38 protein-coding genes and 1 tRNA gene (2 of these 39 cut by a window edge) are annotated in these 57,671 nt (G+C 54.7%); 23 read left to right on the top strand and 16 right to left on the bottom strand.

Annotated features, from left to right (window positions below; genetic code table 11):
- On the top strand, positions 1-640 hold the 3' portion of the coding sequence (locus tag QPK32_RS04275) for a penicillin acylase family protein (protein WP_290411531.1). It extends 1,766 nt beyond the left edge of the window; the window shows 640 of its 2,406 coding nt (coding positions 1,767-2,406); the start codon falls outside the window, past its left edge; the stop codon is at positions 638-640.
- A 115-nt stretch (positions 641-755) separates the two neighbouring features.
- On the opposite strand, the gene QPK32_RS04270 is transcribed toward QPK32_RS04275, so the two are convergent.
- The 4 genes from QPK32_RS04270 to QPK32_RS04255 all read right to left on the bottom strand — a co-directional run bounded on the left by QPK32_RS04270 (position 756) and on the right by QPK32_RS04255 (position 8,368).
- Positions 756-2,936 (bottom strand): bifunctional diguanylate cyclase/phosphodiesterase, encoded by a 2,181-nt coding sequence (locus QPK32_RS04270; protein WP_290411530.1) that lies wholly within the window; start codon positions 2,934-2,936, stop codon positions 756-758.
- A 1-nt stretch (position 2,937) separates the two neighbouring features.
- Positions 2,938-5,748 carry a response regulator gene (locus QPK32_RS04265; RefSeq protein WP_308632438.1) on the bottom strand — a complete coding sequence of 937 codons (2,811 nt, stop codon included), beginning with the start codon at positions 5,746-5,748 and terminating at the stop codon, positions 2,938-2,940.
- Between the two features lie 329 nt (positions 5,749-6,077).
- Positions 6,078-6,296 carry a YbdD/YjiX family protein gene (locus QPK32_RS04260; protein ID WP_290411528.1) on the bottom strand — a complete coding sequence of 73 codons (219 nt, stop codon included), beginning with the start codon at positions 6,294-6,296 and terminating at the stop codon, positions 6,078-6,080.
- Positions 6,296-8,368 carry a carbon starvation CstA family protein gene (locus QPK32_RS04255; RefSeq protein WP_290411527.1) on the bottom strand — a complete coding sequence of 691 codons (2,073 nt, stop codon included), beginning with the start codon at positions 8,366-8,368 and terminating at the stop codon, positions 6,296-6,298. The genes QPK32_RS04260 and QPK32_RS04255 overlap by 1 nt, the downstream gene beginning before the upstream one ends.
- 217 nt (positions 8,369-8,585) lie before the next feature.
- Here QPK32_RS04255 and QPK32_RS04250 point away from each other — a divergent pair, with 217 nt between their 5' ends.
- The 7 genes from QPK32_RS04250 (at position 8,586) to QPK32_RS04220 (ending at position 18,678) form a co-directional block, all read left to right on the top strand.
- Positions 8,586-9,944, top strand: coding sequence for a cache domain-containing protein (locus tag QPK32_RS04250; protein ID WP_290411526.1), 1,359 nt, complete (start codon positions 8,586-8,588; stop codon positions 9,942-9,944).
- A gap of 9 nt (positions 9,945-9,953) precedes the next feature.
- Positions 9,954-10,607 (top strand): response regulator transcription factor, encoded by a 654-nt coding sequence (locus QPK32_RS04245; protein WP_290411525.1) that lies wholly within the window; start codon positions 9,954-9,956, stop codon positions 10,605-10,607.
- 131 nt (positions 10,608-10,738) lie between these two features.
- On the top strand, positions 10,739-11,866 hold the full coding sequence (locus QPK32_RS04240; RefSeq protein WP_308632437.1) for an HDOD domain-containing protein: 1,128 nt from the start codon (positions 10,739-10,741) through the stop codon (positions 11,864-11,866).
- The gene (locus tag QPK32_RS04235) at positions 11,859-13,904 is read left to right on the top strand and encodes a bifunctional diguanylate cyclase/phosphodiesterase (RefSeq protein WP_290411523.1); all 2,046 of its coding nucleotides are present in this window, start codon (positions 11,859-11,861) and stop codon (positions 13,902-13,904) included. The genes QPK32_RS04240 and QPK32_RS04235 overlap by 8 nt, the downstream gene beginning before the upstream one ends.
- A 589-nt stretch (positions 13,905-14,493) precedes the next feature.
- Positions 14,494-14,581 (top strand) — tRNA-Ser (locus QPK32_RS04230).
- Positions 14,582-14,854: 273 nt separating this feature from the next.
- Positions 14,855-16,597, top strand: coding sequence for a reverse transcriptase domain-containing protein (locus QPK32_RS04225; RefSeq protein ID WP_290411522.1), 1,743 nt, complete (start codon positions 14,855-14,857; stop codon positions 16,595-16,597).
- 224 nt (positions 16,598-16,821) lie between these two features.
- Complete coding sequence (locus tag QPK32_RS04220; RefSeq protein ID WP_290411521.1) at positions 16,822-18,678, top strand: hypothetical protein; 1,857 nt, start codon at positions 16,822-16,824, stop codon at positions 18,676-18,678.
- Between the two features lie 300 nt (positions 18,679-18,978).
- Here the strand turns inward: QPK32_RS04220 and QPK32_RS04215 are convergent, their stop codons facing one another.
- Positions 18,979-19,362 (bottom strand): hypothetical protein, encoded by a 384-nt coding sequence (locus tag QPK32_RS04215; RefSeq protein ID WP_290411520.1) that lies wholly within the window; start codon positions 19,360-19,362, stop codon positions 18,979-18,981.
- Positions 19,363-20,301: 939 nt separating this feature from the next.
- Here QPK32_RS04215 and QPK32_RS04210 point away from each other — a divergent pair.
- The 8 genes from QPK32_RS04210 to QPK32_RS04175 all read left to right on the top strand — a co-directional run bounded on the left by QPK32_RS04210 (position 20,302) and on the right by QPK32_RS04175 (position 37,676).
- A complete protein-coding gene (locus QPK32_RS04210; RefSeq protein ID WP_290411519.1) occupies positions 20,302-23,790 on the top strand; it encodes an AAA domain-containing protein in 3,489 nt (1,162 codons plus the stop codon).
- A complete protein-coding gene (locus QPK32_RS04205; protein WP_290411518.1) occupies positions 23,787-25,298 on the top strand; it encodes a phospholipase D-like domain-containing protein in 1,512 nt (503 codons plus the stop codon). The genes QPK32_RS04210 and QPK32_RS04205 overlap by 4 nt, the downstream gene beginning before the upstream one ends.
- 358 nt (positions 25,299-25,656) lie before the next feature.
- Entirely contained in the window at positions 25,657-28,863 is a 3,207-nt protein-coding gene (locus QPK32_RS04200; RefSeq protein WP_290411517.1) for a helicase-related protein, read from the top strand.
- Entirely contained in the window at positions 28,860-29,642 is a 783-nt protein-coding gene (locus tag QPK32_RS04195) for a DUF4391 domain-containing protein (RefSeq protein WP_290411516.1), read from the top strand. Before QPK32_RS04200 ends, QPK32_RS04195 begins: the two co-directional genes overlap by 4 nt.
- Positions 29,643-29,668: 26 nt before the next feature.
- The gene (locus tag QPK32_RS04190) at positions 29,669-31,564 is read left to right on the top strand and encodes a site-specific DNA-methyltransferase (RefSeq protein WP_290411515.1); all 1,896 of its coding nucleotides are present in this window, start codon (positions 29,669-29,671) and stop codon (positions 31,562-31,564) included.
- 7 nt (positions 31,565-31,571) lie between these two features.
- The gene (locus tag QPK32_RS04185) at positions 31,572-34,589 is read left to right on the top strand and encodes a type III restriction-modification system endonuclease (protein WP_290411514.1); all 3,018 of its coding nucleotides are present in this window, start codon (positions 31,572-31,574) and stop codon (positions 34,587-34,589) included.
- Positions 34,590-34,986: 397 nt separating this feature from the next.
- Complete coding sequence (locus QPK32_RS04180) at positions 34,987-36,054, top strand: hypothetical protein (RefSeq protein ID WP_290411513.1); 1,068 nt, start codon at positions 34,987-34,989, stop codon at positions 36,052-36,054.
- A gap of 194 nt (positions 36,055-36,248) precedes the next feature.
- A complete protein-coding gene (locus QPK32_RS04175; RefSeq protein WP_290411512.1) occupies positions 36,249-37,676 on the top strand; it encodes a hypothetical protein in 1,428 nt (475 codons plus the stop codon).
- 788 nt (positions 37,677-38,464) lie between these two features.
- On the opposite strand, the gene QPK32_RS04170 is transcribed toward QPK32_RS04175, so the two are convergent.
- On the bottom strand, positions 38,465-38,989 hold the full coding sequence (locus tag QPK32_RS04170; protein ID WP_290411511.1) for an HAD domain-containing protein: 525 nt from the start codon (positions 38,987-38,989) through the stop codon (positions 38,465-38,467).
- A 436-nt stretch (positions 38,990-39,425) separates the two neighbouring features.
- Here QPK32_RS04170 and QPK32_RS04165 point away from each other — a divergent pair, with 436 nt between their 5' ends.
- The 3 genes from QPK32_RS04165 to QPK32_RS04155 are packed head-to-tail and all read left to right on the top strand — an operon-like array spanning position 39,426 to position 40,948.
- On the top strand, positions 39,426-39,917 hold the full coding sequence (locus QPK32_RS04165) for a hypothetical protein (RefSeq protein ID WP_290411510.1): 492 nt from the start codon (positions 39,426-39,428) through the stop codon (positions 39,915-39,917).
- A gap of 15 nt (positions 39,918-39,932) precedes the next feature.
- Complete coding sequence (locus QPK32_RS04160) at positions 39,933-40,574, top strand: DUF6088 family protein (RefSeq protein ID WP_290411509.1); 642 nt, start codon at positions 39,933-39,935, stop codon at positions 40,572-40,574.
- Positions 40,574-40,948, top strand: coding sequence for a helix-turn-helix transcriptional regulator (locus tag QPK32_RS04155; RefSeq protein WP_290411508.1), 375 nt, complete (start codon positions 40,574-40,576; stop codon positions 40,946-40,948). Before QPK32_RS04160 ends, QPK32_RS04155 begins: the two co-directional genes overlap by 1 nt.
- Before the next feature lie 22 nt (positions 40,949-40,970).
- Here QPK32_RS04155 and QPK32_RS04150 read toward each other — a convergent pair whose 3' ends face one another.
- The 5 genes from QPK32_RS04150 to QPK32_RS04130 all read right to left on the bottom strand — a co-directional run bounded on the left by QPK32_RS04150 (position 40,971) and on the right by QPK32_RS04130 (position 45,592).
- Positions 40,971-41,273 carry a hypothetical protein gene (locus QPK32_RS04150; RefSeq protein ID WP_290411507.1) on the bottom strand — a complete coding sequence of 101 codons (303 nt, stop codon included), beginning with the start codon at positions 41,271-41,273 and terminating at the stop codon, positions 40,971-40,973.
- 69 nt (positions 41,274-41,342) lie between these two features.
- The gene (locus QPK32_RS04145; RefSeq protein WP_290411506.1) at positions 41,343-42,278 is read right to left on the bottom strand and encodes a hypothetical protein; all 936 of its coding nucleotides are present in this window, start codon (positions 42,276-42,278) and stop codon (positions 41,343-41,345) included.
- Positions 42,279-42,798: 520 nt separating this feature from the next.
- Positions 42,799-43,083 (bottom strand): hypothetical protein, encoded by a 285-nt coding sequence (locus QPK32_RS04140; RefSeq protein WP_290411505.1) that lies wholly within the window; start codon positions 43,081-43,083, stop codon positions 42,799-42,801.
- A 929-nt stretch (positions 43,084-44,012) separates the two neighbouring features.
- Entirely contained in the window at positions 44,013-44,348 is a 336-nt protein-coding gene (locus QPK32_RS04135) for a single-strand-binding protein/primosomal replication protein n (RefSeq protein WP_290411504.1), read from the bottom strand.
- 212 nt (positions 44,349-44,560) lie between these two features.
- Entirely contained in the window at positions 44,561-45,592 is a 1,032-nt protein-coding gene (locus QPK32_RS04130) for a replication-relaxation family protein (RefSeq protein WP_290411503.1), read from the bottom strand.
- 920 nt (positions 45,593-46,512) lie between these two features.
- Here QPK32_RS04130 and QPK32_RS04125 point away from each other — a divergent pair.
- Entirely contained in the window at positions 46,513-47,163 is a 651-nt protein-coding gene (locus QPK32_RS04125; RefSeq protein WP_290411502.1) for a hypothetical protein, read from the top strand.
- 1,307 nt (positions 47,164-48,470) lie between these two features.
- Here the strand turns inward: QPK32_RS04125 and QPK32_RS04120 are convergent.
- Positions 48,471-49,172: a hypothetical protein gene (locus tag QPK32_RS04120; RefSeq protein ID WP_290411501.1), complete on the bottom strand. Its 702-nt coding sequence runs from the start codon at positions 49,170-49,172 to the stop codon at positions 48,471-48,473.
- A gap of 2,230 nt (positions 49,173-51,402) precedes the next feature.
- Here QPK32_RS04120 and QPK32_RS04115 point away from each other — a divergent pair.
- Entirely contained in the window at positions 51,403-52,374 is a 972-nt protein-coding gene (locus QPK32_RS04115) for a hypothetical protein (protein WP_290411500.1), read from the top strand.
- Between the two features lie 128 nt (positions 52,375-52,502).
- Here the strand turns inward: QPK32_RS04115 and QPK32_RS04110 are convergent, their stop codons facing one another.
- Genes QPK32_RS04110 through QPK32_RS04100 form a run of 3 tightly spaced genes read right to left on the bottom strand, consistent with a single transcriptional unit; the run spans position 52,503 to position 54,759 of the window.
- The gene (locus tag QPK32_RS04110) at positions 52,503-53,246 is read right to left on the bottom strand and encodes a hypothetical protein (RefSeq protein WP_290411499.1); all 744 of its coding nucleotides are present in this window, start codon (positions 53,244-53,246) and stop codon (positions 52,503-52,505) included.
- Positions 53,243-53,626: a hypothetical protein gene (locus QPK32_RS04105; RefSeq protein ID WP_290411498.1), complete on the bottom strand. Its 384-nt coding sequence runs from the start codon at positions 53,624-53,626 to the stop codon at positions 53,243-53,245. Before QPK32_RS04105 ends, QPK32_RS04110 begins: the two co-directional genes overlap by 4 nt.
- Before the next feature lie 8 nt (positions 53,627-53,634).
- Positions 53,635-54,759, bottom strand: a complete 1,125-nt coding sequence (locus QPK32_RS04100) for a hypothetical protein (RefSeq protein ID WP_290411497.1) — start codon at positions 54,757-54,759, stop codon at positions 53,635-53,637.
- 168 nt (positions 54,760-54,927) lie between these two features.
- On the opposite strand from QPK32_RS04100, the gene QPK32_RS04095 reads away from it, so the two are divergent.
- Positions 54,928-55,578, top strand: coding sequence for a zinc ribbon domain-containing protein (locus QPK32_RS04095; protein ID WP_290411496.1), 651 nt, complete (start codon positions 54,928-54,930; stop codon positions 55,576-55,578).
- A 78-nt stretch (positions 55,579-55,656) separates the two neighbouring features.
- Here QPK32_RS04095 and QPK32_RS04090 read toward each other — a convergent pair whose 3' ends face one another.
- The gene (locus QPK32_RS04090; RefSeq protein ID WP_290411495.1) at positions 55,657-57,162 is read right to left on the bottom strand and encodes an amidase; all 1,506 of its coding nucleotides are present in this window, start codon (positions 57,160-57,162) and stop codon (positions 55,657-55,659) included.
- A 119-nt stretch (positions 57,163-57,281) separates the two neighbouring features.
- Here QPK32_RS04090 and QPK32_RS04085 point away from each other — a divergent pair, with 119 nt between their 5' ends.
- Positions 57,282-57,671: the 5' portion of a transcriptional regulator gene (locus QPK32_RS04085; protein WP_290411494.1), read on the top strand. 342 nt of this gene lie beyond the right edge of the window; only the first 390 of its 732 coding nucleotides appear in the window; its start codon is at positions 57,282-57,284; its stop codon lies beyond the right edge, outside the window.

Below are 57,671 nucleotides of genomic sequence, written 5' to 3'. Positions count from 1 at the left end.
CAGGCAGCTGCTGCGGCAAAGCTGGGATGGCCATGCGAGCGTGGGCTCGGTCGGCTACCGCCTGGCGCAGCAATACCGCTGGTCGCTGCACGACCTGCTGTTCGCCGGCGCCAACGTGCAGCTGCGCACGCTCGACCCGAAGGCGACCGTGCAGGCGGCGACGACGCGCTGGCCTGACGCCGTCGCGCGCCTGCTGGACGAGCAGCCGGCCGCCTGGCTGCCGTCCGGCTATGCCAGCTGGCAGGACCTGCAACTGGCCGCCGTCGACCGCACCATCGACGAGGTCACCCGCGACGGCACGCCGCTGGCCGAGGCCACCTGGGGCCGGCGCAACACGGCGGCGATCACGCACCCGATCGCGATGGCGCTGCCTGCGCTGAAGCGCTGGCTCGGCGCGCCGCCGGACCAGTTGCCGGGCGACGGGAACATGCCGCGCGTGGCGGGGCCGAAATTCGGACAGTCCGAACGCATGGTGGTGTCGCCGGGGCGCGAGGAAGAAGGGCTGTTCGACATGCCGGGCGGGCAGAGCGGACATCCGCTGTCGCCGTTCTTCCTGCGCGGGCACGAGGCGTGGGTGAGAGGGGAGCCGAAGGCCTTGTTGCCGGGGGCGGCGAAGTACACGTTGACGTTCACGCGGTAGGGTGGACGGCTCGCCGTCCACGCGTCCAACCAGCGCGTGCGCGTCAAGTCGTTCATACGAAGCCTGAACGCGTGGACGGCGGAGCCGTCCACCCTACCGGGGATGACGGGCTTGTTTATTTCGCCCCCACCGGCACCCACAGCTTCTGCAGCATCCCCGTCACCGTATCCGCCGTGGCCGGCCGGCTCAGGTAGAAGCCCTGCACCATGTCGCAGCCGTATTCTTCCAGCAGCACCAGCTGCTCGCCCGTCTCGACGCCTTCCGCCACCACCATCATCTTGAGGCCGTGCGCCATTGCGATGATGGCGCGCGTGATGGCGGCGTTCTCGGAATCCTGGGGCAGGCCGCTGATGAAGCTGCGGTCGATCTTCAGCGCGCGCACGTCGAAGCGCTTCAGGTAGTTCATCGACGAATAGCCGGTGCCGAAGTCGTCGATCGACAGGTACACGCCGATGCCGCGCAGCTGTTCCAGCGTCAGCAGGGTCGCCCTGGCGTCGTCCATCAGCGTGCTCTCGGTCAGCTCCAGTTCCAGCAGGCGCGGATCGAGCCCCGTGTCGTTCAGCGCCGACAGCACCATCTGGCTCAGGCTCTCGTCCTTGAACTGCTTGGCCGACAAATTCACCGCCATGCGCACGGGACGGCGCGCCAGGCGCTGCCAGTGGCGCGCCTGGTTGCAGGCGGTGCGCAGCACCCATTCGCCGATGGGGACGATCAGGCCCGTCTCCTCGGCCAGCGGGATGAATTCGGTCGGCGGGATCACGCCCCGTTCCGCGTGGCGCCAGCGCACCAGTGCCTCGACGCCGACGATCTCCGACGAGCGCACGTCGAGCTGCGGCTGGTACAGCAAGTACAGTTCGTCGTTCTGCAGCGCCTTGCGCAAGCCGACTTCGAGCTTCACGTGGCTCATGATCTGCATCGTCAGCGAGGACGAGTACAATTTGGCGTTGTTCTTGCCGCAGTTCTTTGCGTGGTACATCGCCGTGTCCGCGAACTTCAAGAGCGACGTGCAATCGTCGCCGTCCTCGGGGAACAGCGAGATGCCGATGCTGGCCGTGACGAAGATCTCGTTGCCCTCGATGAGGAAGGGGCGGCCCATCGCGTCCTTCACGCGGTGCGCCACGTTGAGCGCATGCTCGACGCGTTCCAGGTCCGGGATCAGGATCGTGAATTCGTCGCCGCCCAGGCGCGCCAGGTTCGTTCCCTGCTGCGTCTCGAGGTCGGACGGAGAGCGCGAGATCAGGTCGCTGGGGCGGATCGTCTCGCGCAGGCGCTCGGATACCTGCATCAGCAACTGGTCGCCGACGTCGTGGCCCAGCGTGTCGTTGATCCTTTTGAACGCATCGAGGTCCATGAACAGCACGGCGAACTTCTTGTTGCCGATCTTGGAGCGCTGCAGCTCGCGCTCCAGCATCTCCAGGAAGGCCTGGCGGTTCGGGATGCCCGTCAGGCTGTCGCAATAGGCCAGGCGCCGGATCTGCTCCTCGGCGCGCTTGCGTTCGCTGATGTCGCGCACCAGGCCCAGCACCTCGGCCGGCCCCGTGGCGACGAGGCGCGCCTCGAAGTGCTGGGCTTCGCCGAAGTGCAGCAGCTCGTATTCGACCGAGCGCACCTGGCGCATCTGCAGCGCCAGCGCCACCTGCTCCAGCAGGCGGTCGGCGATCTCGCGCGGCAGCACCTCGGTGACGTGGCGGCCGATGATCTGCCCGGCCGGCACCGCTTCGCGCAGCGCATGGCCGCGCGCGTTGCGGTTGCCGCCTTCGCGTGCCGGGCTTTCCCGCCCCGGCTCGTAGTCGAGATAGACGCCGTCGCGCGACATGCGGAAGAAGGTGTCGGGAATGGCGGCCAGCACGGCGCGGTTCTGGGCGTCGGCGATGCGCAGGCGCACGATGGCATCGCTGGCGCGCAGCACGTACAGCACGCGGTGGCCCAGGATCGGCCAGTTGATCGGCTTGGAGACGAAGTCGGTGGCGCCGGCCTCGTAGGCATTGGTGACGGCTTCGAGGTCGTCGCCGCCCGTGACCATCACGATCGGCACCATGGCGCCGCCGGCCGAGTCGCGGATCGCGCGGCAGGCGGCGAAGCCGTCCATCCTGGGCATCTCGACGTCCATCAGGATCAAGCTGGGCGAGCGGCTGGCCGCAAGCGTCACGGCTTCCTGGCCGTCGGCGGCCTCGATCGCCGCCAGGCCGACGCTTTCCAGCATCTCGACCATCAGCATGCGCATCGTCGGGTCGTCGTCCGCGACGAGGACGACGGCAGGCCCGGGGGCGCGCTGGTTGGAGTGGGGTACCGGCATGTCAGGTTTCCTTCTCGGGCTGGGCGGTGAGCGAACGGCGGACGGCCTGGAATTCCTGTTCCATGTCCACCAGGATGGCATCGGCGCCGACAGTGGTGTCGGCGCGACCCAGCTGTTCCATGGCCTTGCACATGGCGGCCAGGGCGTCGGCGCCGACGTTGGCGCTGGCCGACTTGAGCGTGTGGGCGATGCGGCGCACGCCGTCGGCATCCAGGCCGTCGATGGCGTCGCGCAGGGTGCGCAGTTGCTGCGGCACGTCGTCGACGTAGGCGGAAATCACCTTCCGCACGAGGGCGTCGCCGCGGTCGCGCGAGAGCGCACGGATCTTGTCGAGCGCGGCGTGGTTGATCACGTCGCGCCGGATCACCTCCACCGATTCCGGCGGCAGTTGCGGCGCTTCGTCGTCGTGGTGCACGGTGGCCGCCAGCGGCAGCGCCATCCACCTGCCGATCACGGCCGCCAGTTCCTGCTGCGTAAACGGTTTGGAGAGATAATCGTCCATGCCGGCGGCCAGGCAGGCTTCGCGGTCGCCCTGCAGCGCGTTGGCCGTGATGGCGATGATGGGCAGCACCCGCCCGCGTCCCGCTTTGCGCTCCTCGCGCCGGATCGCCGAGGTGGCGGCGAAGCCGTCCATTACCGGCATCTGGCAATCCATCAGCACGGCGTCGAAGGCGCCGCTGCGCACCATGGCCAGCGCCTCGGCGCCGTTGCGCGCGCAATCGACCTGCAGGTCCAGGCTTTCCAGCATGGCCTTCGCGACTTCGATGTTGACCGGATTATCTTCGGCCAGCAGCACGCGCCGCACCTTGTGCGACGCCGGGCGGCCGACGCTGGCGCGCAGCGGACGCGGAGGCACGAAGCGGGGCGCCGGCGCCACCTGGCCGCGCGGGCGCGTCGCCAGGCAGGCGAACAGATCGGCCGCGCGCGCCGGCTTGACCAGCTGGTACGCCACGCCGGCTTCGCGCCGCTGCACGGGATCGGCCGCCAGCCGGTCCGGGCTCAGCAGCACCAGGCGGGTCGCGCGCGTCGACGGATCGGCCTTGATGCCGGAGGCCAGCAGCAGGCCGCTGGTGCCCGACAATTCCATGTCGAGGATGGCGACATCGTAGGCACGCCCCTGGCGCGCCGCCTCGTGCAGCAGGTCCAGCGCCAGGTCGGCGCTGTCCGTGCCCGTGCAGTCGACGCGCCAGGCGGCCAGGTGCCGCTCCAGCCCGGCGCGGCGCTCGTCCTGCTCGTCGACCAGCAGCACGCGCAGGCCGTCGATCGTGTGCTGCGAGTTGCCCTGCGCGCCCGGCGCATCCGGGTCGACGCGGCGCTTGTCGAAGGACACCGTGAACCAGAAGACCGATCCTTGCGTGGGGCCGTTGTCGACGCCGATGGCGCCCCCCATCAGCTCCACCAGCTGCTTGGAGATCGCCAGGCCCAGGCCCGTGCCGCCGTACTTGCGCGTGGTGGAATCGTCGGCTTGCGAGAAAGCCTCGAAGATGCGGCTGCGCGCCTCGCGCGAGATCCCGATGCCCGTGTCGTGCACCTCGAAGCGCAGCATCACGGCCTGGCTGTCCTCGCTGGCGATGCGCACCCGCGCCAGGATGCGGCCCTGGTCGGTGAACTTGAGCGCATTGCCGAGCAGGTTGGCCATGATCTGGCGCAGCCGGTTCGGGTCGCCGCAGATCGCCACCGGGATGTCGTTGGCGATGTCGAAGTACAGCTGGATGCCCTTGGTGGCGGCCTGCGGCGTGTAGACGGTGTAGATGTCGTCGAGCAGGTCCCACAGGTTGAAGTTGATGTACTCGACGGTCAGCTTGCCGGCCTCGATCTTGGAAAAGTCCAGGATGTCGTTGATGATCACCAGCAGGTGCTCGCCCGATTGCTTCACCAGTTGCGTGTAGTTGCGCTGGGTGTCGGACAGCTCCGTCCCCAGCAGCATTTCCGTCATGCCCAGCACGCCGTTCATCGGCGTGCGGATCTCGTGGCTCATCGTGGCCAGGAAGGCGCTCTTGGCGCGGCTGGCCGCCTCGGCCGCGTTCTTCGCCTTCTCCAGCTGCTCGGTGCGCACGCCGACCTGGCGTTCCAGCTCGTCGCGATGGTGGACCAGCGCCGCGCCGCGGCCTTCCACCTGCGCCAGCATGTTGTTGAAGCTGTCGATCAGCGCGCCCAGTTCGTCGTTGCGGTTGTGGGCAATGCGCAGCGTGTAGTTCTGGCTGGCCGAGACCTTCTGGGCCGCGTTGATCAATTTGGCGATGGGGTCGGCCACGCTGCGCCGCAGCCGCCGCGCCATCATCAGCGCGGCCAGCATCGACAGCAGCAGCGCGCCGGCCGTCACGCCCAGGCCGCGCACCAGCGCGCGCCACATGGGGCGCAGGTCGGTCTCGATCATGACGACGCCCGCCGCGGCCGCATCCTCGGGCGCATCCTCATCCAGCGTGCCCAGCGCGCGGTAGGTGCGCAGCACCGGCATCCACGGACGGCTGCCGGCTTCGTTCAACGCGGCCAGCGCGGCGGCGTCGGTGTCGGGCAGGGGCACGTCCAGGCCGGCATCGCTGCGTCCCGGCGCGGTCCAGGTGGAGAAGGGCTGGCCCTTGCGGTCGTACAGCACGGCCGCGGTGACGGTCTCGCGCTCGCGCAGCGCGTCCAGCATCCGCCCGGCCAGCGCGCGGTCGCGCTCCTGCAGGGCGTCGGCGCTGCTGCGCGCCAGCACGCCGGCCAGCGCGGCCGACTGCATGCTTTCCGCGTGGCGCTGGCCGACCACGGTCGCCAGCGCAAAGGCGAGCCAGGCCACCAGCAGCGCGCTGCCGGCGGTGGCGAGGCACATCGACAATAGTTTCCGATTGAGGCTTGAACGCTCGTGGCGATGCATGGCTGGGCACATCCGGCGGTCGGCGCGACGAACGAGCCCGGTGTGGAATGGGCTCACCATGCGGAAATACAAATTCCCGCAAGAAAGGAATATAGGATGTGGCCTAGGAGGTAACTTTGCGGTGCCGCAAGGGGCGGGGGAGGGGAGAGGAGAACCGGGACAGGCACTACGAACATCGTCCCCGCGGAGGCGGGGACCCAATTCCGTAGCGCAGCGTCAGCGCACGTAAAATTGGGTCCCCGCCTGCGCGGGGACGACGAGGTGGTGGTGGTGTTAAAGCGTTCTCAACAGCACTTGCCGTTCCGCCCCGCGCCATACCGCGCTTCCTGACGCTCGCGGAAGAATTCCTCGTAGCTCATCACGGGCTGGCCCGGGTGGTTCCGTTCCATGTGGGCGACGTAGGTGTCGTACTCGGGCAGGCCGACCATCAGGCGCATGCTCTGCCCGAGGTAGCGGCCCGCCTGGGCCAGCGATTCTCCCGCCTGGACCAGCGCGCCGAACATCAGTGCACCTCGGCGGCGACGGGCGCCTGCTGGACATACGGGGTTTCCTTGACCGTCGGGCGCGACTCGCGGTTGGCGGCGCGGATGGTGCGGAAGCCGTACAGCAGCACCGCCAGCACGACGATCATGAAGAAGCCGCACAGGCCGGCGTCGAGGTAGTCGTTGAAGATGATGCGGCTCATCTCGTCGACGGTCTTGGCCGGGGCCAGCACCTGGCCGGCGTCGTGCGCGGCCTGGAACTTGCGGGCGTGGGCCAGGAAGCCGACCTTGACGTTGTCGTCGAAGATCTTCATCCAGCCGGCCGTCAGCGTGCACAGCAGCAGCCAGATGGTCGGCACGATGGTGACCCAGGCATACTTGCCGCGCTTCATCTTGAACAGCACGACGGTGCCCAGCGTCAGCGCGATACCGGCCAGCATCTGGTTGGCGATGCCGAACAGCGGCCACAGCGTGTTGATGCCGCCCAGCGGATCGACGACGCCCTGGTACAGGAAGTAGCCCCAGGCCGCCACGCACAGGGCGGTGGCGATCAGGTTCGCGGGCAGCGAATCGGTCTTCTTGAACGAGGGGACGAAGGCGCCCAGCAGGTCCTGCAGCATGAAGCGGCCGGCGCGGGTGCCGGCGTCCACGGCGGTGAGGATGAACAGCGCCTCGAACAGGATGGCGAAGTGGTACCAGAAGGCCATCATGGCCTTGCCGCCCACGGCGTTCGACAGGATGTGCGCCATGCCCACGGCCAGCGTCGGGGCGCCGCCGGCGCGCGAGATGATGGTGTGCTCGCCGACGTCGGCGGCCATCTGCGTCAGCTCGGCCGGGGTGATCACGAAGCCCCAGTTCGACACGGCCGCGGCGGCCGATTCGGCCGTGGTGCCCAGCACGGCGGCCGGGCTGTTCATGGCGAAGTAGACGCCCGGCTCGATGGTCGACGCGGCGACGAGGGCCATGATGGCAACGAAGGATTCCATCAGCATGCCGCCGTAGCCGATGAAGCGGGCGTGCTTTTCGTTCTCGATCATCTTCGGCGTGGTGCCCGACGAGATCAGCGCGTGGAAGCCGGACACGGCGCCGCAGGCGATGGTGATGAACAGGAACGGGAACAGCGTGCCGGACCAGGCCGGGCCGGTGCCGTCGATGAAGCGGGTGAATGCCGGCATCTGCAGGTGCGGGGCGACGAACACGATGCCCAGCGCCAGCGCGACGATGGTGCCGATCTTCAGGAAGGTGGACAGGTAGTCGCGCGGTGCCAGCAGCAGCCACACGGGGATGACGGAGGCGATGAAGCCGTAGCCGATCAGCATCCAGGTCAGCTGGGTGCCGGTGAAGGTGAACATCGGGCCCAGCGTGGGCGAATCGTGCACCCACTGGCCGCCGACGATGGCGAGCATCAGCAGCACGAAGCCGATCAGCGAGATCTCGCCGATGCGGCCCACGCGGATGTAGCGCGAGTAGATGCCCATGAACAGCGCGATGGGGATGGTCGCCATGACGGTGAAGGTGCCCCAGGGCGAGCCGGTGAGGGCCTTCACGACGATCAGCGCCAGCACGGCCAGGATGATCACCATGATCATGAAGGTGCCGAACAGGGCGATCACGCCGGGAACCTCGCCCATCTCGGACTTGATGAGGTCGCCGAGCGAACGGCCGTCGCGGCGCATCGACATGAACAGCACCATGAAGTCCTGCACGGCGCCGGCGAAGACGACGCCGGCCAGGATCCACATCATGCCCGGCAAATAGCCCATCTGCGCGGCCAGCACGGGGCCGACCAGGGGGCCGGCGCCGGCGATGGCGGCGAAGTGGTGGCCGAACAGCACGTAGCGGTTCGTGGGCACGTAGTCCAGGCCGTCGTTGTAGCGGTAGGCCGGGGTCTGGCGCTTGGCGTCCAGGCCCATCACCTTGTCGGCGATGTACAGGCTGTAGAAGCGGTAGGCGATCAGGTAGACGCAGACGGCGGCCATGACGACCCAGACCGCGTTGATCGATTCGCCCCGTTTCAGGGCGACGTAGCCGAGGGCGCCTGCGCCCACGAGCGAAAGCGCGGCCCAACCGAGCCGGCTTGCAAGTTTGTTCATTGTGACTCCTCCGAATGGATCGTGCTGCTCCCCGGTCATGCCGGTTGATTTTATGGCAGCATTCTTTTTCAGTATCTTGCACGGGTCGGCTGCGGACAAGCGCATGATTACGCAGGCATCTACGTAATCCTACGTAGGCGGCCCCGCATCCACGCCACCCGCTGATCGGTCGTACAATTTCATGTTACGACGAAATCATGCGCCATGCGCATCCAATATGAAGCTCCGGCAGAAAGTCATCTTCCTGGCGATCGCGCCGCTGATCGTAGCGCTGTGCGCGATCGCCCTGTTCGTGCGCCAGCAGTCCGTGACGCTGGCGCGCCAGCAGCACGCCACCATCCAGCAGGCCTACCTGGCCAGCAAGCAGGCCGAGCTCCAGCACTACGTCGAGCTGGCCTCGCACGCCATCGCCCACCTGACGGCGTCCGGCCGCAAGGATCCGGCCACGCTGGAGGAAGCCAAGCGCGTGCTGCAATCGCTCAGCTTCGGCGACGACGGCTATTTCTTCGTCTACGACATGCACGGCCGCAACCTGATGCACCCGCGCCAGCCCGAGCTGGTGGGGCGCGATTTGTGGGACATGCGCGACCAGTTCGGCGTGCCCACGATCCAGAACCTGATCGCCGTCGCCCGCGAAGGGGGAGGGCTGGTGCGCTACAACTGGGTCAAGCCGTCCACGCGCAAGTCCGGCCCCAAGCTGGGCTACGTGGTGGCCATCAAGGACTGGGGCTGGATCATGGGCAGCGGCCTGTACCTGGACGACGTGGAGGCCGCGCTGGCCCAGGTGGACGCCCAGCAGTCGCGCAACATCGACGCCACCATGCTGTGGATCATGGGCCTGGCGATCCTGGCGACGCTCGTCATCGCCACCCTGGGCCTGGCGCTGAACATCAGCGAATCGCGCGTGGCGGACGCCAAGCTGAAGGCGCTGGCCCAGCGCGTCGTCGATTCGCAGGAACAGGAACGGGCACGCCTGTCGCGCGACCTGCACGACGGCATCAGCCAGTGGCTCGTCTCGATCAAGCTGCAGATCGAGGCCGGCATCATCCGCCTGCAGGGCAACGCCGAGCAGCAGGGCAAGGCCCTTGCCAGCTTCGAGCGCACGGCCGGGGAATTGAACGACGTGCTGGGCGAGGTGCGCCGCATCTCGCACAACCTGCGCCCGACGCTGCTGGACGACCTGGGCCTGGCCGCCGCGCTGGACCACCTGGCCCAGGAGTTCTCCCAGCACAGCGGCACGCCGGTCGCGTTCTCCGCCCGTGGCAATACCGACAGACTGCCGCCCGTCGTCGGCACGGTGCTGTTCCGCATCGCCCAGGAAGCGCTGACGAACATCGAGCGCCATGCGGGTGCCCGCCACATCGAACTGTCGCTGCACGCGGTGCGCGGACGCGTGACGCTGGCCATCGTCGACGACGGCGCCGGCTTCGACCCGGAAGGCGTCGAGACGCACCCGCAGCGCGGCATCGGCCTGCGCAATATGCTGGAGCGGCTGGATGCGATCGGCGGCACGCTGGACATTGCCTCATCCGCCGCCGGCACCACCGTGCGCGCTACCGTAGAACTGAAGGACTGAAAGATTGACATGTATACCGAGATGACCGAAGACGTCGTGCGCATCATGCTCGTGGACGACCACCCGCTGGTGCGCGACGGCCTGCGCGCTCGCCTGGAAGCCGTGCCGCACTTCCGCGTCGTGGCCGAAGCGGATTCCGGCCCGGAAGCGCTGGGCCTGGCGAACAAAGTGGACGTGGACCTGGTGCTGATGGACATCACCATGCGCGACGGTAGCGGCATCGAAGCCACCGCACGGTTCACGGAGCAGCATCCGGACATCGCCGTGCTGATGCTGTCCATGCACGACAAGCTCGAATACGTGACGCAAGCCATGCAGGCCGGCGCGCGCGGCTACGTGCTGAAGGACGCGCCGGGCAAGGACATCGTGCTCGCCATCGACACCGTCATCGCCAGCGGCATTTATTACAGCGCCGCGCTGGCCCGTCAGCTGGCCCGGCCGGCGCAGGCCCAGGACAACCAGCTGACGTCGCGCGAGCAGGAAGTGCTGCGCCATATCGCGAACGGCGAGTCGAACAAGCAGATCGCGCGCGACCTGGACCTGTCCGTGCGCACGGTGGAAACACACCGCTTGAACATCAAGCGCAAGCTGGGCATCGAAGGGCAGGCGGAGCTGATCAAGTTCGCTGTGCAACATGCCAAATATGGCGGATCTGCAACGTAAGTATTTATTCTTGCAAACATGACTTAATGGCAAGAAAATCAGTTGCTTTCCGAAAACGGGTGCTCTACTATTAGCCCGTTACTATCAATGCATAAACGTTAATGGCTTCGGCATCGTTCCCGTTGGTTGAATTGAGCTCCATCGCCAACGCGCAAAACGAATGGGTTGCGCTGCTGCTCAAGGCGGCGGGACAGCCGACCGACGGCGCCTTCCTGCAGGCGGCCTTTGGCCCGCCCGACCTGCTCGAGGCCATTGCGCCGCTGGACTGCGTCGTCCGCATCGATGACCCGGCCATCCTGACCCCTCCCGTGCTGAACGTGCTGCCGCCCAGCCGCGTGCTGCTGGCCGTGTCCGCGTCCGCGCTGGCGCGCGAAGGCGCCGGCAAGGCGCTGGCGCAGCTGCAGCAGGCCGGCTACCGCCTGCTGCTCGACGGCGACCCGCCGCCGGGCGTGCAGGCGCCATCGACACTGCGCATTACGGCGCGCGACTGCAGCGCGGACGCGCCGCGCGCCATCTCGCTGCCGGCCCTGTTCGGGCCGCACCTGGCCTACGGCGTCGACGACATGGCCCGCTTCCAGGCCTGCGAGAACGCGGGCTTCGCCTGGTTCGCCGGCGACTACATCCTCGACAGCGTGGCACCGGACGACGACGGCACCTCGCGCCGCCGCATGATGACGATGCTGGCGCTGCTCGCGCGCGATGCCGACTCGCACGAACTGGAACACCAGCTCAAACAGGATCCGGCGCTGTCCTACCACCTGCTGAAACTGGTGAACTCGGCCGCGTTCACGTCCGGCGTGCCGATCACGAGCTTCGGCCAGGCCATCAACCGCATCGGCCGGCGCCAGCTGCAGCGCTGGCTGCAACTGCTGCTGTACGCGCGCCAGGACCCGGACGGTCCGCCGAACCTGCTGCTGCCGCTGGCCGCCATGCGCGGCGGCGCGCTCGAAACGCTGTGCAAGCAGGAGGGGGGCGAGCGCAACGCCCAGGACCTCGCCTTCATGACCGGCGTGTTCTCGCTGCTGGACCGCCTGTTCCGCACGCCGATGGCGCAACTGCTGCCGGACCTGAACCTGCCGGACGAAGTGAACGCCGCGCTGCTGCACCGCGAAGGCGCGCTGGGCCAGCGCCTGATGCTGGCCGAGGCGAAGCGCGCCGACGCGTCCACGCTGGCCGGCGCCGGCGTCGATGCCGAAACATGGTGGAACTGCCAGTTGCAGGCCTTCCACTGGGCCATCCAGGTAGCCCGCCATGTCTAAGCTGCCTGCTGCCGCGCCATTCGATTTTGCCGGCAGCAGCACCGCCGTCTGCGACGCCGTCCTCAAACTGCGCGGCGACGCGCTGCACGCGGAACTGGGCCGCATCGCCGCCTGCCTGCTGGCCAGCCCGCAAGGCACCTTCGTCCTGTGCGGGGCGGGCGCTTCCTGCGCACCGGCGTCGCGCGAAGGCCGCCTGGAGAAGGACGTCCAGGTGGACGGCAGATGCGTGGGCCGCTACGAGGTAACGGGCCGCGCCTACACGCTGGACGACTGGCGCCAGCTCGAAGGCCTGGCGGCGCTGACCGGCACGCTGCTGCAGATGCACGGCCTGGCCCAGCGCACGACGCACGCCTACGCGCACATGGAGGCGCAGCTCGCGCACCAGTCGCAGATCCTGGACCAGATCCACGAGTCGGTGCTGACCATGGACCGCATGGGCTACATCACCAGCTGGAACAAGGGCGCCGAGCAGCTGTTCGGCTACACGGCGCTGGAAGCCATCGGCCGCAACATCCTGTTCCTCTACGCGGACGAAGACCCGACCCCGCTCGACGCCTTCCCGGAAGAGGGCGGCCGCATGATGGAGGTGCGGCGCCGAAAGAAGTCCGGAGAGGTCTTCTGGGCCAGCCTGTCGCTGTCGCCGCTGAACGACCTCGAAGACCACCCGATCGGCCTGATCGCCTACCTGACGGACATCACGGAACGCAAGCTCGCCGAGGAGCGCCTGCACCACCTGGCCTACTACCAGGAGCTGACCGGCCTGCCGAACCGGCGCCTGTTCGGCCGCCTGGTTGACCAGTCCCTCACGGTAGCCCAGCGCAACGAGACGACGGCCTGCGTGCTGTACGTCGACATCAACCGTTTTAGACTGATCAACGGCACGCTGGGCCGCCGCATCGGCGACGAACTGCTGCGCCAGGCCGCGCAGCGCTTCCGCAACGCGCTGCGCGACGAGGACGTGGTGGCGCACCTGGCCGCCGACGAATTCGCCATCGGCCTGTTCGACGTCCGCCAGCACTTCGAAGCGACCACCGTCGCCCAGAAACTGCAGGCCGCGCTCGAAGCGCCATTCCGCATCGAAGGCCACGACCTGCGCGTGGGCGCCAGCATCGGCATCTCCGTCTACCCGCAGGACGGGCAGGATGCGGAGACGCTGCTGCGCATGGCCGACATCGCGATGGAGCGCGCCAAGGAAAACGCCCAGAACCCGGACAAGAGCGTGGCCTTCTACCGCCTGGACATGAACCAGGGGATGGAGCAGCGCATGAAGATCGAATCCGGCCTGCGCCACGCGCTGGGCCACGGCGAGCTGGTACTGCACTACCAGCCGAAATTCGAGATCGCGAGCGGCCGCCTGGTCGGCGCCGAAGCGCTGGTGCGCTGGAAGCACCCGACCCGCGGCATGGTCCCGCCCAGCGAATTCATCCCCCTGGCCGAAAGCACGGGCCTGATCGTGCAGGTAGGGGAGTGGGTGCTGGAACAGGCCTGCGCCCAGGCCTCCATCTGGCAGCAGGCCGGTCTGCCGCCGTTCCGCCTGGCCGTGAACGTCTCCGCGCGCGAATTCACCTCGTCGCTGCCGGACCGCGTGGCCAGCACGCTGCGCCGCTACCGCCTGCCGCCGTACTGGCTGGAACTGGAGATCACGGAAAGCACGCTGATGCACGACATCGAGCAGGTGATCGACATCATGGACTGCGTGAACGGCCTGGGCGTGGCGCTGTCGCTGGACGACTTCGGCACCGGCTATTCGAGCCTCTCGTACCTGAAGCGCTTCCCGATCGACACCCTGAAGATCGACCGCTCCTTCACCACCGGCATCCCGCGCGACTCGAGCGACTGCGCGATCGCCAGCACCATCATCAGCATGGGGCGGCGGCTGGGGCACCGCGTCATCGCGGAGGGCGTGGAGACCGTCGACCAGATCGAATTCCTGCGCGAGGCGGGGTGCGACGAGGTGCAGGGGTACCTGTATGGGAAGCCGCTGCCGGCGTGCGAGTTCGAAGCGGCGCTGCGGGAAAACTGGCTGCTGGTGGCCTGATCGTTGCTCAGCCATGCGCGTTCGGCTGCCCGGCAGGCAATGATTTATGTATAATGCGGTTCCCCAAGGAAGCGTGGCCGAGTGGTTGAAGGCAGCAGTCTTGAAAGTGCGCCCCGAGAGGGCGGTAGTACGTAGCCAGCAACGGCTGGTTCCACTGAACTAATGTGGATAAAGCAGCACCTTACCTGAGATCGAAAGGTCAAGGGGACCGCAGCATGGTGTTAAAAGGCCGACGGGAGGAAGATGCGACCCTCCGCCGAGTTGGTCAGCTAACTTGAGTATGGTGAGGGCTGATTGTCAGAATCCTAATCCGAAGCACGGGATCACTGCACCTGGAGGGAAAGCATATGACACCCTCTTTTGCCTGTGTCATCTGAGGTTTTCAAGCAGATGGCAGAGTTCCGGGCAGAGTGCGCGCCGGCATGGCGTTACAAAGGATGTGTGGGACACCTAACCTCAAGCAACGTATTGTCGTTAACAGGGGGATCGCCTAAGGGGAGTAATCCCTAGGAAGTGGGGACAATACCTACCCACGATTCAAGCCGGGAGGCGAGAATGGCGACGGAGAGTTCGTAGTACCGTCCGAGTTGGAGGAGTGGCAGAGTGGCCGAATGCGCTGGTCTTGAAAACCAGAAACGGGAAACTGTTCGTGGGTTCGAATCCCACCTCCTCCGCCACAGTCTAGTGTGTGCATAATGCATAGCATTTTGACCGTAGGCAATCTCGATACGAACAGGGTAATGCCTGTTGAACGGGAAGGGACTCAGGTATGTAGGCCTTTAGACAAAGCTGGGTCTTCCGAGATGGAAGACAACGCCCTATCGCGTCTGGAGGCACTCCGGAAGGTCAATGGCAACCCCAACTGGGTCAATCGAGATCTATATCGTATGTTGTACAAGCCTAACTTGTACAAGTTAGCATATGAGAGGATTAAGAGCAGCCCAGGTAACATGACCCCTGGCGCGGATAAAGAGACGTTAGATGGATTCTCAATGGAAGTTGTTGAGAAGATCATCAGCAGCCTCAAGGACGAATCGTTCCAATTCGCTAGGGCCCGAAAGGTCCCAATTCCTAAAGCCAACGGAGGAACACGCGATCTTGGCGTGGCATCTCCTCGGGACAAAATCGTTCAAGAAGCAATCCGGCTCATACTGGAAAGTATCTACGATAGTCCATACGGAAGCTCATTCAGCGATCGTAGCTTTGGATTTCGTCAGGGGATGGGAACCCACACCGCACTCCAACACATTAGCCAGGATTGGCAAGGGGCTGCGTGGTTCGTAGAAGGTGACATCAAGGGTTGTTTCGACAACATTGACCATCATAGGCTAGTCGAGATTCTTAGGCTCAGGATCTCCGATGAACGCTTCATTAATCTGATCTGGAAAGCGCTGACAGCTGGATACCTCGAATTTAAGGTACCAGTCAACAGCATTGTGGGCACCCCACAAGGCAGTATCATCTCACCCATCCTCGCCAATATCTACATGCATCAGTTGGATGTGTTCGTTGACAATCTGCGTCTTAAGTACGAAAAGGCTTCAAGCCCTAAGTATGCAAGGGAATACGCAGACAACAACAATGCATTGCGTCGACTGCGCAGGGCTCTGGTTAAGGCTGAGGGGGAAGGTAAGCAAGATGAGAGGGAGCGGATTGCAGATGAGATCCGTAAACTTAAGGTCATTGCGACGACCCTTCCGGTGTGGGATGCAGCTACATTGCCGATTCGGATTAGGTATGTGCGGTACGCCGATGACTGGTTAGTTGGTCTGAACGGCACAAGACAGTTGGCAGAAAAGTTACGGGACGAGATAGAAGAATTTCTCGCCTCGGACCTGAAACTGACGCTCAGCCGAGAGAAGACTCACATCAGGCATTCCAAGACCGAAGAGGCCTTTTTCCTCGGTACTAGAATCAAAGTGGGATCAAAACACCCTAGGGTCCTAACATTCTCCAGAAAAGAGGGGGATGGGGGCCGTGTCGCGGTTACGAAACGGACTACGTCAGGTCAGGTGTCGATGTTTGCACCAATAGACCGTATTATCAGCCGTTTGTTCCAAAAAGGGTTCTGCAAGGTTAACGGTGATCCGATTGCGAAAGTTTCGCTTGTTGTGGAAGACGACATTCGCATCATCGAGTCATATAACTCACTGCTGTTGGGATACCTGAACTACTATAGCTTCGTGACTAATCGCGCGAAGTTGAGGAGAATCGCGTACATTCTTCAGTTCAGTGCCGCTAAAACGTTAGCCAATCGGCACCGCACCTCGATGCGGGAGATCTTTAGGAAGCATGGATATATGCTGACCGTGTCTATAACGAGTTCGTCAGGTAAGGTGAAAACCACAAACCTGAGGTACCCGTTGGAATGGAAAGCTAATACTAAGAACTTTCTAACTGGAAGTAGGCCGGACGCTTTGGAAGTCATCAAGGCGCAAACCAGCGCGCTTACCAGAACTAAGATTGACAAGCATTGCTGTATATGCGGTGAAAGCGATGGAGTCGCGATGCATCACGTGCGACACGTGCGTAGGAATGGGAAGAACACCAATGAGGGGTTCGACAAACTCATGGGCAAGATAAACCGGAAACAACTTCCGGTATGCTCATCGTGCCATTCCAAGATTCACAATGGGCGGTATGACGGGATTTCCTTGATGGATTTCGCCGATGCTCATCTCGCAACGCGGTGATACGGCCAATACGGAGGCATACTGGAGAGCCGGATGCTTTGAAAGTTGCACGTCCGGTTCGGGGAGAGCCTATTGATTATCCATCCGTGGACTTGGTAGGCGACTCTACACTGCCGACGGGGGAACCCGTTCGTGAGTTCGAATCTCACCGCTTCCGCCAATATTGCGTAAGTGCTTGATTTTCCTTATCATCCTGTTTCTATGAAGCATTTTTAGAGGCAGGTGTGACAAAACAGTGTGACAAAACTGGGGAAAAAGAAGTGCTTCAGAGATACTTTGAGCGTCGTGAAAACGGTATCATCTACGTCCGCATGGTCATGCCGGGCGACCTCCGAAAAATTACCCCTAAGGAAGAGCATCGTGTTCGTCAGTCGATGCTTACCGCGAACGCGGAGGACGCGTATTTACGCGGCACTCCGTTAATTCACGCTACCAAGACCAAGTGGGCAGCGCTGCGCAAAAAACACCTGCAAAACAAGGGTCGCGTCACGCCGATTTCGTGGAGCGCCCAAGAGACCGTAGATGCAGAAGAGTCTGCAAAGCCAGTGATTCTTACGCCTGACATTATCGATGAGATTGTGGCGGCTAGGATTCAGTCGTGGATGCACACTGACGATGAGGACCGATATCAACATGGCCTTGATGATGAGCAGTTCGCAGAACTGGAACAGTTCTGTGCCAGTTCGGATGCGCAAATGCGCAGCGTCATTAGCCGGGGGCGCCAGTCTGGGGACTATGCTCAAGTAGTCGAGTTAGTCTTGGATTGGTGTGACATTCAAGATATCGCGGTCTCGACTGATGACCCGCTATTCGTCCAGCTCGTGCGCCGCTTCGCACAAGCTGAGACCCAGATGCACGCGTTCATTTCGAGCCGTAATCGCGGTGATTCTCCGGAGCCGCTGGTTGTCAAGGTGCGTTCTGGAGAACGCCTTTCCGTGATGGATGAGCTCTACCGTAACGACAGGCAAGAGTCCGTCGGCGCTCATCATCTGAGTACCGTTCTTAATACTTGGGCCTTATTCCGTGACTTCCGGGGCGACGTCTATATGGATGAGGTTACCTCAGCTGACGTCTACAATTTCATAAAATTTCACTTGTCGGACAAGGGGCGGAAGTGGTCCCAGACGTACGCAACGTCAAAAATACCTTACTACCTCCGTGAAATTTTCGGCTTGGCTCGGACTAAAAATTTGATGACTGTGGAGAACCCTGCATCGAATCTCGAGTCAATGCCTAAGTTATCGAAAGAGGAACGGCGGAGGCGCAAGAAGCCTCGATATCCGCTGACGACGACTCACATCAATAAGCTGCTGGCTTCCGAGTGGTACAACCCCGCTTCCAATAATTGGCGTGGAAAGCTACGTGAAGACCTCGGCGTTCGCTACTTTGGACCACTTATCCAACTGTTCCACGGTTCACGTGTCAGGGAGCCATTGCAACTTATGGTCAGCGAGGTAACTCAGATTGATGGCGTTTGGTCATTCAGGTTCCGGATTAGTTTTGACGAAGAGGACGAGGGCGCTGATGGCTTTGTCAAGACGAAAGAAGCAGAGCTCAAGTCGCCCAAGAAGCTCGTAGACGGTCTCGAGCCGCGCAGCTTGAAGAATGAGAATGTTCTTCGAGATATTCCCGTACATCCTAAATTGATTGAACTTGGGCTCCTATACTATCTAGAGCAGCGTAAACGGCAGTTGGGTGATGCTGACGGGCCGTTATTCCCATCGTCTCTCCCTGAACCTGGCGGGAAATCCCCGAAGTGGGGACGAGCGTTCGAGCAGGCAATGCTGCGCTTTATGAAGGACGAGTTGGGTTTCGCGAATGGTTATGGCAACCACAGCTTTAGGCACCAGTTCGAAGACCGGATTCGGGATGCACAAGCTCGAGCACCGTGGCCGCCAGGCATGTCACAACACCTTTCCGGGCGAAAGATTGTGCGCCAAGGCGAGGTAGTAAACGAGGAGGGCAGCGAGAGTAACTACGGCAAAGGGTATCAGCCAGCGCACGCTTTGCCCTACCTGGAAACGTTGAACTTCTCCGACATCGTTCTTCCCGCGCCATTCGAACAGTGGCTCGCAAAGTAAACTTCTGCCCGAATGAGGACATCTCAGGCAGGCTTGGCTCTGACATGTAGGGTATGAAATCTCCAAATCGTGCGAGAAACACTACGGGGACCTCGCGACAGACATGAACAGTCACGGTAGCGGAATTTCAGCGCTGAAATCCGTCATAAGGTCATTGATGGCCTCTGCTGTCTCATCAATTTCAGCGCTGAAATTTTGTTTGGCTGGGCATCAAGAAAGCGCGAGCATAGGGGCTACGTCTTGTCTGTCGTAGCCTAAGCAATAGGCTGAGAGAGGCTCCCGGCCTAGTTCATGGCTTGGTTAAACCTGACCGGTATCTTTAGCGTGTGTTAATAAGGTAGAGGCGGCGACTGCACAATTAAGCCAATATTCATCGTCAGTGCATTCGGTCAGGGTCCCGAGCGCCAAGCACCAGCGGTCGTTAACTCGGGCGGTGTCGCTCGAAGCCTCCAGATTTTGCAAAAAAGCTTGGAATTCCCTATTCGACCCAAACACCGTGGTAACCCACTGTTCGGTGTCGAACTCTCCGGCCTCGACTGCCGCCGTTAAGGCGTCAAGTACTTCGTAATACTCAAATTCACCTACAAATTTGTGAAACTTCCCAGTTAACTCATTGAAGCCCATGCCGCGCACGTTTGGAGTGATATCGGCCAGTTTCGGTACGTAAGCTTTGATAATTGCCATATTATTTCTCTTAGTGGTTTGAATAGCTTGTTTCCACGGTCGCCATCTGCGACGACCGCGCTGACGCATCTGCATCGCTACCGGCGCAGATGCAGAGGTGAACAGCGCTCATAGTGGGGCGAACTGTTGAGCACTACAGTGCGAATTTTTAAAGAACAGGTAAAAGGTTCTTTGGATTTTCTGAAAATTCAACAGGTGCAGTTCGACCGTTGAATTTGTCATAGAGATGCGCAGGTCAAGCCTGGCCTTGAGTGTGCTAGCTTTGCAATTGAGGTAAATAATGCCGCATGGAAACTTCGTTGTCAAGAACTAGATGGTAGAGGTCATCAAACATCCACGGACTCAACAGTTGCGCGAGAAGTCGTAGTATCGCCGCTTACTCTTATGAGGAGGGACCTACGTAACGATGATAGGTCTGCTGCCCATGGCTGTGTAACAATAAGTGTGGTAGAAATCCAGCATGGGCCGGATAGATTTTGTTAAATCATTACCGATGTAATATTTGGGGCAGATGGGGCTTTCACCCGTTCAGATGTTTTCCCCCGTTCCCTGAGCGGCGACATCCTCTAGCACCGGTCGGGCCGACCGTGCGCCTATACATCCTAATCGCGAGCGCGACGCTCTCGACGCTCTTCAGTAGAACGGCACACCGTCACCCTAGCTTGCTCGGGCCCACGACAGTCGTCGCCTCCCATACGTTCTCCGCTCGTATCACGTTAAGGCGTATGTCTGGAGGACCGCCATCCTCGGATGTGCATGCCCCAGCGAGTGCTCAGCCAGAATCCAACAAAATTCCCCTGCATTCCATCTCGACAACAATGTACACTGTTCAACAACTCGAGCATCTCATCGATAGTGATGTAAATACAACGCGGCGGCAGAACGCGACAACTCAGTATATGTTCAAAATTGCAACGACTTATTGGATAGGGTGAGGTCTTGAATACTAAGAGAGAACAGCTCAAATTGAGCGATATAAAACAAAAACAAGAAAAAAGCAAAAGGTTAATCGCCGATGGCCGTTACTTAGTCTCTGGACCTCCTCGGTCCGGGGGGATAGCGTCAGTTTTCCGAGCGTTCGATACGCAGGAAGAGCGCCATGTTGCTCTTAAGGTTTTTCGCACTGTAAGTGGAACTGACCCCGTCGTTGAGGAATCATTTCGACGTGAAACGCTAGCGCTATCTGATTTAAAGCATCCGAATATCGTGCAGATATTTGACTCGGGCTTCGACTCTGATAGCGGAGAGCACTATATCGCTATGGAGTGGGTCCAGGAGGATTTGGAAAGTCTTCTCAATAGAGGTAAATACGAAAACTGGGACGTTTTCTTTTCGAAAATCGGCCGTCAAATTCTTGAGGCACTAGCATTTGCTCATTCACATCGAACTGCACATCGTGATATTAAGCCTTCAAATGTGTTAATCACATCTGACGGAATAATCAAAGTTTGCGACTTCGGTATCTCGAAAATAAGGAATTTCTTAGAGCCAGGTGTTACGCTGGCACATTTTGCGTCCTTCCCTTATGCTCCTCCAGAAATCGATGATGGTAGTTATAGTTACAGTCGAGATGTTTTTGGGTTCGTAGCATTAGCAGTTACGGCGCTAACTGACGATAAGGTCGATAGTCACAAGGCGCTCGCGAGTTCACTTGAACAATTAAAAATTGACGAGCCACTCAAGCGCCTGCTCCGCCGAGCAATATCGATTGATAATCCAGCGGAACGGCAGGTAAATGCAGCGGTCCTGCTGGCAGAGTTAGATAGACTATCCCCAGCTCTAGTAACCGAGAAAAAGGGAAAGATTCTCGTCAGTCTCACCCATAAAGTGAAACAAATTTTTGAGTATGACCTTGCATTAAAAAGTGACCCGGATTTTTTTAAATTTGTCGAAAGCGATTTAGCGTCGGCGGCTTGTGCTCACGAAACGGGGGAGCCTCGTCCCGGTCCTGATGGAAGTTTGCCTCTCGGACGGACGATTCGCCTGTTCGGAGGTAGATACGGGTACATTGGGATAATGGCTCCGCCAACCGGCGAAAAGCTTTTACTTGTCTCGGCGTTAGAGCAGTCATCGTCGGACGCAGAGCGTAACCGCGACGATGCATCACCATCAAAATACGAGTTTTGTTTTTCGGGGGTCCTGCCTTCTATATCCAAAGAAAATATCGCGAACTTGCAAGACGAACTTCTTCAGTTCGGCGCCGACCAAAAGGCCATTCGAATTCAACAACGGCACCAAGCTATCTATAAAACTTGGTTAGATTTACTAAGTGCAAAGACCGAACTTGAACGGCAACGGAAGCGTAAACTGAGCTACATCGCGCAAGAGTCGTCCGGAGGGTACATTCGATTTACGCTTTCTCAAGCAGCAGACGCTGATTTTCTCAGCGACCAAGACGTTCAAGTCGAAGTTAGTCGTGACGATACATTTTCCGGCTCCGTTGTGTCCGTAAGTGATAGTTCGGTCCTGGTTCAGCCAAACCAGCGTAATCGCATTGAACTAGGTATGTTGCCTGAACAAGGTGTACTCACGATTGATACATCAAGGGCAGACGTAGCGCTTGACCGACAAAAAGCAGCTGTGGATGCTGTTCGCTTCGGTCGCGCAGTCAACCCGATTCTCGGTGACTATATTGTTGACCCGTCAACAGTTCCAGTGCCGCTTCCTGAAGATGTGGACTTTATTCAGGATGCTATGGACGATGATAAACGTGATGCGGTACGTACCGCACTGTCAGAGCCAGCATTGATGCTCGTGCAAGGGCCCCCAGGCGCAGGCAAAACAACGCTCATTACTGAGATAGTGTTGCAGACCCTTCGCAATAATCCGAACGCTCGAATTCTTTTGACATCTCAAACGCATGTTGCGTTGGATAACTCACTCGAGAGAATTCTTAAGGAAAGCGAGGATGAAATACGAGCGCTCCGAATCGGACACGAAAACGATGAGCGAATTGCAGAAAAGACCAAAGGGCTGTTGATTGACAGGAAATTGCCTGTTATGCGCAAGTCAGCACTTGCGAAGGGAAAAGAGTTTATTGAGTCGTGGGCGCAACAAAGCGGTGTAGACCTCACCAGTACGCGCATGGCGATGGCTCTGGAAAAACGCGCAGGTCTTCGAGAGAGACTGGATGAAGTCGAATCTAAAATCGCCGGAATTGAACAAACTTTACGTGTCGATAAAGCAACTCTTGAAACGGAGGCACGTGCTGACCTTGAGGAACTCCAATCGGAATTAATTCGGGAACTCGATGCGCTCGATAAGGACCTGAAGGACTCGATTGGCGAACTACGAAAATATGAGTCAGACAAGGAAGCGATTGAGCACCTCGCGGAGTGTAGCTCAGACGAGCTACGGTCATGGGCTAACAGTTATGTTGCTGACTCCACGCAAGTAACACAACTCCGTCGCATGCTCGCCGTTCATTCGGAATGGGAAGTTCGTTTTGGACGGAGTCCGCAGTTCAAAGCAGCGTTAGTGACGCAGTCTCAGGTGATTGCTGGTACCTGCCTAGGTGTGATGGGAGTGCCAGGACGTAACGACGTTACTTATGACTTGTGTATCGTCGACGAGGCGTCCATTGCAACGCCCACCGAAGTGTTGGTGCCTATGGCAAGGGCAAGACGGACTATTTTGGTCGGCGACCACAAACAGCTATCTCCTTTCCAAGACCCAGAACTACAGACATCAGGGCTACTGCAACGCTTTTCCTTAAGCGCTCAAGACCAGAAAGCGACGCTATTCAACCATTTGTTGGATGGGTTGCCTACTGAGTTGAAAAAGGCATTGTCGACCCAGCACCGAATGGTGCCCGCTATCGGTGACCTTATATCGGCATGTTTTTACGATTCGGAACTGCAAAGTGCGGAACGAGCTCCACTTGGGCTGTTATCGAGAACGTTGTCCCGTCCGGTAGTGTGGTTCTCGACAAGTAGATGTGATGGAAAAGCATCGAAGCCGGTCGGTACATCCCAGTGGAATGGTTTCGAAATTAAATACATTTCAGATTTACTTGGGCGAATCGATTTTGAACTCAAACATGGCAAATCCAAGCAGAAACCGTTGTCGGTGGCCGTGCTAACCGGCTACGGCGAACAACGAGAGCGACTTCACGCTGCTATTCAAAACAAACGTCATGAGTGGGAGTCGTTTTCTGATATCTATGTGAACGTGGTTGATGCTTTCCAAGGTAGAGAAGCAGATATTCTAATTTTCTCCGTAACTCGTTCGGATGTTCGTGGGCTTGGATTCCTTCGCGAAATGGAACGAATCAACGTTGCGTTGTCTCGTGGTAAAGAGTACTTAATTATTGTTGGGGACCATCAATTTTGCCAGGAAGCTGAGGGGCGTTCCAATCCATTAAAACGTGTGATTGATTATATAAAAGGGAATCCGCAGGATTGTGCTCTGGAGGAGATTAAACAGTGAACCTTGAAAAGATTTTGGATGAGGTTGCATATGTGCGACCTGGCTATTCTTTGGTCGCCTTTAAGGAGGCTGCAATTCCAAATTACCTCTTGACGACAAGGGTGCTCACATTAGAAAAAAAGAGTCTTGGGCCAATTGAGGAGGCTTGCCTCGGGGCTATTAATGCTGGCCTGTACTCTCCTGCGGACATCTCGTCATTATTAGGCTTGCCGCGAGTTGTGCTAGATGGAGTGTTGGCGGGTCTAAATACGAATGAGTGCATCAACTATTCTCGGCGAACTGAGAATGCCGAGGCCGTAGTAACGCTGACCGAAAAGGGTCGTTCAACCTTATTAACGATGAAAGAGGTTGTGCCCCAGGAAGCTGTTGTAAAATTCGTCTTTGACCCATATCAACGTAAAATTCGCTTCGTCTCAACGTCATCATTGTTTAAACCACGCGACGTAAAAAGCTTAGGATTTTATGAGGTTCCTTTGTGCGGTGCTAAACGTCCCGAAATTGCCGATATTCCGCTTGCAGACGTCGATAAAGTCCTGCAAAGACTTCCACGTCAAGATGAAGGAAGTCGTGAGCTACTTGCCGCTCGACGAATTGAGCGACGTGAAATGCATTTCCTCCCATGTATTATGCTTTTTTACCGGTCAGTTTCCAGTGAGGAAGTACAAGTAGCGTTTTATTTGGAAGAGGGTTTTTCTCTGGAGCACGAAAATGCTTTCCGAGAACTTGGCGGCCCCGAACAAGCAGGAGCGAACCATGCGCTAACACGTGCAGAGTTTCCTAAAATTGGTGATTTGATTTCTGGGGTAAGTGAGCAGACAAAACTCGATGAATTGTTAGCTATTGAAAGGGAAGTTACTACATCCATTAATGAAGAGTCCTCACGGCTCGCAGGCGGTGTCGCTTCGTTAGGAAAGAATGAACAGTCGTCCACCACCTCTATGAGTAGTCCTGTCGTTGAACGTCTAAGAGCAATGACACAGCGGTGTGTAAGAATGCACGAGCATCCAGGACTTCTCCGTAAAGCGTTGACGACTTCCAAAGACCGCTTGTTGATTATTTCTCCTTGGATAACACATTACGTTGTAGACCGGATGTTTATTTCATCAATTGAAGCATTGCTGCGTAATGGGGTGGAGGTGTCTATTGGATATGGCCTTGCCGAAGAAGACGGACTCAGAGGTAACGACAAGGCGAAGCAGAAGCCCGCGATTACCTCGTTAGCCGAGAAAGAGCTCACGACCCTTCAAAAACGTTTTGATAATTTTAAATTTGTATTTCTGGGTAATACCCATCGAAAATTACTCGTGTGCGACGAGAAATTTGCAGTGATAACTAGTTTTAACTGGCTATCGTTCAGGGGGGACCCGAACAAAAAAGCACGCGATGAGTTTGGCTTTCAGGTGACTGAGCCGGATGATATCGAGAGTATTTATCAAGACGGCTTGCAATTGTTGGCAAAAGGATATAATGGCATGCCAGACGCTAAGCTAGCTAGCAAAGATAACTGATGCCTAGGTCTCTATTTTTCGTCAAATTTATTTCTTTCAAAAAATAGAGGCTAAATTTTGTAAGTAATATTTGCCATTACTCTCATAGTGGTGAAAGTTGAATATTCAATGTCGTTTACGGATGTATGTACATTCACCTACACAATAGCGAAATTGCAGCAGTGGCATTGAGACGAAAAGTGCGAAATTATGTGTGACTTAGAGTTTCAGGATTCTGGCTCCATGGGCGTTGGTAAGCTAGGAGTCCATCCCTATGGTGCTGTATGATTCTCTGAAATCGGCTGTTGCTTTTTTGCAAGGACAGAGCTGTTGATGCGGGCTCTGTCGCTTATGATTTCGGGATACGAAGGGGGAAAACTTGCGTCTCATAAAAAACAGCGGCAATGACAGGGTCATTGACGAGCTTCGGCAGTTCCTGGGGACGAAGTCCGCGTACGATTTGGCGTCCCCATCCTTCTCCCTTTTTGCATTCGCTGAGCTGCAAGAGCTGTTGGCCGGGGCGAAGAAGGTTCGTGTTGCCCTGCCTGCATCAGTGCCTGAACACTGGGAATTGCTCGGCTCGGAGGCCGATAGAGCATTCCGCAACCGTTTGCAAACGCGTTGGCTCGCGAAGCAATGTAGTGACTGGATATTGGAAAAGGCGGACGTCAGACAGGCCAAGGGAGGCATCCCTCAAGCCGCGATAGTGGTCCGTTCAGAATCCGGAGCTCCGCAGCGCGTCATCACGGGGACTAGCTCTTTCAGCACCAGCGGGCTTGGTCTTACTCCCAATGAGCAGTTCAGCCTTGTCCAGTCAGCAGAGAATCCTGAGGAGTGCAAACTCCTAGCTGCGTGGTTCGACGGCCTGTGGTCTAACTTACCTGCCACGAGCACGGCCAAGTCTGAACTGTTGAAGCGGCTCAGCGAGTTGTCCGTTCATCGGCAGCCCTCGCTCATCTATTACCTGACGCTATATCACCTTTTCAAAGACCTTGGCAATGAACTTGATGAAGAGAAAATAATCAAGTCGGCTACTGGCATTAAGAACAGCTCTGTCTGGCAAAAGTTGTACAAGTTCCAGCGGGACGGTGTGGTAGGTGCCATAGACAAGCTTGAAAGACATGGCGGCTGTATTATTGCGGACAGCGTGGGACTCGGCAAGACTCTCGAAGCATTGGCTATCATTAAATATTACGAATTGCGCAATGACCGTGTCCTAGTGCTAGCCCCGAAGCGCCTCCGAGACAATTGGACCCTCTACAAATCGAACGACCGGCGCAATGTGTTGGCGGCTGACCGGCTTCACTACGATGTGTTGAATCACACTGACCTCTCGCGGGACGGCGGCCAGTCGGGCGACATCGACCTCACTCACGTAAACTGGGGTAACTATGACCTGGTAGTCATCGACGAGTCCCATAACTTCCGTAACAAGATTACTCACCAGGGCAGAGAGAGTCGTTACGACCGCCTGATGCGGCAAATCATCCGCGAAGGCGTCAAGACGCGGGTGCTCATGCTGTCTGCTACACCGGTCAACAACCGGCTCGCAGACCTCAAGAACCAGATTGCCTTTCTTACCGAAGGAGCGGACGGCGCGCTCGATGCCCACGGCATTCCCAGTATCGAAGCAACGGTCCGGCAAGCCCAATCTCAGTTCAATCGGTGGTTACGCTTAGAGGAGATGGAACGTAGGCCCTCGCGCCTTATGGACATGCTGGGCTTTGACTATTTTAAGCTGCTTGACTTGCTCACTATTGCCCGTTCGCGCAAGCACATCGAGAAGTACTACGGCACGGCTGAAACCGGTAACTTCCCAAGCCGTTTGAGGCCGCTCAACATCAAGGCCGATGTCGATTTGCTAGGTCAATTCCCGGCAATTCGAGAAATCAACAACGAAATTCGGAGGCTAAACCTCAGTCCTTACGCCCCATTGCGCTATGTGTTGCCGAACAAGATGGCTGACTACGACGCCAAATACAGCACCCGCATTCGTGGCGGCCAAAGCTTTTTCCGGCAAGTTGACCGTGAAGAGAGCTTAGTACAGTTGATTCGCGTTAATCTTCTCAAGCGCATGGAAAGCTCGGTGATGTCGTTCGCGCTGACGCTTAAGCGGCAGCTGGCAGGCGTGGACGCCCTACTTGCCCGCATTGACGCCCACCATGACTCCGTCGAGGAACTCGACATCGATGAGGTCGAGGTGGACGACCCTATCTACGAATCTTTGCTGGTGGGCCGCAAGGTCAAGGTGCTATTGCAGGATGTGGACAGGGTACGCTGGAGGCAAGACCTACAAGAAGACCGCAACCGTCTCGCTACGCTGTTGTCAGCCGCAGAGCAAATCTCGGCAGAGCGAGATGCCAAGCTTGTCGCGCTGCGTAAGCTGATTGCGGACAAAGCCACTCAGCCAATCAACGTGGGCAACAAGAAGGTCATCATCTTTACCGCGTTCGCCGACACCGCGATGTACCTATACCAGCAGCTTGCGCCGTGGGCCAAGGTTGAACTGGACATTCACTCGGCGGTGATTGTGGGGACGGGCAGTAATAGGACTACCCAGCCCAAGCTACGCACCGACCTTGCAAGCCTGCTGACGGCGTTCTCGCCGCGCTCGAAGGAGCGCCCCGCTGAGTATGCTCACGAGGGCGACATCGACTTGTTGATTGCTACCGACTGCATTTCGGAAGGCCAGAATCTGCAAGACTGCGACTACCTCATCAATTACGACATTCACTGGAACCCCGTGCGCATCATCCAGCGCTTCGGGCGTATTGACCGAATTGGCTCGCCCAACGTCTGCATTCAGCTTGCCAATTTCTGGCCCAACATGGAGTTGGAGGAATACATCAATCTCGAACAGCGGGTCAGCGGCAGGATGGTCCTGCTCGACATCTCGGCCACGGGGGAGGAAAACCTTATCGAGCAGCAGTCGGGTAACCAGATGAACGATTTGGAGTACCGCCGCCAGCAACTGCTGAAGTTGCAGGATACAGTCATCGACCTTGAAGACCTTTCTAGCGGAATTTCTATTGCTGACCTGACTCTGAATGACTTCCGTATCGACCTGGCCAGCCAATTGAAAGAGCATCCTGGCCTCTTAGATGCGATGCCGCTGGGTTCGTTTGCTGTCACTACCACGTCCGACCTCGGTGACGCGTCGATTCCTCCGGGCATCGTGTTCTGCCTGCGTGCCGTGGGCGAGAAGGCAGCCAACGCTGCTGAGTCGGGATATCCGCTGGCCCCGCACTATTTGGTACATATCGCAAATAACGGTGAGGTGTCACTGCCATTCACCCAACCCAAGCAGATTCTCGACCGTTTGAAAAAGCTCTGCCTTGGGCGTGACATGCCCGACGCTATGGCGTGTGCCCGGTTTGACAAGGTCACACGCGACGGCAGAGATATGAGGCATGCACAAGACCTGCTCGCTACAGCCATCGCTTCGGTTGTCGGCAAGAAGGAAGAAAAAGCCGTGGCCAGTCTATTTACGGCAGGCGGCACACATGCTCAGAAGGGTGAGGTCGCAGGCAGTAGCGACTTTGAAGTGGTCGCTTGGTTGGTTGTCGTGCCTGGGGCGACGTTATGAGTCTGACTACAGTGCTCAATGCGCTGGCTCTGCCTACCGAAGCCAAGGTTGACCAACGCATTCCCAAGAAGCTATTTGTAGAGCAGGGCGCACCTACCGCAAGCGACAAGCGCCAGATTCAGGACGGTATCGAAGAGCTGATGTGGGTTGCAGCACTAAAGCCTACCAATATCGGCGTGCCAGTATTCCAGGACAGTGAACGCGAGTACCTTGAAATCGCCGTGCTTACGGTCGACTTTCGCCCTAACGCCAAGGCCGCACGGCTGCTCGAACTGATACACCGGGCAGTCCCGTACCCTGTATTACTGCTGGCTTCTTTTCTCAATGCTGACAAAACTTGTATCGGCGTATCCACTGCCCATAAACGCTTCAACCAAAATGAAGTCGGCAAGTTTGTTGTGGATGAGGTGCTGACCACATTCCCCATTGCATCAGAAGCGCTATTTTCAGCCAGCGTGCAGGGTTTCTTAGGTGCGCTAAGCTTGTCAGCCCAGCCTAATAGGAACCTATTTGCGCTCTATCAGGGCTGGGTGAATTGCATCTTGGGCCTTTCTGTAGCAGGGGCAGCCGGGCGTTTCGTGTTGCCGTCCTCGCCTGAGCAAACCCGGCAGATGCGTGAATTCCTGCAGCAGCGCTCTTCTCTGCTTACGGAGCTGTCTGCCTTGCGCGCCCAAGCCAGCAAAGAGAAGCAGTTGAATCGTCTCGTCGAACTCAATATATCCATCAAGCGGTTGGAATCTCAATTAGCTGCAAACCAATCTACGCTGCTAGCGTTTTAAACATATTATTTACTTGAATATTATATATGAAAAGAATCGAATTAAACGACGTTGAAGCGCAGTCTGCTAACATCGTCGCAGACAACTTGGCGCAAATGAAATTGCTTTTTCCTGAGGCCTTTGCCGATGGCAAAGTCCAGTTCGACACACTGCGTCAGCTGCTGGGCGGGGCTCTAGACGATTTTGAGGAAAAGTATGGTCTCAACTGGCACGGTAAGCGCCGCGCACGCCAAATTGCTTTGACGCCGAGTACGGGTACTCTGCGACCCTGTTTCGAGGAAAGCGTTGACTGGGATACGACGCAAAACTTGATAATTGAGGGAGACAACCTTGAAGTTCTGAAGCTCTTGCAAAAGAGCTATACAGGTAAAGTTAAGCTGATTTACATTGACCCACCGTACAATACAGGCAAGGATTTCGTTTATCCGGATAACTTTCGGGATAGTATCGGAAATTATCTTAGTTTGACAGGGCAAACTGAGGAGGGAGTGAAGACCTCAGCAAATACTGAGGCAAGTGGCCGATTTCACACCGATTGGCTGAACATGATATACCCGCGCCTTTGGCTGGCTAGAAGCTTATTGCGCGATGATGGCGTCATCTTCATAAGTATTGATGATGGTGAGGTCGACAATTTAAAGAAAGTGTGTGGCGAAATTTTTGGCGAAGAAAACTTCCTTGGCTGTATCATCTGGCAAAAGAAGTATGCCCCGGCGAACGATACCATCGACTTTTCTCCTTCTCATGATTTCATTTTGGCGTACGTCAAGAATCGCGCAACTAGCGCCACAGGCCAGGCAGTTGCAACGCTGAATCGTGAAGCACGAAGCGAGAAAACGAATGCAGCCTATAAGAACCCTGACAATGACCCTAGAGGCTTATGGCGTGCTGATAACTATAAATGCAACAAAACGGCCGAGGAACGTCCTAATCTCTACTTTTCAATCACACAGCCCAACACGGGCGAGGATATCTGGCCTGCCAAATCTGCGGTTTGGCGCTACAGTAAAGAAAAGCACGAACAAAATGTTCGCGAAAACCGTGTGTGGTGGGGGATGGACGGGAAAAACGGCACGCCTGCATATAAGAGATTCTTAACGGATGTGGAAGGTGTTATTGCTCAGACTATCTGGACATGGAATGAAGTTGGGCATAACGATGAGGCAAAAAAGGAGATTCAATCATTATTTCCCGATGCCCCGGATGTGTTTCCTACCCCCAAGCCCACCCGTTTGATTCAACGTCTCATTCGGCTTGCGTCGAGTGAAGATGGCGACATCATTCTGGACTTTTTTGGTGGTAGTGGCACTACAGCCGATGCCGTAATGCGGCAGGTAGATGAGGATGGTATTAACCGCCGGTTCATTCTGGCTCAACTTCCAGAGCCAACAGGACGAAAAGATTTTCCTACTATCGCTGACATTACAGCAGAACGAATTAGGCGTTCTGCTAAAAAGATACGCGGCAAGAAAAGTGCAGCGAATAGTGATGTCGGCTTTAGAGTATTTAAGTTAGATAAATCGAGTATTCGTGAGTGGAACCCAGATAGAGATGACCTAGCCAAGTCTTTGTTGGACCATCATGAGCATATCGTCGATGGGCGAACAGAGGCAGACATCGTCTATGAGGTACTGCTGAAGCGTGGTCTTGACCTGTGCGTACCTATGGAATCGCGGATAGTAATGGGTAAAACAGTCGGTGCGGTCGGGGCTGGTGTGCTGATGCTCTGTTTAGCCGAGAAGATTGTGGCCGATGAGGTCGAAGCGTTAGCTGAGGGAATTGTGTCCTGGCATAAGGAATTGGCCCCGATTGGTGATTCGACAGTGATATTTCGCGACAGTGCCTTCGTCGACGACGTCGCCAAGACCAATATGACTGCCATCCTCGCCCAAAACGGCCTCGAAAACGTGCGTAGTCTGTGAGGACCTGATGAAACTTCACTTTGAATCCAATCTCGATTATCAGCACGCCGCCATTGAGGCGGTGTGCGACCTGTTTCGCGGACAGGAGGTATGCCGCACCGAATTTACCGTCTCTAGCCAGAGCGCCCAAAGCGCAGTTGGCCAGGGCGAACTGCCCTTGGGTGGCAGCTTTACCCAAGGTCAACTGGGACTTGTGCAAAACGAGTTGGGAGTAGGTAACCGCTTGACCCTGCTGGACGATGAATTGCTGGCCAATCTGAAGAACATCCAGCTCCGCAATGGCTTGCGTCCGTCGTCGGTGTTGACCTCTGGCGACTTCACCGTGGAGATGGAGACCGGCACGGGCAAAACTTACGTCTACCTGCGCACCATTTTCGAACTGAACAAACGCTATGGTTTCACCAAGTTCGTGATTGTGGTGCCCTCGGTGGCCATCAAGGAAGGAGTCTATAAGTCGTTGCAAATCATGGCCCAGCATTTCCGAAGCCTCTATGCCGGGGTACCCTTCGATTTCTTCCTGTATGACTCATCGAAACTAGGGCAGGTGCGCAACTTTGCCACTAGCCAGCACATTCAGGTGATGGTGGTCACTGTAGGCGCCATCAACAAGCAGGACGTAAATAACCTCTACAAAGATAGCGAGAAAACGGGCGGCGAGAAGCCGATTGACTTGATACGCTCGACCTTTCCCATCATCATCGTCGATGAGCCTCAGAGCGTAGATGGTGGTCTTGAGGGACGGGGCAAGGAAGCTCTGGATAAGATGAATCCGCTTTGCACCTTGCGTTATTCCGCTACACACGCGGACAAGCATCATCAGGTGTTCCGGTTGGATGCGGTCGATGCCTATGAGCGTAGGCTAGTGAAGCAGATTGAGGTGGCGTCCGCTGCTGTGGAGGGCGGTCACAACAAGGCCTACGTGCGCTTAGTTTCGGTCAGTAATAAAGCCAACAAAATCCGAGCTGTGTTGGAAGTCGATATGCAGCGCGGTACGTCTGTCTCCAGGGAGCAGATTACGGTGCAGGCAGGCTATGACTTGGTGCAGTACACCAACCGCTCGCTGTATGCGGGCTTTCTGGTGGAAGACATTGGCTGCCGTAAGGGCGACGAGTACGTACAGTTCAGCAATCAAGAGGCACCCCTACGTATTGGCGAGGGCATTGGCGGTGTGGATGAGGATGCGGTTAAGCGTCAGATGATTCGTCGTACTATTGAAGAGCATCTGGACAAGGAGCTTCGGCTCAACCCGCTGGGCATTAAGGTGCTCTCGCTATTCTTCATCGACGTGGTGGAGCATTATCGCCATTACGACGCGAACGGCGTGCCGCTGAAAGGCAAGTACGCTCAGATGTTCGAAGCCGAATACAAGGCGGTGGCGTCAAAGCCCAAGTTCCGTAGCCTGTTCGGCGAAGTGGACCTGAGCCTTGAGGCGGCAGAGGTGCACGACGGCTACTTTTCCATCGACAAGAAGGGCCGGTGGCAGGACACTAGTGAGGGCAATCAAACCAGCCGGGACAATGCGGAGCGGGCGTACAACCTCATCATGAAGGACAAGGAAAAGCTGCTAGGTTTCGAAACTAAGTTGAAGTTTATCTTTTCCCACTCCGCCCTGCGTGAAGGTTGGGATAACCCCAACGTGTTCCAGATTTGCGCCTTGCGCGAGATTGGCTCGGAGCGCGAGCGTCGGCAGACAATTGGTCGCGGCCTGCGCCTGTGCGTCAACCAGAATGGCGAGCGCCAGCGTGGCTTTGAGGTTAATACGCTGACCGTGGTGGCAACCGAAAGCTATGAGGACTTTGCCGCCAACCTGCAGAAGGAAATCGAGGCCGACACCGGCATTCGTTTTGGCATCGTCGAGAAACATCAATTCGCCGCCATTGGAGTGCTGGATGCCAACGGCGAGGCCAAGCCGCTGGGCGTGGAGAAGTCCGAGGAAATCTGGACCTATCTGCATGAGTCTGGCATGGTGGATGCCAAGGGCAAGGTGCAGGACGCCCTGCGCACGGCATTGAAAGACAAGACCTTCACCCTCCCGGAAGAGTTCGTGTCACAAATGGTCGAAATCGGCGAGGTACTGAAGAAGCTGGCGGGTGGCCTAACGGTAAAGAATGCAGACGAACGCAAGCCCATCAAGACCCGCCAAGCAGTGTTGCAGAGTGCTGAATTTAAGGCGCTGTGGGACCGAATTAAACACAAGACCACCTACCGGGTGCAATTCGACAACGAGGCGCTGCTAGCAGCCAGTATTCAGGCGGTGAAGGACCTGCCGGTGGTTACTAAGACCCGCCTGCAATGGCGCAAGGCGGATTTGGCCATTGGCAAGGGCGGTGTCGATACCAATGAAACCGCGTCGTCTGCCCCTATCATCCTTGAAGAGCAGGACATCGAACTGCCAGACATTCTGACTGAGTTGCAGGACCGTACACAACTGACCCGACGCAGCTTGGTCCGCATCCTGACGGAGAGTGAACGCCTGGACGACTTCAAAAAGAATCCGCAGCAGTTCATCGACCTGGTGGCCGATTCGGTCAATCGGGCGAAGCGGATGGCGCTAGTCGATGGCATCAAGTACCAGCGTATCGGCGACGACGCCTTCTACGCACAGGAACTGTTTAATCAAGAAGAACTGACCGGTTACCTGAAAAACATGCTACCCGTGACCAAGGCGGTCTACGAGTACGTGGTTTATGACTCGGGCGGCGTGGAAAAAGGCTTTGCCGAAGACTTAGAAAAGAACGAGGCAGTGAAGGTCTACGCCAAGCTGCCATCCTGGTTCCGAGTTCCCACGCCCCTTGGTACTTATAACCCCGACTGGGCAGTATTGGTAGATGTGGACGGCGCAGAGAAGCTTTACTTCGTAGTGGAAACCAAGGGCAGCCTTTTCGCGGAAGACCTTCGCGACAAGGAAAGTGCCAAGATTCGCTGTGGTGAAGCCCACTTCCAAGCCTTAGCAGTTGGTGAAAGTCCAGCCTCGTATCTGGTCGCGCGAAACATTGACGACCTAATGTCTAAGGTTGTGAACTAGACCTGGAAATTATTAATGACGCGCGCAATTCAAACGTGCGCGCGTAAGTATCGACCATTGGAGTCTGCCAATGATGAGTTTTCACCATTATCCGCATAATGGTGAAAAATCACCAGTAGTGAACCCTGGACTAGATGCGTAACTGCTTGAGTTCGAACTAATTCCAGTATGAAATTGCGGATAAAGTCTTCGATGTTTATAAGATAGTCTTGGCCGAGTGTTTCAAGGCGTCCCCGGTATCTTGCACTGAAATTATTATTATGATTCACCAATTGTGTGCAACGCCGAACTATAAGTGGCATATATCGATGCCAGGTCGTAAAGTTGATGAAATGTAGTGAGTTAGAATTTTCAGTGTCGATATTATTATCGCTGAAATTTAAAGTCTGGAGGAGATGTGAGGGAAAATGCTCGCGATATTTCTTTGTTGATAGTTGAACAAATTCCCCGGTTAGAGGATATTGCGTTTGGACTTCCCCTTATTTATCTAGAAGGGCGTGCGCTAGATATTTCGGATAAGATTGCTGGAAGAATATGCATGCGTCAAAAAAATGGTATTTATCTGGGGCATGACATTGTCTTTTTGTCTCTTGAACATCAGTCTGAGAAGTTGGGGCGAAATTGTCCGTACGGTTTCGAAGTTTTTACCGGTTCCAAATACGTTACACTTTTGACCAGTGACGGCGGTAACCATTTTGGAATATATGAGAGTCTAGGATTCGGAATTGCGGAATATATTCTGGCAGCATGCAATGAAATTGAATTTTTAAAGTGGAGAAAAGGTAGTCCGGCATGGTACCTCGAAGAAGAAAATATCTTTATATTTGACGAAGATTTTTTGAATGAACTGAATCCGTGGCGTGACCTGAACACCGCAAATTTTTTTGCTTCAAAATTGTACTCCAACATGCGAGAAGGGCACTATTTAGCTGCATCGCTGGATTTTATTTATGACGGCGAGGACGGAGCAGGATTGTTCGAAGTCTGGTGCAAGTCCTGCATTTCACTCTTATTCGGGAAAAGTTTTATTAGCGTTGAGTTGCATCCCAATGGAAATGCGCCAGAACGGCGCGACATTGTGGCCGAAAATTGCGGAGATACCTATTTTTGGAAGAGAATATTAGAAGATTATCGCGCGCGACTAGTTGTATTTGAAGTTAAAAATTACAGTGATATCGGTGTAAATGAGTTGCGTCAGACTGCATCCTACCTCAATCAACCTCACTATGGAAACATTGCCTTTCTAATATATAGAACTGAATTGGAAAAGCCCACCGATAATATGTTAAAACACTTCAGGTTGCAGTACAATTCGGGTTATGATAAAAAAGTCAATGTTCTAATATCAACTCGATTTATGCTCGAAATGTTGAATAGCCTCATTCATGGCAACACTCATAATCCGGAGCGAATGATGCGGCACATGTTGAATTTACATCTTCAGAAATATCTATATGAAAAATAGGTTAAATCAGATTCGACTGGTAAAACTCTTGTGCCGAAATTTCTGACTACCTTTAGCGCCTTTTTTTTTGAAAATTGGTCTATTATGAAACTAAGTAGTAGTCAGTTATTTGGGGGTGACTATTAACGGCGCTACATTGTTTATCCATATATTTCACTTGAAAAACAAATTTCTCGAGAAGTACAAAAGTTTTAATGGCGATATCACTTGCTGGTAATAATTTTCTTTATTATCTCCCTAAGTCTAAATCGAGTAAAACAGTTCACTCCAAAACTTTGGGGAAAAATGGCCTCTTGGAATACAGGAAGCCATTTTCATTTATCGATTCAAATTTCAAAACGATAAACCAAATTACTCTTCGAACAACGGGGAGCCTACCTCGTAAGCATATTTTAACGGGCGTCGAAATTATTCAGGCTGCGCTGGAGGGAGGGTACGGACGGCGCGACCTATGGACTTCAGATTTGGCCATGAATAAGCAAGAGGCGAGTGACTTGGCGCGATATCTGTTGAGCCGTGTTGCACTAGCTACGTCTTGTCTTTTAAGAGATAAAAATAGGGCATTGTCTATCAAATCTATGTATGAACAGATTGAAGCATCTGAAAAAGGTGCTTTGTCATTCATCCTAGGAGGAATCGGCTCATATGTTGCAGCTAGGCTATGGCTGCGGGCCGGAGGAGACGGACTAAATCTTTTCCTTCATGCTGGTATTTACTCTAAAGCGGTAAACAAAAATCCTGCACCGGTGAAATTCTCACCAACGTCCAAAAAAAATCCTGACTACTTGGCGCATTCAAATAATCGAGACTGGCACGTGTTTGAGAGTAAAGGCGGGGCGATTAGCGACCGTTGGATGCGAATTGTCCAAGGGCTAGCGCAACTAGACAGTTTGCCATGCATTCATTTCGTTGGCGCCGAGTTTCCCAAAAGCGTAAAGACCGCAGTATGTGTGCACACAAGCGTAGATGCAAACGAAGCATTGACGATTACAGTAGTTGACCCACCAGGTGACAACACTGGAACCGAGGAAATTTCCACAATCGAACTAATTGGCAGTGTATGTAAGCTTTTGCTTATTCTTGAAACGGTTGACCAATTTCGGGCGCTTGCAGGTACTGTTCCGGATGTTGTTCGGTATGGTGATACGGAATGGGCGCGCACGGAAAGTAATATTTTTAGCGAATATGTTTTCGGCATTCCGAACCGATATTTAAAAAGTGAAAGCCGAATTCGGGTGCGGGTTGGAATTTACCTTGCGGCCGAAGAGGCTTACAGTGCCTCTATGGATAAACAGGAATTTTTGAATATATTCAGGCGCAAAGTGTTGCGAATTCTTCGACTTGCCTCGAATCGAAACATTGTTGAAGTGAGTCGAACGGTAGGATTTTTAATGCGTAGGGTCGAAGGTTTTTCTTATGAGGAAAACCTTCTTTTAAATATCTCAAAAGTTCTTAAAATGGAGAGAATCGCTGGGGCTGTAATGACTTATGATGGGGAAAGCATTGTTTCTAAATTGAGACAAGAGTCTGGCGTAGTGTTCACTTCTGGAGGGATGTACATAGGTGCTAAGAGCGAGAATGGCTCATCTTCTCGTGGTCAAACTCGTCAAGATGAGCCGTAAAGTGGCACCGGACCACCATATTCGCCCCTCTCACTTTCACCATTATCTTTATAATGGTGAAAAGATGATTCTAAGTCGCCGAATTGCCTATTCAGAATAACGTGTAGAAGTTCGATTAGGATGTCGGAGGGTTGAGGACGCATCAACGTTACTCGCCGATATCTCACGCAGTCTCTTTGGCCTATTGACTAATACGGGCAGACCGTCCGGTATCGGGAACTGCCGTGCAAGATTTCAGCGCTAAAATTTCATGACTCCAGTAGTCACTTTCGGCCCATCCTAGGGCATCGCTTGGCGAGCAGCGACCATCACATTCTGAAGTAGTCGAACCCAGCCAGTAATGTATATGCATTCGCATTTGTCTGCGCGAGAAAGGGCTCGAACTAGACCGTCAGCGCTGAACAAAGTTGTGCTATGTTGAACTGTTGAATGCTCTGGACCGTAAGCTTCTAAATCTTGAGCCCGGTAGTCATGAGCCAACAGTAATGGAACATTTCTCAGAAATCCTCGGGCGGCGAACCGACTTAGAATATGGCTGAGACACCGTTGATTTCAGCGCTGAAATTTCGTAACGGTGGTGGGCCAACCCTTGTTTGGCGAACGCACGAGCTTGGATGGCTCGAAGCAGCTGACCTCGATGTGGCCTACCCGATGCGTGTTGGGAATATCGGCGCAGCTCAATGTACAGTTGGTCGTCGTTATTTTGTGGCCTGGTAGAATATTTTAAATTTCAGTATAACTTGAAATAAAAATATCGATAAAATTTTGAGTGAATGCTTATGGTTGATTCACACCTGACGACGTAGGATAAGCTGAGCTAGCTTTAATTTGACCGCAGTGAAGCCTGCCCATGGTTCACACAGCACTGAATTGATTTCAAGATGTGAACCGGAAAGCGACTGGCCATTCAAATCATCGTCAAGTATAAGATACGGGCGTGGCTCATTTGTGTTGTTAATTTTCAACCAATTGTCTATCTCAGTCAGCCTATACGAATTGTCTTCACGAATGGTCGTCCATGCATAATGCAAGTTTCTGTCGACGAATTTCAGATTTGTTAAAAGCAATATTTTAGATATCTGTTCGCGGCTCAGAAACGTCGTCCATGAGGAGGTGATTATGTACTCGGGTTCGAATTCATCGTGTAGTCTAAGTAGATTCGAGCGCGCAGGTTCGTGAAATGAACCTCGCCAAAGGCCAGCCGCGTCATCGATAAATCCGGTTCGAGATGCGAACATGCCTTCTGCGCTATTTTTATAAGGGTCAATAGCTAACACATCGTCGAAATCTAAAAATATTAATGGTCGCAGCATATTTATTGTATCAAAGCGATTTTTCGGAGGCCCAATTAATCTGATATTACTCTAAATCCCGCAGCATTTTCCGCTTATGGCATTGAAATTTTTGAAATAAGATGCCGCGAACTATTTGAGTGCTACTTGCCGTACATAAAGAATGATTTAACTGGAAGAGATTTTTGATGCTGACATGTTTGGAAGAATGTTGAAACGGCATCGACAGATTTCTGCCGGTGTCTCCTTTTGTTAAGACAGTTTTCAGTGTCGCGTTTGGAGGAATAGGGTGATTCTCAAGTGGCATGACTCACAAGTGTGCGAGTCTTCTGGAGTTAATTCATCATTATTTCTACAAAGGTGAAATCTCTCTGTTTCTTCGTTTAGTGTATCGAGCAGCTTCTACAATTGGACGTGCGACGGCTCGCTTTTACTTGGCATCGTTACGGTTGTGGACGTGATGCTGTCCCACGAGTTACTACATAGGCTAGCTTATCAACGGTTTCGTTGGCATAGAAAGGAAACTTTCTATTTCGCGCCAAAAGCTGTGATAGCATACGCTTATTTCCGCTTCGTACTTGGTGCATTGAATATGGAGGTTGACTTGGCATATATTCCTGAAGACTTCCCTCATCCAATCCCAGGCGTGGTCGGCGGAGCGCAGCCAAAGGTCGTTGCGGTATTGACGCGGCTTGGCATTTATAAAGAAGACTGCGATAGCAGGGCAGAGCGATACGACGTGTGTGAAGACATGTCGCAGCAACTCATGAAATACTGCGCTCGTAAACGGGTGGAATACCCCAGTTGGTCTGAAGAGTCCACGCAACAGCAGACCCTTGCCGCCTTTTCGAAGAAAATTAAGACCGGGGAGTGGGAATTTTCCAAGCCTGAACAAGAGTGGATTGAACAGCGTTTACGTACCCTACGAACCGATGAATTTCAGCGCTGAAATTTGGAGCGTTTGATGACGAAAACTGAGGCTATAAGACGCTATGTGGTGGCGAGTCCCGCCGACGTGTTCCTGCGAACTGAGTTTGCGAGCTTTGGTAGCGAAAGGCAGGTATCTCGTGCGCTCCACACTCTACTGGATGTCGGACTGCTCGTACGCCTTGGCGTCGGAGTCTACGCTAGGGCCAAACTTAGCTCGCTGAGCGGTAAGCCCATACCTGTACGTCCCCTCGCGGTTCTAGCACCTAAGGTTCTTGAGAAGCTTGGGATATTGGTCTTCCCTAGCCAAGCTGTCCGAGAATACAACGAAGGCCGCAGCACACAAATCCCGCGTGATAACGTTATTAACACCGGAACCCGCCGCATCCGTAGGCGGCTGTGCTTTGGCAAACAGATAATTAAATACGAGCGAACTGTTACTATGAAAAAAGCCTCAAGCACCTCAGCAGTGACGTTGGCTGACTTGGCTCAAATAGCGGCAGATGGCACTCTCGATGAATATCTTACCAAGCATGGGGTTCCGGACTTCGAGAATGGTAAGCCCAGCGGTGAGCCTCGAAAATTCGGAGAACGTCAGCCCTTTGACCGGAGCACCTTCGACTACGACGCTTACAACGCTAAGATTGAGGAGCAACTCAAGCCGAAAAAGGTCCCGTAATGTGGGTAAGATATTACCCGTTATTTGGCCTAGAGGGTAATACCTTGCACAAAAATTCGAACACTCCGCGCCAAGTTAGTGATGCATTGACAGCGCTCGGCATCAACATACGCACTGCCCGGGTCCGGCGTCGCTTGACACAAGACGAGCTTGCGATGAAGTGCGACATAACACGCAAGACGGTATATGCAATAGAAAAAGGGGCGCAAGGCCCCTCGATAGGTAGTGTGCTGTCTGTACTGTGGGCGCTCGGATTGCTCGATAGCGTCAAGGCGCTAGCTGACCCGGACGCCGATGAGCATGGCAAAATATTAGAAGCCGCAACTCGGCCGGAACGTGTGCGAGCTTATAAAGTGCTCGACAACGACTTTTAGCTAGAATTTCAGCGCTGAAAGTTCACGGTAAGACCCGGACAGGCTTGAGCCTCATCTTGTACTGACCATACGGTTTGTCGACGGTCATGATGCGTAGCTCTTGAGCTAGAGCAGCGGCGCCAGTAGCACCCAGTACTTCGTACTCAGCCTTCTCTTCGTCGTAGGCGCGTACAACGGTGCGCATCAGCTTCATTACTTCTGTAAAGCCGTCATGCGCGTTCGCAGACTTAATGCACCGGACAAGCTCTTTCAAAAACAAGTCTTCAGCTTCAACCTGCTCTTGGCGATTCCAAACGTGCAACCCTATAACTTTTTCAATTTCCATTGGTATCCCTGTGGCAATACTAACGTACACAGCACGAGAGCCCCATGGCGGGGCCTTCCCGACTTTTGATTACTCAGCGTGCAGCGCAGGTGCGACAGCTTTGTAGTGCGCTTGGATATCGTTCAGGTCCAAGTCCATGTTGTGAATAGCCGCTACGATAGCCTGCTCTGTCGCTCGGCCCGCTTGCAAGCGGTAGAGCTTCTTGAGCAGCATGTCTAGGGTAGCTTCGTCGTTGTCGCAGCAGTAGGTGTAACGTGCTCGAACGAGTCGGTCCCAAGCTGCTTGCCATGACGGTTTTGCTGACGTAGCGTCGTCAAGCTCGAAGTGCACGGCATCGCCATTTGGCATAGTCTCAATGCATGTGCCATGGTTTGGCCTGGTAGGCGTTTCCTCGCGGCCTTCGCCCTTTGCCTCCGCAGGCGTGGCGCATACTTGCGGGGGCTCTACCTTCGGAGCCTCAGCCTCAAGCGTGTCTCCGTCTACATCTTCATTTATATGCTTAGAAGGGGCTTCAGAGGGGGTTGCAAGAGCTTTCGATGACGCTACAGAAGCGTTAGCCACCACTAGCTCCGCGACTGCGCCATTGAACGGGTTGAGGTGGAGGGCCTTCGCATATTTGGCGTGGAACTCCTTAAGCATCGTGCACTCTGCAAGACCTTCAAACTCGCGCTGTGCTTTGATGACGTTTTTATCATTTTCCTTCAGTTCGCCAAGGCTAATGCCCGCCGATTCGACGACCCAGACCATCTCAGCATTGCCGTCGTAAACTGCAAACCCCAGCGTTACCAATGCAGCCATCGCCGTTTCGACTTGCGCCAGAGTCATTTTTGTGTCTTGCACAGCGTAAGCCAATGGTAGGCTGTACACCCCTAGGAAGGTCGCGTGGTGGCAGCTCATCAGGTACAACGCCAGAGTCATTGCTTCCGGACCGCTTGCCAGAATTTGTTTAGTGAGCTTCCGATTCCAAAAGTCACCAGGAATCATCGTATAGTTTTTGTTAGCCATTTCATTTCTCCAATAGTTTAGTTGGCGGACGATGCGTCGTGCCTCGTCCGATAACTCGTGTAGAACAGAAATGGCCCTGTTTTTATCCGTCTACTGTAAGGTCGGGTGAAATAATTGTGACGGTTGTTTCGAGCAGCTACTCCAATTGCACGTGAAGAGGTTTTAACCGAGGACAAATTTAGCTAGGTGTTGCGTCCTGAAGCACAAATTTCAGCGCTGAAATTGGGTCGTGAGCGGTAGCGCTCGCGTTCGTCGCCTGAACAAATATATAAGCACCATTCGTAAGCTCTGGCGCCGTCTGGTGCAACAAAACAATGAATTTCAGCGCTGAAATCTCGACGCGGGTCTTGTTTAGATAGAAGTCGTTAGAAGCCGCAATGCGGCCTGGGCATGTGTAAGCTCGTCAGGTGCTCGACACCGACTGTTAGCGGCGATTTCAGCGCTGAAGTTTCAGGATAAAGTGCGGACAGGCTTGAGCTTCGCATGGAAAATAAAAAGCCCACCATGAGGTGGGCTAAAATCAAGCGGTCACTACTACAAACAAATCGTTTTCAGTGAGCCATGACATTTCTATGTATTTTCCTCCAGGCCCATCCAGCCATTGTTCGAGGATTTGCCAGCCCTCAGAGGTATTGCAGTGTCGTGCGATAACGCGGCCATTGGGGACGTCCACTGGCTTCCCACGAACACTGCGCACTTTACCCTTTAAAACATCAGTAAGAACTCCGAGGACGTGCAACTTCGTGGTGTTAACTGTCCTGGAGGTGCCATCGATGTTTTGTACTGCCTGTTCAAACTGAAACATAATTAACTCCAATGTTGTCGCCTATGTAAACTACATTTCCTCGGATTTGATGCTTGTACAACAAAGCCGCTACTTTAGTTTAGGTATAATTTTCTTAAAAAACACTTATGCTGTAACCAGCTGGCGATGTTGGGCAATATGTTAAGCTTTATTGTTGTAACTCAATCCATAATGGAGATTATAAACGAGCGAAAATAAGTGCGAAGAGAAGCCAGCGTTCAAATTGGAAGATTTGATAATTTCTTGCAATGAACGGCTGAGGATGTGGCACGCATGGCTCGCGATGGCCGGGTTGCTGGGCTTTCTCCAGAGCAGCCTTGCCTCGACACTGCGGAAGAGTAGTTCTTTGTATTAGCAATAGAAAAGGAAGTGGTTTCTGCACACGAGTTTCGAAAGATGAACATAGCCTAAAAATTTAACCTGGAGTAATGAGCGCTCTGCGTAAATTAGGATAAGAATATAATGCAGCGCTGAAATTTGAGAATCGTGGACACAGCGTTCCATCGGTACGTTGCACGGTAGCAGTCTTCGAGCGAGCGGCATTTTCTCGCTGGCTCAGGACAGCTAGCGGGCTCCCAAAAGCTGGGGCTGGAGACTTAGCTCGCGATAGCAGGGCAGGGAAACGTCATAAATTCGTTCAGAATTTCAGCGCTGAAATCGCCCTTTAAGGTGACATGACGCCACCGCTATCTATCACATTTATATCGTTGGGATACTGGGCAAGGCATCTTCGACGAATGCGATAACATCTTGGCTAAGAGCAAGCTCGTCGCGAGGGTGTTATACGCAGGAGTACGCTGAAGATGTTGCCCAGTTCACGCATGGGCGACTAGCACGGAACAGCACCTCAATCCCGGGACGATTTGTCGGACAAGAAGCTTATTTTGGCAATTAAAAAAGGCGCCCCGTTGAGGGACGCCATCAATAAGCTACGAGGTGGCCAAGTCGGCCTCAGTTTTTTGAATTTGCATTTGAGTGACCGGCTTGCTAATCTTCGCCGCTTCAAAGGCAATGATGAGCAGCGTGCCGGTGGGTTTGCCTTCCCGCGAAAGATAGAAATCTGCTTTTAACTTTCCGGTTACCTTAACGAAGTCCCCCTTGAATAGTTTGGGGTCTTCATCCTTCATAATTCGTATCGTGTACCATGTTGGAAACTTGTCTTCCCCCCGCTGACTTTCGCATGCACGAAACTCGTAATATCCTCTCTGCGTGGTTTTGCTTACTTTACGTTCTGGCTGAGTTGCTACGTTTGCAAATGCTTGCATGTGCTGTCCTTATCTAGAAAAGGAGCTACGTTTGAGCTGCTCCAACAACGTATAGCAACTATCGATATTCGCTGGCGGCAACGGAGTTGAACATCAGTGTTTGGTCCTTAGATTTGATATACGCTGATGCGAATCCGACGAGCAGGAAAATTGCGGCATTCACGATTAAGCATCCGGCTGATACTGCGCCTCCACGTTAATCATGTTGCACGTTAGATAAATGGTGTAATCGGTGCTGGCCATGTAGGTAAGGATGCTGCTCGGCGATAAGGAAGGTAGTTTTCTTCAAACCATCCTCTCGGTTTGCTTTTAAAGGGGTCATTTCCTTGGTAATTAGGAAGCCAGGTGGGCGCTAGCTGAAGCACGATGTGGCCGACGCAAACATCGACCTGTTCGGTACCGTCTTCCTTGTAGACTGCACGCCATACTGCGTACGTATCTGGCTCAACTCCAGTGAGTCGTGTGTGGCCGCTATCCACAGTAAGGATTCGACGTGCTGATTTATTTACCTCTTGCCTGATAAGGGAGCGCAACCTTTCCAGCATTGCTGGCTCGAGCGTTAAGACCACGATTCGAACGAGAGTGTGATTGCTACCTCGAGACCGTGCTGAGGTCCGTAGTAGGGGAATTTGGGTGCCAAGTGCGCGTATCAATGCTAGCAATCGCGCTCGCCTTGTCTCGCTCCGTTTCGTTGCGTCGATTTCAAACCAAACCAAGCCGTCGTCCTCGAACGCCAACGCATCTGGGCGAAGGTGAACTTTCGTTGGCTCGTCGTCATCGGCGTTCACTACTTTGCGCCGCGCCTTTACCGTCAGCAGACCTTGGACCGCTTGAGGTATTTTTTTAGTACCAACGTTTAACTCACGCATGACTTCAGATTCGGTTAGCGCATGGACACCACGAGCTTCGCAGGCAAGCACTGTGAAGTTCGCCCAGAGCAAATGTTCAGGATTAGTAAGATTCGCTGCCGAGCGAATGCTCGACCTGGCGTCTATGCTACTGCTGGATGCCTCGACAAGCCGTCTGGCGCCTGCGGCTGTCAGCGCGTAAATTGTATGGTGCCGTTTGGTGCGGTATTTCAGCGCGTAGCCGCCTTTGACTAGTCCTCTGATTGCTAACCGCGCCGCGTGGCGTGCTGCTGCGTATGGCCGTTCAGCAAAACAATCAATAGCGATGTCTATGGCACGTACGTAGCGAAAGCGATTTAAGCACATCAACGCACGGAACTCGATTTTTTGCCTCAAGATGGACGCGTGAACATACTTCGTCAATCCGCGCTCGACCTGGCGCGGAGGTGACTTTTGTCGGGATTGTTGAGGTGAGGATACTGCGGGTCGCCGAAATGGGACGTGTCTCATTGGTACTCCTAAAAATGGATGTTTTCGAAGGTGGCCGTCGACCGCTCGCGAACCTTTGCGCGAACTGTCTAGCTCCCTCGTATAGGTACCGTGCTACGTCGATGCAATAACCTCCACCGCTCGCGCAAAAGCAACTGTTGGTGCGCTCGAGGGAACGATGCACGGCCGGACGCGGGCAGGGCAACTGTGCTGTCCCCTTGTCCTGCCTTGCGCGCTGGGGCGCGCATCATCTGTGTATTCGTCGCGACGTCTGTCTAGGCAAACGTGCACTCGGGCAGGCTTCGCCTGCGCGAAACCCCGCCGCCGGACCCCTACCGTACCTGTAAGGCCACCCTGTTCACATGGCCCGTCGGCATGCAGCCGTGAACCTGCGTGCGTGCACACCTGGCTTCCCCAAGTTGCGAGCAGTTGTATCGTCGTCGCAACTTGGGGGCCCGCGCCAGAACGCCTACGGCCAACAGCCGAGCGCTCACGCGCTTGTCCGGCGGCGGGGTTTCGCCCCGCCTCAGCCCGCCACGTTCGCGAGCAGCTGTTCTCGCGATAACGCTCTTTCGGTTCCGCTGCGACCTATGCACGCCTAACGGTCTGTCAATGGCGACGGCTGAACGCCGTCCCGCCCGCCGCTGGTTATCCAACGGTTGCCGCTCAGCGCCCTCAGGCCTGACGCGAAATGAAGTTGTTCTAGCCGATGGTAAGAGTGCCGTCACCGCGCCTCGAGATACGGGCACTAGTGGTTACGGTTAATTTTCCACGCTGACGGCGAAGCCGTGCCGATTGCTATACAGGTTTTAACTGCGGAGAAACTGATGTACGCGAAAATTGAAAATGATAGATGGCGCTTGACGCGAACGAGCGTCGATGAAGTTCGATACCGAGCGTTATGTGAAGACAAAGAAGTCGTGCACAGAAAACGAGTGTACAAAAGCGCAGGGACGCTTCCGATAGACGCAGAAGAGGTGCCGCAGGCAATGCAGGAGGAATACAGCTATACCAGCGAAGAGTTGGAATATCTTGAGCGTCGCATTTTCGGACCTGCGCGCACGGAGAGAAAAGAACGAGAGAGGTTGGCTCAAGAGCACGAGTGTGACCCTGGCTGGCGACTAGCGGATGCTTTACGTTTGCTCTCTGATGCGGTAGCGGTCTGTCGCGAGTATCAAGTCGGCTGCGATGCTGAGAAGATAAAGAAAATCCGAGCGGAGCTTAGCATTTTGCCCGAGGTAGACTCGGTTGGTGCCACCTCGGACACATCAGCTCGAGTAACAAAACTGATGTCCGGTGCAGTGTCAGAAATTGAGCTTGCGGCAACAATTGTACGAGAAGCGGGGCTTCCCAATTCGCCCAACGGCCTTCGTAGTGCCATAGGGAAACAATGGCAGGAACTGTCTAAAGCGCAAGCAATTCTGCTGCCGTTGTTGCAAAAAGGAGGTTATGTCAGGAAAAATAGTTCAAAAACGTGAGCTAATGGTGAAAAAACGTAGGGCGCGACAGTTCAATCGATGCACTGCGCCAGTGCTTCTAATAGCACGGGCGTTGTACTAAGTTTTTGTAGCATTCGATGCATGGAGCTTAGGCATTATCGACCGGCCTTCAAATTGCGTCATGCGGTAGCATTTAGACGGTTAGTCACCAGTCCGAGAGTCTTGGATACGGAAAATTTCAGCGCTGAAATTGGCTAAGCTCATTCCTGCCCGACAGGCATTAAGCATCCAGAAAAATTCGATGCTGGTTTATGTTGCCGCGTTTGTATTAGCGTAACGCCTAGTTGACGCAAAACTGGTGTAAAACGATTTCAGCGCTGAAATTTGCGGAGCCATACTACACCTCGCTTTGGAACTTTGCTGCTAAGCTCTGTGGATAAATGGGAAGCCTAGGTCGAATTTATCGACCTCTAACAATGTCGAGAGAGTCGTACTATTAGGGCCGCCTCGGCGGCTCGCATCAACGCGATTGTGAATTTCAGCGCTGAAAATTGCCGGGACACGCAGCATGGTCTCAGTTGGCCGCTCAAGAATGATTTCGCATCAGCCCTGAAGGCAGCACTTTTTACAAAATCTGTCAGTCGAGCCCGTGTCTTTGAAGTCGTACTATCAGGGACGGTCCGGCTGGTCTGCACTAGAGCGTCTTGGAGATTTCAGCGCTGAAATCGGCAGCAAAAGTCGGCCTTACGTTCTATAAAGCAATAGATGAAGTAAAGGCCTACCACACTTAAACGAAGCCATTGCTTGCTGACCGAATCGGTACATTCGTACTATGGAGTACGTTCCGTTCGCTACACGTTGTATCGAAGATAAACGGATTTCAGCGCTGAAATTTGAAGGAAACCTATGATGTGTAGGATGAGCTGCTAAAAGTAAGTAACCCGAAGGGCAGTACACAGACACTCAATGATTCTGATACGTGCCGACGAGTTTTCATTGTAGACCACACACGTCAACGCCTAAAGCGCAGATTTCAGCGCTGAAATTAGCGACGGTAAATTATGCATCTGTCTGGATTTTTATGGTATCGCCGCTTGACACGCGGTGTCTCACGTAACATCGTCAATCATTCGTCATTTGTTGGTAGCCTTACAAAGGAACCTATCAGATAGGTATCAGCGGTATGCGCAAAGATGCATATCGTTGAAGCAATGTAGGAAGAATAAGGGGGGCCCGCATCGCGGGCCGCATTCAACCTAATGGTTTTTCAAACACATTCTGAGCTAAAATTCTTTGCCGAAGGCGACGCAGCTCTCCTAAATGAAGTTCAAATGGATTCCGTAGTTTTACAGGTTCGAAGTCTTCTCGATGTAAGGTTCGATTCCGGTAAGCTTATTTTTTGCCAGCCGTTCTGACCGCTCTAGGAGTTGGTCTGCGCGATTTAAGGAGGTTTCTAACAGCTCAGACATTCCTTTTACAACAAAGCCCGACAATTTGAGTTCTTTTCTCAGTAATCGAAGTTTTTCTTCAGCCGCGCTACATTTATCTTTGCCAGCATAGCCGCGCCTAGCGCCGGACTGATATTCGAGCATTATCGCGTCAAATCCATGCTTCCGGTACAGGTCAAGAACGGGGGCAATTAATTTTTCGCGTTGAATTTCGACATCCTTCAACTCATTTGCAACTTTACTGTACTGCGCTACGAGCCGTTCATGTTCCGGTGTAAGCAGCGCTATTTGTTCTCGTGCTCGCTGTAGTTTTGAAGTTGCTTCTTTCGTACAGACTTTTAACTCTTCGCACAGCTTCTCTATCTCGCTCATCGAAGGCTCAAGCACATCGTAAGCTTTGAGTGCAGATTTCGCCTCGCCAGCGTGTTCCAAGAACAGCTTCCACTTGTTCTTGTTCTGAGTAGTATTCTTGGCCTCGTAGGCTTTTATGCTTGAGTTCCAGCGCGCGGTTTTAAACAGAACTTTGAACCCTGCATTTAGTTCGTATGGCAGGTAAAAGCTTAGCGATTCATTGGTTTCAATACATTTCAGGTCAGTCATCTTGCATCTTTCCTAGTTGAGGTGTCTTGCACCGATGATATGTATAGAGCTGCCCGCTTCAGTGTTTTAGCCATTTCCGCCGTCTCCGTTAAATTATTTCTGGCAACGCTCACTTTTTTCACCCTAAGCTTTTTTAGACAGATTTTCTATACTTATTGTTACGTGGATACTCATATTTTGGTCGCGGAAACCTTGCTAGGAGTGACAATGGATAATCTATTGGATTTAGATGAGCTAGCGATGGTGACAGGCCGCAGTCCCGCGAGGATTAAGCGCGACATCAAACGCCACCCGGCATGTGTTCTGGCTCACTTGGATTTGTCTGGAACGCGTTTACTCCGTTGGCGCCCGACCGATGTTGAAGTGTCTATGATGCTCGCGGACTCCCGAAGGAACACGAACCCATTGAACAGTTTTCACCTAACTTGGGCTGACTGGAGTAAGTGACGAGCGTCTTTGCTATCTCTGTGTTCGTAGCGTGTTCGAATGCCAGATTTGCGCCATTATCGAGAGGCGAGCGAAACCGAGGCTCAGCGAACACATTATTTGTCAGACCCCCGACCATTTCCTGCAATCGGCTTCACGCCTGCGTCCTGGTCGGAGCCGGACTTCCACCTGCTTGGTGGGCCGCGCAGCGCAGAACTTAATGAGAAGACGCCTTACAAAGCATTACTTGAGAAAGGGCAAAAGTCGCGGTAGCAGCCGCCTAGCGCGACTGTTTATTTGCGCTGTTTAATCTACGCTGTGGCATGGCAAAGGTAGGACGTGTGACCTACTGCTCTAGCCCAAATCGAAGCGGAGGTTTCGGCACTTGGCCAATGTGGGCGATGGGACAAAATGGTGTGACAAAATGCTGTGTTGGGTGTAGTATATGTCCTTGAAATTAAAGGGAATTGAGGTTAGTGAGTTCGAATCTCACCGCTTCCGCCAAGAATTGAATCGACGTACTACTATGTACTAAAACCGCGTTTCTCTTAGTGAGTACGCGGTTTTTTATTTCACGAAATGTTATCATTTTGATAAAATCAATGTCTCTAGGTATATCGTTCATTGCATAGTTTCTCGGTAGTCTAAAGAGGCTATTAGTCTCCATAAACGCATGTAATCGGAGTTAGGGTTGGCAGTTCAATAGTCAAAATGAAGATAGTAACGAATACTGCGTTGATTGCTTTCGGGAAAGGCGAGCGAAACTTCTACAGCGATTTGAGAACATTCCACTTGATATCGATTCTTCGATAGTATATCGGCGTTTTAGCGTAGGCTCAGTTGGGCCACTCAATTTTATAGCATCTGCACTTCAGACAAGGTCGCTAACGAATACGGCTGAGCGTGACGACTTCACTTGCCACCGGGATAACATATGCGTACACTAGCTTCTATCAGTTTTTGAATGTCAAAAGAGTAAACCTTTGAACTCAAATCGATCGATACGTGCGTTTGCCCCTTCGCGTGCGATACTTTATAAGTGTTCCTTTCTTCGTTCATTATCTTGCTGCTGAAGTAAAAATAAATAAAAATTAACATGTGTGCCGTCCAAGATTTTGGTGTTATATTTATATGTTAGCGCCAGTTGACCTCGAAAATTTGCGAAGATTTGGCTTCACTGTATGTGTCAATGTCTCCCGCAGTGCAAGTACGTTAGGTTTTGCCGAAACAATTGGGAGCGTATTGAACTTGCATGCGTTAAGCAAGGATTATCCTAATCGCTCGGTTGATGTATTGACTCCAAAAGAGAAATGCAGGCAAGAATTAAATCGGTATCACGGTAATTTTGGCTTTGAGGAGTATCCTCTACATACAGACCTTGCACATTGGATAGTGCCGCCCCGTTACCTTTTGTTGCGAGGTCGTATGGGGCTAGGAATGGTGAGTACATTCGTTTTAGATGCCCCAACACTGAGTGGCTTGTTGCCACAATCGGTAACTCAGCGTGCCCTTTTTTTTCCTAGACAGTCTAGGGTTACTACAGCGCTCTCTTTTCGCATATCGCGAACGTTAGCGTTTAGTCTCAGGTGGGACCCGATTTTTATTCGGCCAGCCAACACCCAAGCCAGTATTTGCGCCGAAATCTTTCGATCATCTACTTGTCGGGCTTCTTCTACTTCAATAAATTTGGCGCTTCAAACTACGACATTAGTTATAGATAATTGGCGGTGTTTGCACGGGCGAAGTGCTGTACCTTTCGCTGACCGGAAAAGATCAATCGAACGAATCTATTTGGAGAGTATTTATGGCATCTCAAATTGAGGCACACGTCTGGTCTGTTGAAGCTCTGTTTTCCAAGGCGCAGATATACGCCGATCGGATGATGGCTGCGGAGAGTGAAACGGGGGAGCTGGCACTTTGGTCAGCGGTATTACTTGAGTTGTTGGCTCGTGCAGCTCTGTCCAATGTTTCACCAGTACTACTTGCAGATGAAAAGAGTTGGAGAAACATTTCATTCGCGCTTGGAAAAAATCCTACGGCTAAACGCTTCAATCCTAGTTCAATCGGCGTTAAAGAGGTCCTTGCAAGGCTCGGTGAATTTGATGCTAGAGTAACACAGGAGGTAATTAATTTTTGTGCCTCGCACTTTGATAAGCGTAATTCTGAATTGCACTCTGGGGAGTTTGCGTTCGCAGGCTATGGCTCATCATCCTGGTTGCCAAGGTTTTATCATGCGGCTGAAGTTTTCCTTGTCTCCATGAATCGACAGCTTAGTGACATATTTGATGATGTGCCCCACATTCGTGGGCTCATCGATTCTCTCTCCGATCAAGCTGCTCAAAGTGTTAGTACCGATATCGCCGCTTATAAGAAGGTTTGGGCAGACAAATCTGAGGCCGATAAGGAATTGCTTACGCAGCGCGCCCGTCTTTGGGCTTCGCGTCATACTGGCCACAGAGTGAATTGTCCAGCTTGCGGATGCGAGTCGTTAGTGTTCGGAACGCCTACTGGACCAGTAACTACGCTAGCAGATGATGATGGAATTGAGCAAAAACAGGGGCAATTGCCATCGGGTTTTGAGTGTGTAGCATGCGGACTTCGTATTGTAGGGTATTCAAAGCTAGCGTCTTGTAATCTAGGAAATATGTTTACCGCGACGACTCGTTTCGAGCCCTCTACATTCTATGGCCTATATACTGAAGCTGATATTGAATCTGCTGTTGACGAAGCTGAGCGTAACTTTAAAAGTCAGTTTGAGCCGGACTATAACGATTAATAGGGGGGGGGGGGCTGATTGCCTTGCCAAACTTACGCATTGCTAAACTGTAATAATAAGAATTATGGAGGAGTTTTTATCCGCTATCCGCTAAATTAAATTAATCGGATAGCGGAAAAGCACAAAGATTATGTGCTAGACTTCAACGTTTTTTGTACATTTATATTAGCTGCACTGGCTGTTCTCTTACGCCGAGGTTTCTTAACGCTGGCTTTGCGCGCCTGTACACCTCGCGCTGAGGCATCTTGAGGTACGAACTGGAGGCCGACGAGCATATGTCGTACTACCCAATCATGACCAGAAACCGGATGTTTATGACTCGAGTAAAACGCGTAGCGGCTTTTTGAACAGTCAGTAATATTCAAAGGGGAATAGGATCCTTTAAAGTCTTCTTCAAATTTTTCCTTCCAGCGCTGTCTAAGTGTTAATAAATCTGTCTGGCTCGTGCAGTATAAAAGCATACCGCCATGATTATGGTCAAAGTTTCCGGAGGCGGGCCGATAACGTGTTACAAGTTGACGGTAGCCGTCGGAATATTTTTGGTCCTTTTTCGCCTCGCCTATCCATGAATGTGGGCCAAGCTTAACTGTGATATCAACGTGACCTCCGGCTGAAGTATCATGCGAGGCGTCATAGCCCGCAACTGATAGACCCATAATAAGTTCTTCCGTTAGACTGTCTTCACCCAGTGCGTGTCGGCGCTGCGGATTTGCTTGCATATGGTTGATCAAGTCATTTATGTCAGTATAAAGCAGTTCAACAAACGGCTCATACTCCGACTTGCCAGCAATAACATTCCGTTCTTGGTAGCGAGCAGCAATGCTTAATCCCCCGAGATTTTGAGCGAACGCTCCGGCTCCTATATGCTTCATAGCTTTTGCCTCGCTTCAAGGAAGTGTTTTCCGATCGCGAAAGCAACTGAAATCGCATCTAAATTCATCACCGCGCCAGTGCGTGGATGAGCGAATCTTCCCTCCTTAAAAAAATCAATCATATCCGCGGACTCAAATTCCCACGACTCATCGATATCAAAGTAGAAAAAAATTTGTGTTAATACCTCGCATCTTGGCGAACTGAGGTACTGCAATGCTTTCGATAATCTTTTGTCATCATTGAGCCGAGTGGCATTGGCAAGATGATAAAAACTGAAGTGATCCAATCTATTTGCTGGATCTTCCAAATAGTTATATAAACGTGTGCATATCTCGGCCACGAGTTCATCATTAGCCCAGTCTTTCTTGAACTGTTCCAAGAGATTTCTCATTCGAAATATTTATCAATTTTCGCTGTGATAAGAGCATACTGCGCAATAGTCATGCAGTTGCGGATGTAGAGTTCAGGAAAGATAACAGGGGAAGAATAAAGCATTCGGACGCTCCCGGGAACGATTAGCGTGGGATTGTTGATCCCGAAGTCGCTTTTCCACTCGACGCCGATAGTATAAACGCTTAAATCCTTCACATTGTTTTTTCCGCCCACATGAAACTCATCCCGACGTAGGTCCACATTCTTTCGTCTTAATAAGCTCGCACCGTTATTAGATGAGGTTTTTTCGGTGCTAGCTGTAAAGCCCAGTTGAAATACAGTCCCTTCGCCACTGGTTTTGTATAATCTTTCCATTAGGGAATGGAAATTATGTGGTGTTGTGCCGAAAGGAGACCATCCATCAGGAAAAATGTTTAGATCTTTGAAGGCGGCTTGGAGTTTTTGCAATGCGGTTTGCTTTTGCACGCTCGGCATGCCATCAGGGCAGTCGATGCGCACCTCAACTAACTCGCGATCCGTATCGTATATGATATAGTCGTAGCATTGTCGTCGTATTGATCGAACTCCTATTAATTCGGAGTAATCAGCTAGTTTGGCTTGGTCATCATCATCAAATAGTGTTCGGTCTAGAGGCACGCGTTCGTTAAAGGAGCGCACCGAGGAAAATAAAAAGAAGACGCCGTTCGCCTCGGGGTAGCATATAGTTAAGGTCGGTGGCGTATTCTCCAAAGATCTTAATGTTTCTTGATCGTGGACTGCGAAAGGGAAAACTGCTGAGAATTGGGATAAGGGGATATGGTCTCCAACTTTCTTGTAGACTGCTCTCTTATGTATTTGCTTAGTTTCCTCAGACAGGCCAGCAAAGCCATAATAGAGCACGGCCTTCTCTCCCACAAGCGTGTGTTGCTGGAAGGACGTCGCCAGGTTCGTATAAAGTTTTTCACGATCTGGCCTTGTGCGGGCCGCAACTACGGCGCGCTGCAGAGTGCTCTCCCAACCAACTGAAGTTGGAAGAGCATAACTTTGTAGCAGATATTTTCCTGGCAAGTAATCCATGCGTTGAGACATCGACTTTAATGCGTGATAGAACGGGTCATCCAAGTATTCGGGGGTTGTCATCGCGGAAACTATATTTGCAAAACATCAATCATACAATTGTTCGCCTAGCTAAAAACTCACGAACACTCACAATCGATGGCAAAATCGAATATTTTTATATATCGGGCGCCGTAGCTTCAACAGTTATGCTGTAATCCCGCGACAATTTCCGCGGGGGAAAATAAGAACATGTCGACCGAAACCAAGTTCGCCAGCAACGTCCAGGACCTCAGCAATTCCACCGGCGTCGACGCCGGCTTCCAGTTCGAGTTCTATTGCGAGCGCTGCCGCGACCGTTGGCGTACCGCATTCAAACCTTATCGCAGCGCCCAGGCTGGCGGCTGGTTGCAGAAGGGGGCCAGCCTGTTCGGCGGCATCCTCGGCAATGCGGGCTCGGTGCTGAACAGTATGGCGGAGGCCGGCTGGCACAGTGCGCGCGATACGGCGTTCAAGGAGGCGGTTGAGGAGGGCAAGCGGCATTTCAATCGCTGCGGGAATTGCCACGATTACGTCTGTCGACAGTGCTTCGATGGCGCCAATGGCTTGTGCTTCGATTGCGCGCCGAACGTCCAGGTGGCGATCACGCGCTCGCGGGCGCAGGGCGAGGTCTATAGCGCGTCGCAGCGGGCCAATGACGAAGGGCAGAGCCGCGGGCTGCGGCATGACGTGCGCAAGGAGATGCAGCTCGTGTGCCCGCAGTGCCGTACGGAGACGCATGGCGCCAAATTCTGCCCGGAGTGCGGGTTCAAGATGGCGCAGCAGGTGCAGTGCCAGGCGTGTCCGACCATGCTGGAGCCGGGGACGAAGTTTTGTACGGAGTGTGGGCATCGGCAGGCGTGAGCCGATGGTGCCACACGATGCACGCGGTGGTTGGACGCGTGGACGGCGGTAAGGCCGCGTTGACGCGTGCGTTGGGGGTTAGCCGTCCACCCTACGGGCGATTGCCGGTAGCCGATCGAACCAGGGTTGGGCAAGCTCCAGCTGGTGCGCCAGCTGCAGCAGCCTGTCCTCGCTGCCGAACGGTCCGACGAACTGCACGCCCAGCGGCAGGCCGTCCGGCGTCCAGTACAGGGGCACGCTCATCGACGGCGTGCCTGTCAGGTTCGACAGCTGGGTGAACGGCACCGCGCGCAGGTTGTCGGTGGCGATGCGGTCGACCGTCTTGTCCAGCAGGCCGAGGCGCGCCAGCACGCCCAGGATGCCGGTGCCTTGCAGGAAGCCCAATACGCCCTGTTCGAACGACGACGGGTCGCCCGTGCCGTGCTTGACGGGTGGGGCGGCCAGGGTCGGCGTCAGCAAGACGTCGTAACGCTTGTGGTAGTCGCCCAGCGCGCGGGCGAAGTCGTTCCAGCGGTTCAGTTCCGTCGTCAGCCGGCGTGCCGAGACGTGTTCGCCCAGCGTCACCAGGATGCGGTTCATCAGTTCCAGGTCGCCTTCCTTCGCGCCCAGCGCCTTGGCCCGTTCCACCGCGGCCGGGATCTGGCCGAAGTACAGGTGCAGGTAGCTGCGCGCCAGCGCGTCGCCGTCGATTTGCGGCGCGGCTTCCTCGACGTCGTGGCCCAGTTTTTCCAGCAGCGCCGCGGCGTGGTGGACGGCCGCCACGGCCTCGGGATGTACTTCCGTGCCGATCGGCGAGGCGCTGGAAAAGCCGATGCGCAGCCGGCCCGGGTCGCGCCGCATCAGGTCCGCGTACGGTGCCGACGGCGGCGTGATGACGAACGGGTCGCCCGGTTCCGCGCCCTGCAGCACGTCCAGTGCCAGCGCCGTGTCGCGCACGCTGCGCGACAGCACGCCTTCGCTGGATGCGCCGAACCACACTTCGCCGATGTCCGGGCCGGAGGACACGCGCCCGCGCGACGGCCGCAGTCCGAACAGGCCGCAGCAGGCGGCCGGGATGCGGATGGAGCCGCCGCCGTCGTTCCCCGCCGCCATCGGCACGATGCCCGCCGCCACGGCCGCCGCCGCGCCACCGCTCGATCCGCCCGGCGTGCGTGACAGGTCCCAGGGGTTGTTGGCGCGGCCGAACAGCACGGGGTCGGTGACGGCGCGGATCGCGAATTCGGGCAGGTTCGTCTTGCCGAAGATGACGAGGCCCGCCTCCAGGTAGCGCCGCACCACGTGGGCGTGCTGCGTCGGCACGTAATGCTGCATGGCGCGGCTGCCGTAGGTGGTGGGCACGCCCGCGTAATCCTGCACGCCGTCCTTGATCAGGAAGGGGACGCCGGCCAGCGGGCCTGCCAGTGGAGCGGCCGTGCGTTCGCGCGCCTCCGTCTCCATCAGGCGCACGATGGCGTTGACGTCCCCGTGGACGCGCCGCTGCTGCGCCAGCGCCAGGTCGAGCAGTTCGGCGCTCGTCACGTCGCCGCGCGCGACCAGTTGCGCGAGCGCGGTCGCGTCGTGGCGCAGGTATTCATCGTGATTCATGTGTCTCGGCCTGTTCTTGTCCTTATGTGGCGGGCATCTTGGCACAGCCGCTCTGCCGCGGCAAGGCTGGGCATGCTACGATCCCGGCAGTAGCGTTCCGTATCGAAGTCCGAGGTCCCATGTCCGAAGTCAACCAACTGCTCGTCACGATCAAGCGCCAGCTGAAATTGCAGGGCAAGACCTACCGCGACGTGGCCGCGACCTTGCGTCTCTCCGAGGCGAGCGTCAAGCGCCTGCTGACGTCGGACACGCTGGGCGTCGACCGCCTGGTCCAGGTCAGCAATATGCTCGGCTTCACGCTCGCCGAGCTGGCGCAGGAGGCGGCGGTGACGGAATCGCGCCTGCGCACGCTCACGCCGGCCCAGGAGAAGGAGCTCGTGTCGGACACCAAGCTGATGGTCGTCGCCGTGTGCGCGCTGAACCACTGGACGCTGGCCGACATGGTCGCTGTCTACCAACTGACCGAGGCGGAAGCGCTGCAGAAGCTGCTGCACCTGGACCGCCTGCAC

It is taken from the genome of Massilia sp. YIM B02763 (assembly GCF_030412015.1).
GTDB lineage: Bacteria > Pseudomonadota > Gammaproteobacteria > Burkholderiales > Burkholderiaceae_D > Telluria.
Note: the sequence above shows the minus strand (reverse complement) of the source record. Positions and strands in the feature narration are given on the sequence as shown.

Coding starts and splice junctions, on each gene's coding strand:
- QPK32_RS04270 (WP_290411530.1), bottom strand. CDS start 2,936: ATGCCGGTACCCCACTCCAACCAGCGCGCCCCCGGGCCTGCCGTCGTC.
- QPK32_RS04265 (WP_308632438.1), bottom strand. CDS start 5,748: ATGTGCCTCGCCACCGCCGGCAGCGCGCTGCTGGTGGCCTGGCTCGCC.
- QPK32_RS04260 (WP_290411528.1), bottom strand. CDS start 6,296: ATGTTCGGCGCGCTGGTCCAGGCGGGAGAATCGCTGGCCCAGGCGGGC.
- QPK32_RS04255 (WP_290411527.1), bottom strand. CDS start 8,368: ATGAACAAACTTGCAAGCCGGCTCGGTTGGGCCGCGCTTTCGCTCGTG.
- QPK32_RS04250 (WP_290411526.1), top strand. CDS start 8,586: ATGAAGCTCCGGCAGAAAGTCATCTTCCTGGCGATCGCGCCGCTGATC.
- QPK32_RS04245 (WP_290411525.1), top strand. CDS start 9,954: ATGTATACCGAGATGACCGAAGACGTCGTGCGCATCATGCTCGTGGAC.
- QPK32_RS04235 (WP_290411523.1), top strand. CDS start 11,859: ATGTCTAAGCTGCCTGCTGCCGCGCCATTCGATTTTGCCGGCAGCAGC.
- QPK32_RS04225 (WP_290411522.1), top strand. CDS start 14,855: ATGACCCCTGGCGCGGATAAAGAGACGTTAGATGGATTCTCAATGGAA.
- QPK32_RS04215 (WP_290411520.1), bottom strand. CDS start 19,362: ATGGCAATTATCAAAGCTTACGTACCGAAACTGGCCGATATCACTCCA.
- QPK32_RS04195 (WP_290411516.1), top strand. CDS start 28,860: ATGAGTCTGACTACAGTGCTCAATGCGCTGGCTCTGCCTACCGAAGCC.
- QPK32_RS04190 (WP_290411515.1), top strand. CDS start 29,669: ATGAAAAGAATCGAATTAAACGACGTTGAAGCGCAGTCTGCTAACATC.
- QPK32_RS04185 (WP_290411514.1), top strand. CDS start 31,572: ATGAAACTTCACTTTGAATCCAATCTCGATTATCAGCACGCCGCCATT.
- QPK32_RS04175 (WP_290411512.1), top strand. CDS start 36,249: ATGGCGATATCACTTGCTGGTAATAATTTTCTTTATTATCTCCCTAAG.
- QPK32_RS04170 (WP_290411511.1), bottom strand. CDS start 38,989: ATGCTGCGACCATTAATATTTTTAGATTTCGACGATGTGTTAGCTATT.
- QPK32_RS04160 (WP_290411509.1), top strand. CDS start 39,933: ATGACGAAAACTGAGGCTATAAGACGCTATGTGGTGGCGAGTCCCGCC.
- QPK32_RS04155 (WP_290411508.1), top strand. CDS start 40,574: ATGTGGGTAAGATATTACCCGTTATTTGGCCTAGAGGGTAATACCTTG.
- QPK32_RS04150 (WP_290411507.1), bottom strand. CDS start 41,273: ATGGAAATTGAAAAAGTTATAGGGTTGCACGTTTGGAATCGCCAAGAG.
- QPK32_RS04145 (WP_290411506.1), bottom strand. CDS start 42,278: ATGGCTAACAAAAACTATACGATGATTCCTGGTGACTTTTGGAATCGG.
- QPK32_RS04140 (WP_290411505.1), bottom strand. CDS start 43,083: ATGTTTCAGTTTGAACAGGCAGTACAAAACATCGATGGCACCTCCAGG.
- QPK32_RS04135 (WP_290411504.1), bottom strand. CDS start 44,348: ATGCAAGCATTTGCAAACGTAGCAACTCAGCCAGAACGTAAAGTAAGC.
- QPK32_RS04125 (WP_290411502.1), top strand. CDS start 46,513: ATGTACGCGAAAATTGAAAATGATAGATGGCGCTTGACGCGAACGAGC.
- QPK32_RS04120 (WP_290411501.1), bottom strand. CDS start 49,172: ATGACTGACCTGAAATGTATTGAAACCAATGAATCGCTAAGCTTTTAC.
- QPK32_RS04115 (WP_290411500.1), top strand. CDS start 51,403: ATGGCATCTCAAATTGAGGCACACGTCTGGTCTGTTGAAGCTCTGTTT.
- QPK32_RS04110 (WP_290411499.1), bottom strand. CDS start 53,246: ATGAAGCATATAGGAGCCGGAGCGTTCGCTCAAAATCTCGGGGGATTA.
- QPK32_RS04100 (WP_290411497.1), bottom strand. CDS start 54,759: ATGACAACCCCCGAATACTTGGATGACCCGTTCTATCACGCATTAAAG.
- QPK32_RS04095 (WP_290411496.1), top strand. CDS start 54,928: ATGTCGACCGAAACCAAGTTCGCCAGCAACGTCCAGGACCTCAGCAAT.
- QPK32_RS04090 (WP_290411495.1), bottom strand. CDS start 57,162: ATGAATCACGATGAATACCTGCGCCACGACGCGACCGCGCTCGCGCAA.